Genomic DNA, 57,544 nt, shown 5'->3' with positions numbered 1-57,544 from the left:
CGCGCCGACCGCAGCGGCGGCGTGCGCGGTTCAGTCGGCGAAATTCAATTCAGGCATCCACGACAGCAGGCTGCGGCGGCAATGGCCGTCGCGGCCGCTGACGGTCTCGGCGTGCCACAGCGCATGCAGGATGGCCTGCTCGACGCTGTCGGCCACGGCATGGAACAGCGGATCGAGCTCGGTCTCGTGGACCATCGCGACGGCCGGCATCGGCGTGGCGGCGTCGTGCGGCACGGTATAGGCGGTGCTGAAGGCCAGCGCGATATCGCCGGAGCCATGACCGTAGACCGATCCGGTGCGTGCCAGCCCCGCGCCGGCACGCCGCGCCAGCCGTCCCAGCTGGCGGGAATCGAGCGGCGCGTCGGTGGCAACGATCATGATGATCGAGCCCTTCTCCGGCCCGGAATCGGCGGCAGTCTGCGCGGCGTCCGTTGCGGCCCGCCCCGCGTCCGTTGCAGCGGGCGCAGCGTCCGTTGCGGCGGCGTTCGTTGTGGCGGCGTTCGTTGTGGCGGCGTTCGTTGTGGCGGCGTCCGTTGCAGTGGGCGCGGCCAGCCGCTGCGCCAGTTCGGCACCGACCCGCCTGCCGGCGACCGTCAGCATCGCCGGCGTGCCGTAGTTCGCCAGCACCAGCGCACCCACGCGATAAGGCCCCGCAAGCCGCGACGCCGTGCCGATGCCGCCCTTGACGCCGAACGCCGACATGCCGCGCCCTGCCCCGACCGCGCCCTGCGCAACATCGGCGCCGGCCGCGGCGCAGGCCTGCCGATAGTGCGTTTCGCCGATGGCCATCGCCTGGATGTCGTTCAGATAGCCGTCATTGCATTCGAACACCAGCGGATTGACGGTGGGCCAGCCGCGGCCGATCTCGGCGTGGGCCGCGATCGCCTGCCGGATCTGCGCCTGCGCCACGGCGCCGACCGCAAAGGTGTTGGTCAGCGCGATCGGCGTCTCCAGTACACCAAGCTCGTCGACTTGCACCAGCCCGATGCTCTTGCCGAAGCCGTTGATCACCGCGGCCGCGGCCGGAACCTTGTCCAGATACGGATCGCCGGCGTGCGGCAGCACCACCGTGACGCCGGTCTGCACCGCGCCATCGGCCAGCGTGCAATGTCCGACGCGCACGCCCGGCACATCGGTGATCGCATTGCGTGCGCCCGCCGGCAGGTCGCCGATATGCGGAGGAACGCCCGGTGCAGGCAAGTCCGGCGCGACGGAGGGTTCGTGCGGCATCGCGATGGCCCTCCGTCAGCGGCGGTCGATCTTCGGATCGAGCGCGTCGCGCAGCCCGTCGCCCAGCAGGTTGAACGCCAGCACGGTCAGGAAGATCGCCAGGCTGGGAAAGATCGCCACATGCGGGGCCGTGACCATGTCGGCGCGCGCCTCGTTCAGCATCGCGCCCCACTCGGGCGTCGGCGGCTGCGCGCCCAGGCCGAGGAAGGACAGGCTGGCCGCGGTGATGATCGAGGTGCCGATCCGCATCGAGAAATAGACGACGATCGACGAGATCGTGCCCGGCAGGATATGCCGCATCAGGATGGTCCAGTCGGACGCGCCGATGCTGCGCGCGGCCTCGATATAGGTCAGCCGCTTGAGCATCAGCGTGTTGCCCCGCACCAGCCGCGCGAACGCCGGGATGCTGAAGATCGCCACCGCGAACACCACGTTGACCATGCCGTTGCCCAGGATGGCGACGATGCCGATCGCCAGCAGGATGCCCGGAAACGCGAACAGCACGTCGGAGATCCGCATCACGATCCGGTCCCACCAGCCCTCGTAGTAGCCCGCCAGCAGGCCCAGCAGCGTGCCGACGATGGCGCCGACGATCACCGAGAAGAAGCCGGCGGCCAGCGAGATGCGCGTGCCGGCCAGGATGCGGCTGAAGATGTCGCGGCCCAGCGAATCGACGCCGAACCAGTGCGCCGCCGACGGCCCGGCGTTCAGCGCGTCGTAGTCGAAGTAGTTCTCGGGATCGTAGGGCACCAGCTGCGGCGACAGCACGGCGACGATCACCAGCAGGATCACGAACACACCGGCGGCCAGCGCCAGATGCTGGCGGCGGAACTTGCGCCAGAATTCGCTCCACGGCGTGCGGACGGGCTCGGCCTGCGCCGCCGCGCCCGGCACGGCGGCCTCGTTGGCCACGGTCGATAGCTCGGTCATGGACGGCCTCACTTGTAGCGGATGGTGGGGTTGATCACCGTGTACAGCAGATCTACCACCAGATTGATCAGGATGAATTCGAGCGAGAACAGCAGCACCTCGGCCTGGATCACCGGGTAGTCGCGCATCTCGACGGCATCGACCAGCAGCCGGCCGAGGCCGGGCCAGTTGAACACCTTCTCGACGACGATCGAGCCGCCCAGCAGGAAGCCGAACTGCAGGCCCATCATCGTGACGACCGGGATCATCGCGTTGCGCAGGCAGTGCTTGGCGACCACCAGCGACTCGCGCACGCCCTTGGCGCGCGCCGTACGCACGTAATCTTCCTGCAGCACCTCGACGAACGACGCCCGCGTAAAGCGCGCCATCACGGCGGCCACGGCGGCGCCGAGCGTCAACGACGGCAGGATGTAGTGCTTCCAGCTTTCCGCGCCGATCGACGGCAGCCAGCCGAGCTGGACCGAGAAGATCTCCATCAGCAGCATGCCGAGGGCGAAGGCCGGGAACGAGATGCCCGACACCGCAAGCGTCATGCCGATGCGGTCCGGCCAGCGATTGCGCCAGACCGCCGAGCCGATGCCGATCAGCATGCCGAACACCACGGCCCACAGCATCGAGGCGACGGTCAGCCACAGCGTCGGGAAGAAACGGTCGCCGATCTCCTCGCTGACCGGGCGCTTGGTGCGCAGCGAGTTGCCGAACTCCCCTTGCAGCGCATTGCCGAAGAAGGTGACGAACTGCTCGTGCAGCGGCTTGTCCAGGCCCAGGTCCTTGCGCACCAGTTCGACGGTGGCGGCATCGGCCTCCGGTCCCGCGGCGAGCCGCGCCGGATCGCCGGGCAGCAGATGCACGAACAGGAAGACCAGCACCGCGACGATCAGCATCGTCGGCACCACGCCCAGCACGCGCTTCAGAAAGTAATTCAACATGACGACTCCGTGGGTCCGCGCCGATCAGCAATCGGCGACCGGCGCGGACACCGGGGGGCTTGCAACAATGGCAATGAGGATGGCCGCAAAAGACCGCCGGCCGCCCGCCCCGCCCCCGCATACCTGGGGCGGGCGGCGCTGCGCGGCTTACTGCGAGCTGCTCTTGATATCGATGTTCTCGAACTCGAACGAGCCGTCCGGCATCACATAGGCGCCGCTCAGCCGCTTGCTGCGGGCATACAGCACCTGCTCGGTCACCAGGAAGGCCCACGGGGCGTCGGCCCAGATGCGCTGCTGCGCGTCCTTGTACAGCCGCGCCTTCTCGTTGCGGTCGGTGGTACGCAGCGCGCCGGCGATGTCGGCATCGACCTGGTCGTTCTTGTAGTACGCGGTATTCAGCAGCTTGGGCGGCATCGATTCGGACGCCAGCAGCGGACGCAGCGCCCAGTCCGATTCGCCGGTCGACGATGACCAGCCGACGTAGTACATGCGCACGCCGGCGTCCTCGGGCCTGGGCACGCTCTCGACCTTCTCGACGCGCTGGCCGGCCTCGAGCGCCTGCACCGAGGCCTTGATGCCGACCTGCTGCAGCTGCTGCTGCACGAACTGGATCACCTTCTGCGCGGTGGTGTGGTTATAGGCGGACCACAGCGTGGTTTCGAAGCCGTTCGGATAGCCGGCTTCCTTCAGCAGCGCGCGCGCCTTGGCCGGATCGTACGGCCACGGGCCCAGCTTCTCGGCGAAATCGACGCCCGGCGGCACCACGCCTTCGGCCGGGACCGCATAGCCGGCGAACGCCACCTTGGCCAGCGCCTGCTTGTTGATCGCGTAGTTGATCGCCTGGCGCACCTTGGGATCGTTGAACGGCTTGACCTGCGTATTGAGCGACAGGTAGCGCTGGATGATCGACGGCGCCGCGATCAGGTCGACCTTCGGGCTGGCTTTCAGCACCGCGGCCTGCTCGAACGGAATGCTGAAGGCGAAGTCGGCCTCGCCGGTCTGCATGATGGCCGAGCGGCTGTTGTTGTCGACCACCGGCTTCCAGGTGATCGTGTCGATCTTCGGCAGGCCGCTCTTCCAGTAGCCGGCAAACTTCTTGCCGCGCAGGTGGTCGGGCTGCTTCCACTCGACGAATTCGAAGGGACCGGTGCCGACCGGATGGAACGCGATGTCCTTGCCGTACTTCTTCAGCGCGGTCGGCGAAATCATCACGGCCGACGGGTGCGCCAGCACGTTGATGAACGGCGAGAACGGCTCCTTCAGCGTGATCTTGACGGTGGTCGGGTCGACCACGTCGGTGCGCGCGACGCGGTTGAACAGCGTGTAGCGCTTGAGCTTGTTGGCCGGATCGGTGACGCGGTCCAGATTGGCCTTGACGGCGGTGGCGTCGAAGCTGGTGCCGTCGTGGAACTTGACGCCCTTCCTGACCTTGATGGTGTAGACCAGTCCGTCCTTGCTGACGTCATAGCTGTCGGCCAGCACGTTGACCAGCTTCATGTCCTTGTCCAGGCCGAACAGGCCCTGGTAGAAGCTCTTGGAGACCGCCTGCGACAGCGTGTCGTTCGAATCGTAGGGATCGAGCGTGGTGAAGGTAGAGGCCACCGCCATCACCGCGTCCTTGGCGGCAAAGGCCGGTCCGGCCGCAAACGCGGCCATCAGCAGGCCGCCGGCAATCAGGCGCGCGGCGCCACGTCGGGACAAACTGGCTTGCATCATTGTCGATTCTCCTTGGTAAGACTGGCAGGGTGATCGGGCTGGGTCGGCTCTTGGCGGCCTTGCAGCCCGGGTTGGCTCAATACGGTTGGCCCAACACGGTTGGCTCAATACGGGTCGGCACAATGCGGGTTGGCGCGGGCAGCCTCAATAGGCGCCGCCGACGGCGTGCCGCGCAACGAAGTGGTCCGGGGCGACGGCCACCAGCGGCTGCACCACCGGCTCGTCGCCGATCGCGCGGATCGGGCTCGGCAGCTCGTCGACCTGCGGCTCGCGCCGCAGATGCCGGCGCGCGGGGTCGGCCACCGGTACCGCGGACATCAGCTTCTTCGTATAGGGATGCTGCGGGTTCTCGAAGATCGCGCGGCGCGGGCCGATCTCGACGATCTGCCCCAGATACATCACCGCGACCCGGTGGCTGACGCGTTCGACCACCGCCATATCGTGCGAGATGAACAGGAAGGCGATGCCCATCTCGCGCTGCAGGTCGAGCATCAGGTTGACGATCTGCGCCTGGATCGAGACGTCCAGCGCGGACACCGACTCGTCGGCGATCACGACCTTCGGGTTCAGCGCCAGGGCGCGCGCGATGCAGATGCGCTGGCGCTGGCCGCCCGAGAACTCGTGCGGATAGCGGGCGGCATGGGCAGGTGACAGGCCGACCTTGTCCAGCAGCCAGGCCACGCGCTGCTCGGCCTCCTTGCCGCTGGCGACCTTGTGCACCAGCAGCGGCTCCATGATCGAATAGCCGACCGGCACGCGCGGATCGAGCGAGGCGAACGGGTCCTGGAAAATGAACTGGATATTGCGGCGCAGGCTCTGCAGCGCGGGCCCCGACAGTTCGCCGATGTTCTGGCCGGCGAACTCGATGGTGCCGCTCTGGCTTTCGACCAGGCGCAGCAGCGAACGGCCCGTCGTCGATTTGCCGCAGCCCGATTCGCCGACCAGCGCCAGCGTCTCGCCGGGATACAAGTCGAAGCTGACGCGCTCGACCGCATGCACGCGGCGCGTCGGCCGTCCGAACAGCCCGCCCGGCACGTCGAAGCGGGTCACGAGATCGCGCACGCGCAGGATCGGCTGGGCCGAGGCATCGGGACGCGTGGCCGCGGCCGGTCTTTCGCCGGGGACTTCGGCGCTCGCATGCCCATCGCCGCCCTCCACCCGCACCAGCGGAAACTTGGCCGGCAGATCGGTGCCTGCCATCGCGCCGAGCTTGGGCACCGCGGACAGCAGTGCGCGCGTGTAGGGGTGCGCGGGCCGCGCGAACACGGTCGGCGCGTCGCCCTCCTCGACCTTCTCGCCGCGGTACATCACCAGCACGCGGTCCGCCATTTCGGCCACCACGCCCATGTCGTGCGTGATGAACAGCACGCCCATCTGCATCTCGGCCTGCAGATTGCGGATCAGCTGCAGGATCTCGGCCTGGATGGTGACGTCCAGCGCGGTGGTGGGCTCGTCGGCGATCAGCAGCGCGGGCCGGCACGACAGCGCCATCGCGATCATCACGCGCTGGCGCATGCCGCCGGACAGCTGATGCGGATAGCGGTCCAGCACGCGGCGCGCCTCGGGGATGCGCACCAGCTCGAGCATGCGCAACGCCTCGGCGCGGGCCGCCGCGCTGCCCTTGTTCTGATGCAGGCGGATCGATTCCGCGATCTGCTCGCCGACCGGGAACACCGGATTGAGCGAGGTCATCGGCTCCTGGAAGATCATCGCGATATCGGCACCGCGGATGCCGCGCATCGTGCCGGCGTCCGCGCTGGCGAGGTCGAGCACGTCGCCGCCACGGCGGCGCAGCAGCATGCTGCCGCTGGCCAGACGTCCGCCGCCATGTTCGACCAGGCGCATCAGCGCCAGCGAGGTCACTGACTTGCCGGAGCCCGACTCGCCGACCACCGCCAGCGTCTCGCCGCGGTCGATATGGAAGGACAGGCCGCGCACGGCTTCGACGGTGCGTTCGGAGGTGGCGAAGCGCACCGTCAGGTCGTTGACGGACACGACGCGCTGCGGCGGCAGCGCGAGGCTGGATGCGGTAGGCGCGGAAGACGCGGAAGACGATGTAGCCATGGAGTGTTCCTCGAAACCTGCGGGCATGGGGTCAGCGGTAGATCGCCACGTGGACCGGCTCGCCAACGCGGGCATGACCGCGGTACATGCCTTCGGTGTTGAACGGCAGCGCGACATTGCCGGCCGCGTCGATCGCCACCAGCCCGCCCCGGCCCTGGATCGCCGGCAGGCTCTGCATCACGACCGCATGCGTCGCGGCCTCCAGCGAGCTGCCGGCATAGCGCATGCGCGCCGAGATGTCGTAGGCCGCCACCGCGCGGATGAACATCTCGCCGGTGCCGGTGGTCGACACCGCCACCAGTTCGTCGGCATAGCAGCCGGCGCCGATTACCGGCGTATCGCCGACGCGGCCGAGCTGCTTGTTGGTGATGCCGCCGGTGGACGTTGCCGCGGCGAGCCGGCCCTGGGCGTCGAGCGCGACCGCGCCGACGGTGCCGAACTTGGTGCCGGGATCGAGCGGCTCGCCGCCCGCCTCATCGGCGTCGGCGCGCGCGGCCAGCGCGGCGGCGTCGTGATCGAGCAGGGCCATGCCGCTGCCCGCGCGGGCGCGTTGCCATTGCGCATGGCGCTCCGGCGTGTAGTAGTAATCCGCCTCGACCAGCGGCAGGCCCTGCGCCTGCGCGAAGGCTTCCGCGCCGTCGGCGGCGAACAGCACATGCTCGCTGCGTTCCATCACGGCGCGCGCCGCCAGTACCGGATTGCGCAGGCGCTTGACGCAGGCCACCGCGCCGGCGTCGCGGGTGGCGCCGTCCATTACCGCGGCGTCGAGTTCATAGGTGCCGGCGTTGGTCAGCACGGCGCCCTTGCCGGCATTGAACAGCGGACAGTCCTCGAGCAGCCGCACCGCTTCGGTCACGGCATCGACGGCGCTGGCGCCGTCCGCCAGCAGGCGCTGGCCCGCGCGCAGGGCCTGTTCGAGCGCGGCGATGTATTGGGCTTCCTTGTCCGCGTCCATCGCGGCGCGGGTGATGGTGCCGGCCCCGCCATGGATGGCGATCACGGGCGTGGGCTTGGAGGTCGATCGGTCTGCGTTCATGGTGCTGTGTCGGCCTGCACGGCAGGCAACTCGGTGAGGCTCGGGAGCGTTATTCGGTGCCGGGGTCCGGGCGCCGGCGCCGTGGCGCCTTGCCGGACCCCGGACGGGGCTTGGTCTGCGTGTCGCCCGCCGCGGCGGTGCGGCTGGAATCGCCGCGGGCATGGGTCTGATGCAGCCAGGGCAGCACGAATTCGGTCATGTCGGCGGCGGCCTTGACCGAGCCGGTGGCGCGGTGTGCCACCGCGCCGCACAGCGCCTCGATCATCGCCAGCACGGCCGCATCCGAGTTCGGTGACAGCTGCCGGCCGGCGCTGACATACAGCGCGATATCGGCAAACGGCGCCAGCGGCGAGGTCGGCCCGTCGGTCAGCGCCAGGATGCGGGCACCGTGGGCGCGGGCGCGCTCGGTCAGCGCGACGCTGTCATAGACATAGCGGGGAAAGGCGATCGGGATCACCAGATCGCGGCTGGTCAGCTTGAACAGCTGCCGCGCCGCCGTCGACGCGCCGCCGACGCCGGCGACCGTGATCACCGTGCGGCAGTACATGTCGAGCCCGTGCTGCAGCAGGCCGGCCAGATAGCCGCTCGCGCCGAAGCCCAGCACATAGACATGCTCGGCCTCGAGGATCGCCGTCACCGCGCGTTCGCAGGCATCGGCATCGAGCGCGCGGCGGGTGGCCTGCAGGTTGCGCTCGTTCTCCTCCAGCGAGGCCGCGATGATTTCCGTGACGGTGGCCGGGCGCTCCAGTTCGGTGCGCAGCTTCTCGACCGGCGCCAGCGTGGCCTCGAACCCGCGCACCAGTTCGGCGCGGAACTGCGGGTAGCCGTCGAAGCCCAGCGCATGGGCAAAGCGGTTCGCCGTCGCCACCGACACCTGCACCGCCTGCGCGAACTCGTCGATGCGCATCGTCGCCGCGCGGAACGGGTTGGCCAGCACGTAATCCGCCATGCGCTGGTGCGCCGGCGTCAGCGACGGAAACACCTTCGCGATGCGCTGCGAGACCGTGGTCTCGGGCGCGGCGTCTGGCGCGGAATCGGCCGGCCTGGCGGCCGGATCCGGACAGGAAGCAGTCATGGCTCTGCGGTGGGCCGGGCGCAATCTGGTGCATCCGGCAAACAGCTATCGATGTAAACAAATTTACACGCAATAGCCGTGCCATGAAAATAGAGTTTACGAGAGCAAGGGTTAACCCCGACCTCGTCATTCCTGGACGACTGCGCTGGGTCCGCCGCCGAACCTGCGGAACGCTTCTTGCAGCTTTCGAACTTCCCCCGAAAAACAGGAGGCACCCATGCCAGCGCAACGCCGAATCCTGGTGGTCGCGACCAACGTCGACCAGTATCAAAAAGTGGGCTATCGTACCGGCCTGTGGCTCAGCGAACTCACGCACTTCTGGGATGTGGCCGAGGAAGCGGGCCATACGCTGCAGCTGGCGTCGCCGTCGGGCGGCATGATCCCGATCGATCCCGAGAGCCTGATGCTGTCGGAACTTGCACGAAGTGCCGGCATGCGCAGCAGTGTTTTCAAACGCTATGAGGACCGGATCTTCATGGACCTGCTGAACGACACGGTCAACGTGGCGTCGGTCGATCCGGGCGAGTTCGATGCCATCTACCTGACCGGCGGGCATGGCGTGATGTTCGACTTCCCGGGTTGCGAGCCGCTGGCGCGGCTGATCGCGGCGATGTACGAGCAGGGTCGCGTGGTGGCCGCGGTGTGCCACGGCCCGGCCGGCCTGCTGGACGTCAGGCTCGGCAATGGCGAGCTGCTGGTGCAGGGCAAGCGCGTGACCGGCTTCTCGTGGAACGAGGAGATCATGGCCAAGCGCGACTTTGCGGTGCCGTTCGGGCTCGAACAGGAGCTCGGCAAGCGCGGCGCGCAATACAGCAAGGCGATGCTGCCCTTCGCGCCTTATGTGGTCGAGGACGGGCGCCTGATCACCGGACAGAACCCGGGCAGCGCGTATGGCGTGGCCAAGGCGGTGTTGCGCACGCTGCGGCTGTCGGAGCCGGCGGCCGAGCCGGCTTGAACGGCCCGGCTTGAACATGCCAGCTCGAACGACCGGACTCGAAAGTGCCACCCTGAGCCTGCCAGCTCGAACGCGCGGGCTCGAGGCCGCCGCCTGAACACCAGGGCGGCGGCCCGAAAGCTCAGCCGCCCTCGCCCATCGCCGGCAACACCCGGCCCGGATTCATCAGATTCTTCGGATCCAGCGCCCGCTTGACCTGCCACATCAGCTCGAGCTCGACCTGCGATTTGTAGCGCCGCAGATCATCGCGCTTGACCGCGCCGATGCCATGCTCGGCCGAGATCGAGCCGCCTTCGCCGTGGGCGAGGCCATCGACCAGATCGGATACCGGCTTGTACCACTGCGCGAGGAAGGCCTTCGCGTCGGCGTCCTTCGGCCGCAGCGGATTGAAGTGGACGTTGCCGTCGCCCATATGGCCGTAGATCACCATGCGGGCATCGGGCACCAGTTCCAGCACGCGACGCGAGGCCTCGTCGACGAAGTCCGCGATGCGCGACAGCGGCACCGACACATCGCACTTGATGCTGCCGCCGGTGCGCGTCTGCGCGTCCGAGATTTCCTCACGGATGCGCCAGAAGGTCTGCGCGTCCGCAACGCTGGCCGCGATCGCGGCATCCTGCACCAGCTGCTGTTCGTAGCCGCTTTCGAGGATTTCGAGCAGCGTCGCCTCGAGGCTGGCGGCGTCCGCGCCCGAACTCAACTCGATCAGCACCATCCAGTCGTGCCGCTGCGCCAGCGGCGAGGCGACATTGCCCAGATAGTCGAGCACCAGGTCGAGCGCCGGACCCGAGATCAGCTCGAACGCCGTGACCGCGCCCCCGGACAGCCGCTTGGCCTCGCCCAGCAGGCGCACGGCCGCATCCGGCGACGCCACCGCGACGAAGGCCACCGCGCTCGCGCGCGGCTGCGGCATCAGCTTCAGCACGGCGGCGGTGATGATGCCGAGCGTCCCTTCCGCGCCGATGAACAGGTGCTTCAGGTCGTAGCCGGTGTTGTCCTTGCGCAGGCCGCGCAGCGACGAGTAGATGCGCCCGTCGGGCAGCACCGCCTCGATGCCGAGCACCAGATCGCGCATATTGCCGTAGCGCAGCACCGCGGTACCGCCGGCATTGGTCGACAGATTGCCGCCGATCTGGCAGGAGCCTTCGGAGCCGATGCGCAGCGGAAACAGGCGCCCGCCCTCCTCGGCCGCGGCGCGGGCGGCGGCCAGCGTCACGCCGGCCTGCACCGTCAGCGTGTCGTTGACGGTGTCGATCGCCAGCACGCGGTTCATGCGGCTCAGGTTCAGCACCACGGCATCGCCGCGCGTGTCCGGCACCGCGCCGCCCATCAGCGAGGTATTGCCGCCCTGCGGCACCACGGGCACGTCGTGCGTATGGCACCACGCCATCACCGCGGCGACCTGCTCGGTGCTCGACGGCAGCACCACCACGCTGGCCTTGCCGCGGCTGATGCGCCGGTAGTCGGTGACATAGGACTCGGTATCGGCGTCGGCGACGAGGCAGGCGTTGTCGCCGACGATGGCTTGCAGCGCGCGCAGCGTGGCGTCGCGTGTGGAACTATCCAGGGACATGATGCGGAGAAATCGGGAAATTGTTCAGTAGGCGGCGGACGGCCGTTGTACGGGGACGGCGCCTTCCTCGCGAAAGGACGCGGCCAGCTGGCGCGCGGCCTTGGCGAACAGCAGCACGTCGACGCCGGTGGCGACGAAGGTGCAGCCCAGCTCCAGATAGCGCCGCGCCAGTGCGGCATCGGACGTCAGCGTGCCCGCAGCCTTGCCGCTGGCCACGATGGTGCGCATCGCGTTCTCGATGGCTGCCTGCACTTCCGGGTGGCCGGGATTGCCGCGATGCCCCATCGACGCGGCCAGGTCGGCCGGTCCGATAAAGACGCCGTCGATGCCATCGACCGCGCAGATCTCTTCCAGGTTTGCCAGCGCGGTCACGGTCTCGGCCTGCACCAGCAGGCAGACCTCGTCATCGGCGACATCGAGATAGTCGGTGCGGCCGCTCCAGCGCGAGGCACGCACCACCGCGCTGCCGACGCCGCGGATGCCCTGCGGCGGATAACGCGTCGCGCTGACCAGCATGCGCGCCTGCTCGGCGGTATCGACCATCGGCACCAGCAGCGTGGTCGCGCCGATATCGAGCAACTGCTTGATCAGCGGGACGTCGCCCGCCACGGCGCGCACCACGGGCGCGCTCGGATACGCGGAGACGGCCTGCAGCTGGGCCAGGATGCTGCGCACATCGTTGGGGGCGTGCTCGCCGTCGATCAGCAGCCAGTCGAAGCCGGCGGTGGCCGAGACCTCGGCCAGATACGGCTCGGCCATCGACAGCCAAAGGCCGATTTGCGGCCGGCGGGCGGCCAATGCGGTCTTGAAGGGATTGGATGCGGGCATGACGGGTCCTGTCAAAGCAATGCGGGTTCGATGGGCCTGGCGACCGAGCCTTGTACGGCGTTGTACGGCCTTGTACGGTTGCCTGCGGCGTTCTACGGCTGCGGCCGGCCTCAGTCCAGTTGCCCCTGGCACAAATACTTCAAATGCAGGTAATCGTCCAGTCCATGGCGCGAACCCTCGCGCCCGTAACCGGACTCCTTGACGCCGCCGAACGGCGCGGCCTCGGCCGCGATGGCGCCCTCGTTGATGCCGACGATGCCGGTCTCCAGCGCCTGCGCGACGCGCCAGATGCGGCGCACATCGTTCGAATAGAAGTAGGCGGCAAGGCCAAACGGCGTGTCGTTGGCGTGGCCGATCACCTCGTCCTCGCTCGCGAAGCGGAAGATCGGCGCGACGGGGCCGAAGGTTTCTTCGCAGGACAACGCCATCTGCGGCGTGGCCCCGATCAGCACGGTGGGCGCGTAGTAGTGCGGACCGTCCGCGGTACGCACGCGCTTGCCGCCGGTGACGACGCGCGCGCCCCGGGCCACCGCATCCTCGACATGGCGGGCGATCTTGTCGACCGCGCGCGCATTGATCATCGGGCCGATCTGCGAGCCCTCCTCGCTGGCCGGGCCGACCTTCAGCGCCCCGACGCGGCGAGCCAGCCGTTCGACGAAATCGTCGTGAACGGCCTCGTGCACGTAGATGCGGTTCGGGCAGACGCAGGTCTGGCCGCCGTTGCGAAACTTCGATGCCATCAGCCCTTCGACCGCGGCGTCGAGGTCCGCATCCTCGAACACGATAAAGGGCGCGTTGCCGCCGAGCTCCAGCGACAGCTTCTTCAGCGTCGATGCGGATTCGCGCGCCAGGTGCTTGCCGACCGGCGTCGAGCCGGTGAACGTGATCTTGCGCACGCGGCTGTCGGCGAGCCAGACGTCGACCACCTCGGGCGTGCGTTCGCGCGACGCAGTGACGATGTTCAGCACGCCCGCCGGCACGCCGGCAAGCTCGGCCAGGTACACCAGCGCCAGCGCGGTCAGCGGCGTGTCCTCGGCCGGCTTGGCGACCACGGTGCAGCCGACCGCCAGTGCCGGCGCGATCTTGCGCGCGATCATCGCCAGCGGAAAGTTCCACGGCGTGATCGCCGCCACCACGCCGACCGGTTCCTTCAGCACCAGCATCTTTCGGCCCGGCACGGCCTCGGCCACGATGTCGCCGCAGATGCGGACCGCCTCGGCCGCGAACCATTCGACGTACGCGGCGCCGTACTGCACCTCGCCGCGGCTCTCGTGCATCGGCTTGCCCTGCTCGGCCGAGATGATGCGCGCCAGGTCTTCCTGGTGCTCCAGGATCAGCGCATGCCAGCGCTGCAGCAGACGCGCGCGCTCCCTGGCCGGACGGCGGCTCCAGTCGGCGAAGGCCGCGTGCGCGGCATCGGCGGCGCGGCGCGCGTCCTCGGCGCCGCTGTCGGCAACCTGCGTCAGCGTCGCGCCGTCCGCGGGATTGGCGACATCGAGGCGCTCACCGCGCGCGGCAGGTTGCCACTGGGCGCCGATCAGGTTCTGGCCGCGCAGCAGCGCGGCGTGGGAAAGCTGCAGGGACATGATGCGATGGAGGTCTTGGAGAAGGACGGTAAGCGGGTGGACGCGGCCGCATGCGGCCGAAGAAAACGCCGAAAGCCGCCGCAAGCAGCCACGGGCGGCCACAAGCGACCGCATGTGGCCAATCAGCTGACGATGCCCATATGCCAGGGCACGAACTCGTTGTCGCCCAGGCCGAGCAGCTCGCTGCGGGTCTTGTCGCCGGAGGCCACACGCAGGATATGTTCGAAGATACGTTGCCCCATCTCGGCGACGGTCAGCTCGCCGTCGACGATGACGCCGCAGTTGATGTCCATGTCGTCGGCCAGGCGCCGGTACATCGGCGTGTTGGACGCCAGCTTGATCGTCGGCGCGGGCTTGGAGCCGAACATCGAGCCGCGGCCCGTGGTAAAGCAGATCAGGTTGGCGCCGCTGGCGATCTGGCCGGTCACCGCGACCGGGTCATAGCCGGGCGAATCCATGAAGACGAAGCCGGCCTTGTCGATCGGCTCGGCGTATTCGTAGACCGCCTGCAGCGGCGTGGTGCCGCCCTTCATCGCGGAGCCCAGCGACTTCTCGAAGATGTTGGCGAGGCCGCCCTGCTGGTTGCCGTGGCCGACCACGCCGTTGAACTGCGCGTTGTGGCCGGCGGTGTAGCGCTCCCACCAGGCCAGCCGGTCCAGCAGCTTCTGCCCGACCTCCGGCGTGACGGCGCGCCGCGTCAGCATGTATTCGACGCCATGAATCTCGGGCGTTTCCGACAGGATCGCGGTGCCGCCGTGGCGCACCAGGATGTCCATCGCCGCGCCCAGCGCGGGATTGGCGGTGATGCCGGAAAACCCGTCGGAGCCGCCGCACTCCAGGCCGATCTTCAGATGGCTGGCGGACACCGGCTGGCGTTGCGCGGCATTCGCTGCCGGCAGCATCGATTCGATCGCGCGGATACCGGCGGCGATGGTCTCGCGCGTGCCGCCGGTGTCCTGCATCACCATCGTATGCAGCTGGCTGCCGGGCTCGAGTTGTTGCGACTCGACCAGCGATGCGACCTGATTGCGCTCGCAGCCAAGCCCCACGATCAGCACACCGGCCAGATTCGGATGGCGCGCATAGCCGGCCAGCGTGCGACGCAACAGATCGAAATGCTCGCTCGGCGACGACATGCCGCAGCCGGTGCCATGCGCAAACGCGACCACGCCATCGACATTGGGATAGGCCGCGAGCCGCTCCCGCGTGAAATGGTCCGCAATATGCCGGATCACCGTGGCCGAGCAATTGACCGACGACAGGATGCCGATGAAGTTGCGCGTGCCGACGCGGCCGTCGGCGCGCACGAAGCCCTGGAAGGTCGCGCGCTCGGCCTCGGGCACATAGTCGATCGGCCGCACGTCGGTGCAGAAGGCCGGATCGCGATAAAAGTCGACCAGCTTCAGGTTGTGCGAATGCACGTGCTCGCCCGGCGCGATATCGCGGTCGGCGACGCCGATCACGGTGTCGTACTTGCGCACCGGCTCGCCCTTCGCGATCGCGCACGCGGCGATCTTGTGGCCGGCCGGCACCTGGGCCCGCGCACGCACGCCAAGCTCGGGCAACGGCTGTCCCAGCGCCAGGTCCTGGCGCGCGATCAGCACGTTGTCATTGGCGTGCAGGCGGATGACGGCATTGACGTTCACGTCGAACAATTCCTGTGGTTGGCGGGGGCAATCGGCAATCGGCAATCGGCAATCGGCAATCGGCGGTCGGCGGGCGGCGGCTTGCGGAATCAGCTCTGCTGCAGCATTTCCTTCAGCTTGAGCCGCTGGATCAGCTGGGTTTCCTGCTCGTAGACCGTCGCCACGTACTTCTTGTAGTCGGGGCCGTCGAGGTACATCACCGGCGCGTCGATGCGCGCGGCCACCTGCCTGAATTCCTTGCTGGCGACCGCGGCGCGGAAGGCGTCGCGCAGCTGCTTCTCAATGGCCGGGTCCAGCCCCTTCGGTGCGCCGATGCCGTTGGGCGCTTCGACCACGACGTCGTAACCGAGCTCGCGCAGCGTCGGCGTGTCCTTGAAGCGCGGCGTCCGCTGCTCGCCCCAGGTCGCCAGCAGCCGCAGCTTGCCGGATTCGACATGCGGCGCCCACGAGCTGGAATCGGCCAGCAGGTCGACCTGGCCGCCGAGCACGTCCTGCAGCGCAGCCGAGCCGCCCTTGTAGGCGATCGCGTTGAAACGCACGCCGGCGGCCAGCGCGAACTGCTCCATGCCGACATGGGTCGCACCGCCGATGCCGGCGTGGGCATAGGTCAGCTTGCCGGGATTGGCCTTGGCCGCCGCGACGACTTCCTGCAGCGTCTTGTACGGCGAGCTGGCCGGCACCGCGATGCCGAAGGTCTGGCCCGACGTGCGCGCCAGATAGGTCAGCTCGGTGCGCGGATCGATCTCCAGCATGCCGAGCTGCGAGAAGCGCGTTACCGAGATCGGAATCTGGCCGATGGTGTAGCCGTCCGGCTTGGCGCGCGCCAGCGCGCGGGTGCCGATCATGCCCGAGGCGCCGGCGCGGTTCTCGACGACGATCGATTGCTTCAGGATGCCCGAGGCGACCTGGCACAGCGCGCGCATCGACTGGTCGGCGGTGCCGCCGACCGGCCACGGGCAGATGAAGGTGATCGGACGTTCGGGATAGGTGGCGGCACTGGCGCCGCGTGCCAGCAGCATGCCGGCGGTACCCGTGGCAGCCGCCGCCGCGGCCGTGGCAACACCGGCGCTGGCGCCGAGGATCAGGCGGCGGCGCGCGGGATTGGTGGTGGAACCTTGGTTCATTGTCGTCCTCGCACTGTGTTATCGGTGGTGGCCGGCGTGCATCGAGGCAACGCCATGGGCGGCATTGTGTCCGGCAACGACATAACGATCCAATCCAATATCGTCATTGCTTCATAACCTTTCCGTTAAGTAGGCCGCGAGGTAGACTGCGCGGCATGCCCCATATCGACCGCGCGCTGCGCTCCAATATCAAGCTACGCCATCTGCAGTTGCTGGTGGCGCTCGACGAGTTCCGCCACCTCGGCAAGACCGCCGAATTCCTGTCGATCAGCCAGCCCGCGGTGTCCAAGACACTGACCGAGGTCGAGAAGATGCTGGGCCTGGTGCTGTTCTCCCGCTCGACCCGCGGCACCGAGCCGACCGCGGCGGGAGAAGCGCTGATCCGCTTCTCTCGCCGCGTGCTGGCGCAATACGATCGCACGCGCGAGGAGATCGAAGCGGTCGACACCGGCGCGGCCGGGCGCGTGCGCGTCGGCGCGATGGGCGCGGCGCTGCCGGTGCTGCTGGCGCGCGCCACCGCCCGGCTGAAGGCGCGCTCGGCGCAGGCCACCGTGCTGATCGAGGAAGGCGATCTCACGCATCTGCTGCCCAAACTACGGCTGTCCGAACTGGACCTGATCGTGGGCCGGCTGGAACCGGGCTATGCGGCGCCGGACCTGGCCACCGAGGCGCTATACAACGAACCGATGGTGGCCGTAGTGCGGCCCGGGCATCCGCTCGCCGGCAAGCGCAAGGCCGGCTGGGCCGACCTGGCGCAGCTGCCCTGCGTGATGCCGCCGCCCTGGGCCTCGTTACGGGTCAAGCTGGAGCAGGCGTTCCTCGCCCAGGGCCTGGAGCCGCCATCGGACCGGATCGAGACCTCGTCCTATCTGGCGGTCTCGACCTTCGTCACGCAGCGCGACGCCGTCGGATTCCTGGCACGCTCGGTGGCGAAGCAGTTCGCCAGCGAAGGCAGGCTCGAGGTCGTGAATATCGCCGTGCCGATCGAGCTGCCGCCGGTCGGGATCATTACGCTGCGTGCATCGCGCGAGGCCGGGCTGGGCGCGAGCGCGGAGCATCTGATCGATTGCCTGCGGCTGGCGGCGGCGGAGATGGACGCCGGGGAAAAGCCGCGGCGACGGAGCGCACGACCCGGGTCATGATCCGGTCGAAGGGTTGTCATCGCCCCTGCCGCGCTGCCGCGCCGCCCTTGACCAGCGCCTCGATCGCCCTCGCCGCCGCCAGATGCTGCGGCACCGACAGGCCTTGCGTCGCGTTGGCCGGGGAGATCTGCGCGCCCTGGGCGCTGCCGCGGGCGGTGAAGTCCGCGCCTGGCGCATAGACGTTGCGGGCGATCGCGCCGACCTCGGCGTCGGACAGATCGGCGGCCACCAGCAGTTGCGCGGCGACCGCCACGGTAGCCACGCTGGCCGCCTGGTTCGCATAAGTGCCGGCCGGCACCGTATAGCGGAAATAGCCGCGGCCCGAATCGGCGAGCGCGGCGGCGGCCTTGTCGCCGAGCGGCAGCAGGCGCAGCGGAATCGCGGCCAGTGCGTCGCGGATACTTTCCGACGGCACGCCGATGATCTGGATCACGGCATCGACCTCGCCCTGCCGAAGCGCCACCAGCGAGGCGTTGATGCCCAGCTCGCGCCCGGCAAAATCCGCTGGCTTGAGGCCGTGCGCCGCAAGCACACGTAACGCCGTCCGTTGCGACGCGCCGCCCTTCTCGCCGATGGCGATGCGCTTGCCGCGCAGGTCCGCCACCGTCTTGACGGCCGCATCGGCGCGCACGAGAACATGGACCGCCTCGGGATACAGGCTGCCGATCGCGCGCAGCGAGGTGAACGGGCCATCGGCGGCGAAGTCGCCGTCGCCGCGATAGGCGTCGAGCGCGGCATCGGCCTGCGCCAGCGCGAGTGAGGCCTTGCCCTGCCGCAGCATCCGCAGGTTCTCGTCGCCGCCGCGCGTGACCAGCGGCACCACGCGCGCGCCGGGATTGGCGGCCAGCGCCTGGGCGAAGCGCAGATATTGCCCGCCCTCGGCGCCCGCTGCGAGCGGGTAGCCCTGCTTGGCGCGAGCCAGCCGGGCGCGGATGCTGGCATGCGCGGCGGCAAGTTCCTGCGTGATCATCGCGTGCTGCTCTGGCGACGATTCGGCCGGCACGGATTCGACGATGCGGCGCACGGCCTCCAGCATCGCGGCCGCGCCTTGCGGGGCGCTGGCCGCATAGGCGGGCGCGGTGACCGGGCGATAGCCGCCCGGCACCACTGGCACCCATCGCCCATTTTCTTCGCGGTACACCGCGGCGCCGTGCGCGCGGATGATATCGCCCGCCTTGTTGCCGCCCAGCGCGATGCCCTGCACGCCCTTGGGCGCCGCACCGAGCGCCGAGATCAGCCCGGCGACGCCGGGCGCATCCCATGCGCCGAAATCGAAGTCGCGCGTCAGCTTCAGCTCGGCGTCGAAGTAGACGACACGCCGGTCTTCGCCCGGAGGACCGCGCCGATCGGTCTGCGAGCCCTGGCGCCGCAGGTCCGCCACCTCGACCGTTCCCGGCGGCAGTGCCTGGGCCAGCCGCGCGGCGACGTCCTTGCGCAGCACGTCGGCGTCCGGGCCGCGCTCGCATCCCGCCAGCAGCGACGCGACGATCAGGGCAAACAGCGCGAAGAACAGGCGGCGCACGATCAGCCTCCCATCCATGGCATCGCCAGCATCAGCGTCAGCACGAAGGCATTCATGATGTCGACGAAGAAGGCGCCGGCCAGCGGCGCGACCACGAAGCTCTTCGGGGCCGGTCCGTGCTTGGCGGTAATTGCCTGCATATTGGCCATCGCGGTGGCGGTCGAGCCCATGTTGAAGCCGATGAAGGCGGCGGACAGCACCGCAGCCTCGTAGTCCCGCCCCATGAAGCGGAAGCAGACCAGCACCACATACAGCACGATAAAGACCACCTGCATCGCGATGATCGCGATGAATGGCCCCGCGGACAGCGCCACGTCGACCAGGTCGAGCGCCATCATCGTCATCACCAGGAACAGCGACAGGCTCACATTGGAGATCAGCTCGGCTGGCCGGTCGTCGAAGCGCACGCCAGTCAGCGGCAGCAGGTTGCGGATCACGATGCCGGTCAGCATGCACCACAGGAAGCCTGGGATCGTGATGGCCTGGCCCGAGAACAGCGAGGCGAGCCAGCGGCCGACCACTACCGCCACCAGGATGCCGCCCAGCGCGCCGACGGCCGCGACGGTGGTGATCGGAAATCCATGGGCCTGCGCCTCGACGCTCGCCTCGTCCTCACCCTGCGAGCGCAAGCGATATCGAGAAATCAGATATTGCGCGACCGGCCCCGCAATGATGCCGCCGACGATCAGGCCGATCGTCGCCACCGTCATCGACAGCTCCATCACGGACTGCAGATTGTTGATCTCGGCGAAGCGCTCGGCATAGGCGGCGCCGGTGCCGTGCCCGCCCACCAGCGTGATCGAGCCGCCGACCAGCCCGAAGATCGGATGCAGGTCCAGCGCCTTGGCCATCGCGACGCCGACGGTGTTCTGCACCACGATGTAAGGAAACAGCACGATCAGGAAGATCACCAGCGCCTTGCCGCCCTGCTTCAGCGCGCGCAGGTCCGCCCCCATGCCGACGCCGGCAAAGAACATCAGCAGCAGCACGGGCTTGATGGCGGCGTCGATGACGACGCGGAAGTCGAACAGCGCGACCGCAATCGCCGCGACCGCGGCAAACAGGACCCCGCCGGTGATCGGATCGGGAATGTTGTAGCGCGACAGAAAGGCGACCCGGCGATTGATCAGCGTACCGAGCAGCAGGACCAGCACGGCGATCAGCACCGAGGTGACCGGATCGAGGCGAATCTGCATCGAGTTCCCATCCTTGCCCGCCTGTGCCGGCGGAAAAGTGACGCGTATGGATCTATGCCAGCATAGACGCGCCAAATGCGAACCGCAATGCGCAAAAAAAATGCCGGACGCGATCGACCGCGTCCGGCATTCGGGCAAGCGCGACCGGAGGTTACGCCGCCGACTGCGTCAGCTCGGGCGTGCCCGGGGCGGCGGGCGCGACGGCCTCGCCGGCCATCGCCTTGCGCAGCTGATCCTTGTCCAGCTCGCCTTCCCAGCGCGCGACGACGATCGCGGCGGTCGCATTGCCGACCAGGTTGGTCAGCGCGCGGCATTCCGACATGAAGCGGTCGACGCCGAGGATCAGCGCCATGCCGGCGACCGGCACCGAGGGCACCACCGCCAGCGTGGCCGCCAGCGTGATGAAGCCCGCGCCGGTCACGCCGGCCGCGCCCTTGGAGCTGAGCATCGCGACCAGCAGCAGCAGGATCTGGTCGCCGAACGACAGGTGGATGTCGCAGGCCTGCGCGATGAACAGCGCGGCCATCGTCATGTAGATGTTGGTGCCGTCCAGATTGAACGAATAGCCGGTCGGCACGACCAGGCCGACCACCGACTTGGCGCAGCCGGCCCGCTCCATCTTCTGCATCAGCGTCGGCAGCGCGGCCTCGGACGAACTGGTACCCAGCACCAGCAGCAGTTCCTCACGGATATAACGGATCAGCTTGACGATCGAGAAGCCGTTGTAGCGCGCCACCAGGCCCAGCACGATCAGCACGAACAGCAGCGACGTCAGATAGAAGGTGCCGACCAGCATCGCCAGGTTGGCCACCGACTTGATGCCGTACTTGCCGATGGTGAACGACATCGCGCCGAACGCGCCGATCGGCGCGACCTTCATCAGGATCGACACCAGGCGGAACACCGGCAGCGTGACGGCCTGCAGGAAATCGACCACCGGCTTGCCGCGCTCGCCGACCAGCGCCAGCGAGATGCCGAACAGCACCGCGACGAACAGCACCTGCAGGATGTCGCCATTGACCATGGGGCTCAGCACCGTGGTCGGGATGATGTTCATCAGGAAGCCGGTGATGGTCGAATCGTGCGCCTTGGCGACGTAGCCGGACACCGCGTTCGAATCCAGCGAGGCCGGATCGATATGCAGGCCGTGGCCGGGCTGGACCACGTTGCCGACGATCATGCCGACCGCCAGCGCCAGCGTCGAGAACGTCAGGAAGTAGATCATCGCCTTGCCAGCGACGCGGCCGACCTTCTTCAGGTCCGACATGCCGGCGATGCCGGTGACCACGGTCAGGAAGATCACCGGCGCGATGATCATCTTGACCAGCTTGATGAAGCCGTCGCCGAGCGGCTTCATGCTCGAGCCGATATCGGGCCAGTAGTGGCCCAGCGCGATGCCGGCGACGATGGCGACCAGCACCTGCACGTACAGATGGCGATAGAACGGACGAGGCTGCGCGGCCGTGGCCGCGGCGGTGTGGGTGTCGATCATGCGGGTGTCCCCTGCCAATGGGCTGCCGGGCGCCATGCGGGGGCACGCGGCGGCGAGTTTCTTGAAATATCCTGGCCGAGCGGATGCGGCGCCGGACCAGCCGCTATCGCAATGCGTGTGCCAGCCGAATGTCTTTCACAATTCGTTGATCTTTAAGGGAAAAATTCGGACGCGCCGTGCGGCGCGCTGGCGTTTGAGTGGAAATCCACATAGAATTCGGGCCACTTGTATGGAAATCCACACAACTTTCGCCTCACACAACCGCGCTTGCGTGTCCGACGTGCCGGCTTGACCGCTTCGCTATCACCGCCCCCTTCACCCCGCCGATGGCCCGCCCGCCCGCCGCGACCCTGCCAACCGACCACGCGCCCGCGCGCCGGTCCTTCACGCCGCGCGCCGCGGCGGGCGTCGCGCTGGCCGCGCTGCTGATGCTGGCGCTGACGGTCGCGGTGCTGCGGATGGTCGAGCGCACGGCGCATCGCGAGGCCACCGCGGCGGTCACCCAGCGTGCGCTGACGGCCGCGCAGTTCAACGTCGCCACGCTGCGGCGGGATCTCGAAAAGCATCGCGCGCTGCCGTTCGTGCTGGCGCAGGACCCCGACGTGAAGACGGCGCTGGCGACGGCCGACCCGCAGCGCCTTGCCGCGCTGAACGGCAAGCTCGAGGCGCTGGCGGCCGGCACGGGCGCCTCGGTGATCTACGCGGTGGACCGCCGCGGCCTGACGGTCGCCTCGAGCAACTGGCGCGGCCCCGACAGCTTCGTCGGCGAGAACTACGCCTTCCGCCCCTACTACCAGGGCGCGATGGCCGGCGGCGCCGCCGAGCACTTCGCCCTGGGCACGATCAGCCGCCGCCCCGGCCTTTACCTGTCGCACCGGCTCGACGATGCCGGCGGACAGCCGCTGGGCGTGGTGGTCGTCAAGGTCGAGTTCCCCGGCCTCGAGGAAGACTGGGCGCACCTGGCCGAGCCGGTCTTCGTCACCAACAGCGATGGCGTGGTGCTGTTGACCAGCGAGCCCGGCTGGCGCTTCCGCTCGATGGTGCCGCTGGGCGAGGCGGCGGCCGAGCAGCTGCGGCGCAGCCTGCAGTTCGGCGATGGCACCTTCGCCCCGCTGCCGATCCGGCCGTTTTCCGCTGCGACCGGTGGCGCGCCGGCGCGCAAGCCGCCGGCCAGCGGCGAGGAGGTGCGTGCCGACGTGCCCGGTCATCCGGCAGGCGACAGCTATCTCCACGTTGCGCTGCCCGTACCGTCCACGCATTGGACCTTCCATCTGCTGGCGCCCAGCCGCGACGAGCGGACCGGCATCGCGGCGCGGATGCAGGCGCAGGCGCTGGTGGTGCTGCTGCTCGCCTATATCGCCATTGCCAGCGCGATCTACGTGCGGCGCCGGCTGCGGCGGCACAATGCGCAGCAGGCCGCGATCCGCGCCGAACTGACCGCGCGCGTGCAGGCGCGCACCGCCGAACTGCAGGCCGCCAACGACCAGTTGCGCGCGGAGATGGAGGAGCGCCGCCAGGCCGAACTGCGGCTGCATGCCGCGCAGGAAGAACTGGTGCAGGCCAACAAGCTGACGTTCCTCGGCCAGATCGCCGCCGGCGTCGCCCATGAGATCAATCAGCCGGTGGCGGCGATCCGCAGCTATGCCGACAACGCCGGCAGCTATCTGGAGCGCGGCGAGGCCGACGGCGCGCGCTCCAGCCTCGCGCGGATCGGCGCACTGACCGAGCGCATCGGCGCCATCACGGGCCAGCTGCGCGCGTTTGCCCGCAAGGGTTCGGGCGCGCGCGAGCCGACGCCAGTGGACGACGCGATCGAAGGCGCGCTGCTGTTGCTGGGGCCGCGCCTGCGCACGCAGCCCGTCGCCCTGGTGCGCTCCGGCGACAAGGGCCTGCGGGTGCAGGCGGAACGGTTGCGGCTCGAACAGGTGCTGGTCAATCTGCTGCAGAACGCGCTGGACGCCGTCGCCGGCCGCGACGATGCGCGGATCGACATCGCGACGCATGCGGACCATGCGGACGGTGCGAACGGTGGGGACGATGCGCGCGTGCGCATCGAGATCGCCGACAACGGCCCCGGCATCGCGCCCGAGATCGCCGAGCGGCTGTTCACGCCCTTCTCCACCTCGAAGCCGGAGGGCATGGGACTGGGGTTGGTGATCAGCCGCGACATCGTCGCCGAGTTCGGCGGCACGCTCGATACGCGCCCCCGCAGCGGCGGAAACGGCGGAAGCGGCAGCGGCGCGATCTTCACCATCACACTGAATTCAGCTCCATGATGCAAACCAGCGAAGCGCAAGCCAGTCAGGGTCCGGTACGCCGGGTCGCCCTGGTCGACGACGACCACGACGTTCGCGCCGCAGCAGCCGAAAGCCTGACCCTGGCCGGCTATCGGGTCGACGCGCACGCCAGCGCGCAGTCCTTTCTCGACAGCCTGCGCGACGGCTATCCCGAGGTGCTGGTCACCGATATGCGGATGCCGGGGCTCGACGGCCTGCAGCTGTTCGAGCGGGTGCTGGAGCGCGACGCCAGCCTGCCGGTGATCTTCATCACCGGCCATGGCGATATCGCGCAGGCGGTCGAGGCGATGCGCCGCGGCGCCTACGATTTTCTGGAGAAGCCCTACGCCACCCATCGCCTGCTGACCGCCGTCGGCCATGCCTGGGAACAGCGCCGTCTGGTGCTGGAAAACCGCCGGCTGCAGGACGCCGCGACGCAAGCGGAAAGCGCCTGGCCGCTGATCGGCGTGACGCCGGCGATGGAGCGGCTGCGCCAGACCATCCGTCATATCGCGGATGCCGATGTCGATGTGCTAGTGGTCGGCGAAACGGGCAGCGGCAAGGAAATGGCCGCGACCGCGCTGCATCGCTGGAGCCGGCGCAGCGCCGGCGAGCTGGTCGCGCTCAATTGCGCGGCGCTGCCCGAGAGCGTGATCGAGAGCGAGCTGTTCGGCCACGAGCCCGGCGCCTTCACCGGCGCGCAACGCAAGCGGATCGGCCGCATCGAACACGCCAACGGCGGCACGCTGTTTCTCGACGAGATCGAAGGCATGCCGCCGTCGGTGCAGCTGAAGCTGCTGCGCGTGCTGGAGACGCGCAGCGTCGCGCCGCTGGGCACCAACGAAATGCGGCCGGTCGATCTGCGCGTGATCGCGGCCAGCAAGGTCGATCTGGGCGACCCCGCGCAGCGCGGCGATTTCCGCGAGGATCTGTATTACCGCCTCAACGTCGTCACGCTGTACATGCCGCCGCTGCGCGAGCGGCGCGAAGACATTCCGCTGCTGTTCGAGGTCTTCACCGGCCAGGCCGCGCGCCGCTTCCAGCGCGAGGCGCCGCCGGTCACCGACGCGGTACGGCGCTACCTCAATACGCACGCCTGGCCCGGCAACGTACGCGAACTGCTGCATTTCGCCGAACGCTTCGTGCTGGGCGTGCATACGCTGCCGACGCCCCCCGCCGCGCAGGCCGCGACCTCAGGCGACACCAGCGCCGAAGGCACGCTGGCCGAACGGATGGACCGCTACGAGGCCCAACTGATCCGCGACACGCTCGCCGCGAACGGCGGCAATGTTCGCGCAACGCTGGAATCGCTGGGCATCGCGCGCAAGACCTTCTACGACAAGCTGCATCGGCATGGGATCGAGCGGCGGGAGTATCTGAGCGACAAGACGGAATAGCCATCAAAGGCATTGCGAACGCGAGCAGTCGGGAAGGAGCGCGGACTTTTGAACTACGTTGGAATCCGACCGCTGCCCTAATCTGTCCTCTCCCGGATGTACATGCCGGTGATGACTCCAGGTACGTCAGTGGCCCGCCTTGCGCCGGCCACTTCATTTTGTACGCCGGTCTGTCCCCGGGCGTTGCCTCACGGATTGCTCAATCCACCGTAATCCCCCGCTGCCGAATCACCCCGGCCCAGCGCGTCGTCTCCTTCTGGATCGTCTCGGCCAATTGCCGTGGCGTGCCGCCGCCGACGTCCATGCCGAGCGTCGCGAGCTTGCTCTTCAGGCCCGGATCGGCCAGCACTTCGCCAGCCTGGCGGCTCAGCTGCTCGACGACCTCGCGCGGCGTGCCGGCGGGCGCCATCAGCGCGTACCAGGACACCGCCTCGAACTGCGGAAAGCCCTGTTCGGCGATGGTCGGCACATCGGGCAGCACGGCCGAGCGCCTGGCGCTGGCCACGCCGAGCGCGCGCAGCCGGCCGGCCTGGATATACGGCAGCGCCGCCGACATCTGCGCGAACATCATCGTGACCTGGCCGCCGACGAGGTCGGTCATCGCCGGGCTGACGCCCTTGTAGGGCACGTGGATCAGCTTGACGTTGGCGTCGAGCTGCAGCAGTTCACCGGCCAGATGCGCCTGGCTGCCGGCCCCGGGCGAGGCGAACGTCAGCTTGCCGGGCTGCTGGCGGGCGAGCTTGAGCAGATCCCCGAGCGACCTGGCCTGGACGCCAGGGTGGACCACCAGCACGTTCTCGGCCGTCGCCAGCATCGTGACCGGCACCAGGTCGGCCGCCTTGTAGGGCAGGTTCGGCATCAGCGAAGGATTGACGGCGATATTGCCGACCGGCACCACGGCGAGCGTATAGCCGTCGGGTGCCGCCTTGGCGACCTGATCGACGCCGATCGTGCCCGCCGCGCCGGCCTTGTTCTCGACGACGACCGGCTGGCTCCAGCGTTTGGACAGGCCATCGCCCACCGCGCGGCCGAGCACGTCGGCCGGGCCGCCGGCGGCAAAGGGCACCACCAGCCGGACCGGCTTGGCGGGATAGGCTTGCCCGCCGCCGCCCTGCGCCGATGCGCCAGGCGGCACGCTTGCCGCAAGCAGCGCGCCCAGTATCGTGGAAAGCAAACGCATCATCGTGAATCTCCCGAGTGAATCAGGCCAATGGATCGGAGGGGTGCGGCAAGGGCTTCGACAAAGGTTCTGACAGTGGCTCCGACAGCGGCTGCGACGACGGTCGCGACGATGGCTCCGACAGCGGCGACGAAAGCCCCTGCGCCACGGGCGTCGCCGCGGTCAGCGCGACGCCCGCGTGGTCAGCCTCGCGCGCCCACCGGACCAGGCGCCGGTAATCGCCCGGCTCCACCGCGGCAAAGCGCGCCAGCCGCAGCGTGGCGAGCGCTTCGGCACAGTCCGGATCGCGATGCGCGTCCAGCAATGCCCCGCGCAGCCGCGCGGCAATCTCCTCGTCGATGCCGGGCGAGGCGACCAGCGGCGGAATCGGCGAGGACTGCGTCACCGCCAGCGTGCGCAAGGCGGCGATCCGCCCGGGCACATGCAGACGCAGCAGGTCCAGCACATAACTGTCGACCACGCCAACCTCCGCCCTGCCTGCAATGACGGCATCGATCACGTCCTGCGGGGTCGGCGTGGCCGCTTCGGTCGGCAGATACAACGCCCCGTCGACCAGCCCGAACTCCATCAGATAGCGGCGCGGCGCGTTATAGCCGGAATTGGATTCCGGCAACATGCACGCAAGGCGCTTGCCGAAGGTCTGCGCCAGCGAGGCGCGCGGCGAATCGGCACGCACGATGAACTCGCTGAAGTAGCGCGGCAGGCCGCCATAGCGCGGCAGGTCGGGCACCGGCGCCGCCAGCAACCGGTAGCGCACCGGCGCCGTCGCAAACGGATAGCCGCACATCAGCACGCAGGCGCAATCGTCGCGCTCCCACAGCGCGCGGATCGGCGCGGGCGCATCGTGCTCGACATAGGCCAACTCCACGCCGGCGCGCTGTGCCACGCGCATCAGCAGCGTCCGCCAGGCCGCGCCGGCCTGCGGCGACACCGAGTACATCCGTGCATTGGCGATCATGCGTAGACCAGCCTTTGCCCGATGCCCATGCGCTGCGCCTTCTGCATGATCGCGTGGCCGAGCGCGATATCGCTGAGCGACAGGCCGCGATGCCAGAACAGATTGGTCTCGTCGTCGCTCTGCCGCCCGGGCTTGCGGCCGGCAACGATCTCGCCGAGCTCGGCGTACAGCGTCTGCTCCGACAGCTTGCCGGCCTCGACATGGGCGCGCAGCGAGCCGAACATGCCTCCCTTGCACTGGCTCCAGTCGTCGACCACCAGCTTGTCCATGATGTCGGTCAGCGACAGCTCGACCGCGCTCATCGTGCCGTAGGGCACGACGAAGGCGCCGCGCGAGATCCATTCGGTCTTCAGCAGCGGCGTCGGCCGTTCCAGCCGCGAGGCTTCGACGACGATATCGGCGCCGCGCACGCACGACTCCCAGTCCTCGGTCACGACGATCGGCTTGCCCAGGTCGCGCTCCAGCCTGGCGGCGAACGCGTTGCGGCTTTCGGGGCGGCGCGAGTGCACGCGGATCTCGTCGAAGTCGAACAGGCTGTCGAGCAGCCGGATATTCCAGTACGAGGTCCCGCGCGCGCCGATATGGCCGAGCACCTTGCTGTTGCGCCGCGCCAGATGACGCGCGCCCAGCGCGGTCAGCGCCCCCGTGCGGGCATCGGTGATGAAAGTCGCGTCGATCACGGCGACCGGCATGCCGGTGCGCGGGTCGAACAGGTTCAGCAGCGCCATTTCCGACGGCAGGCCCTGCTTGTAGTTGTCGACGAAGTCGCCGACGATCTTGACCCCCGCCAGCCCGAGCGGCGCGACATAACCGCGCAGCACATTGAAGTGCCCGTTGAAGGCGGGGTCCGGGATCAGATGCATGCGCGGCTCGATCACGGTCTGCCCATTGCCCTGCGCCACCAGCCCCTGCTCGACCGCGGCAAGGATCTCCGCGTCGGTCATCGCCAGCTGCGCGATGTCCTTGCCGTTGAGGTAGGTCAGATGGATGTCGCTCATACCGTCTCCTGATGTCGTGGATCGTCGAATCGTGGATTCGTCGAAATCAGTGTAGGGAGCGCGGCCATGACTGTCATATGCTTATATATCGGTAATGCTTAACATCGTGTTATGTCATGAAAATCAATCTGCGCCAGATCGAAGTCTTTCGCGCGGTGATGCTGACGGGCTCCATCAGCGCCGCCGCCAAGCTGCTGTACGTCTCGCAGCCGGCAATCAGCCGCCTGCTGTCGCATACCGAGCAGCGCCTGGGCTTCGCGCTGTTTCGCCGCACCAAGGGAAGGCTGTATCCGACGCCGGAAGCGCGCCGCATGCTGGCCGAGGTCAACTCGGTCTACGAGGGCATCGAGCGCGTCAACGAGATCGCCGAGGACCTGGCGGCGAACCGCACCGGCAGCCTGCGTGTGTCGTGCAGCCCCAATCTGGGGCAGACGGTGCTGCCGCGCGCGATCGCGCGCTTCCGCCTGGCGCATCCCGAAGTGCGGATCGTCGTGCGCACGCAGATTCCGGCCAATATGCTGCGCGCGCTGCTGTCGGGGCAGGTCGAGCTGGGCGTGTCGACCATGCCGCTGACGCACCCGAATCTGGAGGCGCGCGTGCTGGCGCGCAATCCGCTGGTCGCGCTGGTGCCCGAGGGCCATCGGCTTGCCGGGCGCAGTGCCGTGCGGCCGGCCGAACTGGCCGGCGAGGCGCTGATCGGCTACGGCGACGACGTGCCGTTCGGCCTGCTGATCCGCGAGATGTTCGGCGGCGAGGCGGACCAGCCCGATTTCAGCGTGCAGGTGGAACAGGCCCACGTCGCCCGTGCGTTGGCGCAGGCCGGCGCCGGCATCGCGCTGGTCGATGCGATGACCGTGTTCGGCCAGAGCTGGCCCGACATCGTCGCGGTGCCGGTCAAGACCCGCGTCATGGCATCGGCGCAGATCTTCCATGTCGAGACCGAGCCGCTGTCGCGGCTGGCGCTGGACTTCGTCGATACGCTGGTGGCGATGATGAAGCGGTAAGGCGCAATGCTGCACGCCACCGCACAGCGCCGCGCACTGCCGCTCACCGCCGCCCCCCCCCCGCTCACCGCGGCTCACGGCCGCGCTCCGCTTGCCGGCCTTCCGCTAATGCACGATCCCGCCCTTGACGAAGCGCACCGGCTCGGCGTCCATCCGCAACAGCAGCGCAGTCAGCCCATCGGGTGCAGGCTTGCCGCCCGATGCTGACTTCGCCGGCTGGCCCGACTCGCACAGCAGATCGGCATCGGACCAGCCCTTCTGCTGCGGCGTGCCGCGTGCACGCAGCCAGCCGTTGCGATCGGCCAGCAGCTCGGTGCCGGCAAGGCGTTCCGGCGCGACGCCGCCAAGCCGCGCGACGATATCCCAGGCCTGCGGCGACACCGCCGTGCACTCGCTGCGAAACTGCGGCACGGCGGCGGGCGGCCTGCCGTCGGGCGTCACCAGCAGCGTGAGAAAGCGTGGATCCTCGAGCGGAATGCGATCGGGCGAGCCGTCGAAGGCGACCAGCCGCAGCCGCTGGCCGTCGCGCCACCGCGCCAGCCGGCGCGGCGCATCGGCGCCGCAGCGTATCGCCATATCGGGAACCGGTACCGCCATCGGCCAGCTGCCGGCCGACTTCGCACCCTCGCCCGCCGCGAGCGCCTTGGCGTAGTCGAGCACGGCCCAGATTTCGTCATCGCGCAATACGCCGGCAAACGCCGGCATCACGAGGCGGCCATCGTCATCGCGCATGCCATCGGCGATATGCCAGAACAGCTCGCCATCGGCACGGCGTCCGAGCAAGGGGCCGACCAGCGTTGGCGGCCAACGCGGCAGCGTCGCCGCCATCGGCCCTTCGCCGCGGCCGTCGTCGCCGTGGCAGGCCGCGCAATGCTGCCCATAGATTCGCGCGCCGACGGCAATCGCTTCCACAGAAAATCCGGTCGGACTCGCATGAAAGCTGGTCGGCGCCGCCGGCACGAACAGCAGCGCCGGCGCAGGCCAGGGTGCAAACAGCAGGCTCGCGGCCGCGATCGTCAGCAACAGCACGCGCCGGCGCCGCCATGGCAGCGCAAGCACAATCGCCACCAGCGACAGCGCGACGGCGATCCCTGTCCACGCCAGTTGCCTTGCCACGCCGAGATCGATCAGCAGCGTTTCGCCGGCGATGCGATGGCTCCAGGGCCAGGCCGGCTGTCCGTGCGCGTCGCCGGTCAGCCCCAGCCAGTGCCATAGCCGCAGCAGGCCGAACTGCGCCTGCTCGACGATGGCCAACAGCGTATCGAGCCAGGGCGGCAATACCACGCCGTTCATCGGACCGTTCGCGCCGCGGCGTCACCGAAGGCTCCCCCCGACGCTGCGTTCAACGCTTGCGCCAACGCCTCCTTCAACGCACCCTCCAACGCCCCCTCCAACGCCCCCTCCAACGCCTCCCGCAACGCTTCCTCCATCACCAGCTCGCGTCCAGTCCCAGATGCCGCAGCGCCTCGTGCCGCATCTCGGTCAGCCGCGGATCGCCGCGATGGCGCGGATACGGCAGATCGACCTCGATCTCCGCGCGGATGCGCGCCGGCCGATCGCTGAACACGATCACGCGCTGCGCCAGGAACAGCGCCTCCTCGACATCGTGCGTGACCAGCAGGGCCGAGAACCCGGCGCGTTGCCACAGCGCGACCAGCTCGCTCTGCATCGCCAGCCGCGTCAGCGAATCGAGCTTGCCGAGCGGCTCGTCCAGGACCAGCAGGCGCGGATCGTTGACCAGCGCACGTGCCAGCGCCACGCGCTGCGCCATGCCGCCCGACAGCTGATGCGGAAAGGCGCGCGCGAAGTCCTTCAGGCCCACGCGTTCGAGCGCCGCGTCGACGCGATGATGTTCGCGGCCGAGCAGGCCGCGCGCCTGCAGGCCCAAGGCCACGTTGTCCCAGACGCGCCGCCACGGAAACAGCGTCGGGTCCTGGAACACGACGATGCGCGCCGGGTCCGGCTCGGCGATCGTCGCGCCGTCCTGCAGGATTCGACCCTCCACCGGCGCATCGAGGCCCGCAACCAGTCGCAGCAAGGTCGACTTGCCGCAGCCGCTGGGCCCCAGCAGCGCAACGAATTCCCCCGGCTCTACCTTCAGATCGACCCGGTCGAGCACCTGCAGCCGTGTCTCGCCGTCCCCGAACCAGTGGCTGACCTGTCGTACCTCGATGCGCGCGCCGGCTCCCTCGCGCTCAATGACCCCACCCGTCCCGTCGTTCTTTTGTGGATGCAACCCAGCCGGTCCCTGCACCGCGGTCGCCTTTGCCTTGTCCGCAATCGCCGCGCTCACCATTTGACGGTCCCCTTCTGCCACGACAGTGCCCGGTCGCGCAGCGCGAACAGCAGCGTGATCACCCCGGAAAACAGCAGCGCCATCACGATCAGCGCCGCGTACATGTTGACGTAGGAGGCCCAGCCCTGCGCCCAGGTCAGGTACCAGCCGAGCCCCGACTTGACGCCCATCATCTCGGCGGTGACCAGCACCGAGAACGACGCGCCCAGCCCCATGAACAGGCCGACGAACACCTGCGGCAAGGCCGCCGGAATCGCCACGCGCAGCACCAGGAACCAGCCCGACGCCCCCATCGTGCGCGCCACGTCGTAGTAGCGCTTGTCGACGCTGGCAACGCCCGACCACGTCAGCACCGCCACCGGAAAAGCCGTGGCCAGCGCGATCAGGAACACCGCGGCCGAATAGCTGGACGGGAAGAAGTAGAAGGTCAGCGGCAGCAGGGCCGTCGACGGCAAGGGGCCGAGCACGCGCAGCACCGGATGCACCCAATAGCCGATCCGCCGCGACCAGCCGATCGAGACGCCGATCAGGAAACCGACCACCGCGCCGTGCGCGACACCGAAGCCGAGCAGCTTCAGCGTGTTCAGCGCGCTGTCGCCGAGCCGGCGCCAGTCGTCGAGATAGACCTCGATCAGCGCCTGCGGCGGCGCGAAGAACGGCGTCGGCAAGGTTCCGGTCTTGGCGGTCAGGAACTCCCAGCCGGCCAGCACCAGCGGCAGCGCGACCAGCCAGGGTCCGGCGCCGCGCAGCGCCGTCCAGCCGCGGCGCCCGGCCCACACGCGCGCACCGATCGCCGCGGACAGCGCCAGCGCCGCCGCCACGGCCAGCGCCGCGACGCCGAGCTCGGCGGTATAGGCCCAGTCGCTGAAGCCGGCCACGCGGTTGGGCCAGCGCCAGGTCAGCAGGCCGAAGCCCGCCCATGCCAGCGCGGCAACGTAACCGACGGGCCATTGTGCCGGCGCGGCCGCGCTCGCAGCTGCGCCGGCAGCCGTGATCGAAGCCACCGAGGGCGAGGCGGAGGCCGAAGCGCGTCCGGCCCGGCGCGCCGCCCGGCCGGCATCGCGCGCGCCCTCGAACGCAGGTTGATGCGTACTCATGATTTATCCCAGGACATTGGCATAGACATGCTGCGCCAGGCGTTGCGGATCGGTGGTCTTCTTGATCACGCCGATCCGGCGGAAATCGTCGGCATAGAACGCGATCTCGTCGCGCAGGTCGATGCCGGTCGGATGATGGGTATAGGTCAGCGTCGCGTAGAGCTTGCGCAGATCGTCCAGCGAGATCTTCGGCGAGTACTTGGCGAACACCCTGGCGGCCTCGTTCGGGTTCTCGTGCACGAAGTCGGTGGCCTGCACGATCGCGCGCGCCAGTGCCGACGCGGCCGGACGGTCGTTGCGCACCAGTTCGCCGCGCGCGCCGACCACGCAGCAGACCTTGCGCGCATACTCGCCGCTCAGATTGGTCGCCAGTTCGACGTAGGCGCCGTTGGTGCGCTTCTCCAGCAGATAGAGATTCGGATCGCCGTCGGCAATCGCCTGGATCTCGCCCTTGTCGACCGCCACGCCGAGCAGGTCAGCCGGATACTGGCGCCAGGTCACGTCCTTGTCCGGGTCGATGCCGTTCTTGGCCAGCAGGATCGTGAAGAAGTGCTTGCCCGGCGCGGCCAGGTCGCTGACGCCGACGGTCTTGCCCTTCAGCGCCTGCAGACTGGTGACGCCGGCCGCCTTCGCGCCGACCAGCCGCACGCAGCCGCCGTGCGAGCTGCCGATGATCTTGACGTCGAAGCCCGCCTCCAGCGGCTTGAGCCAGCGGTGGATCATGCCGACGGCCGCGTCGGCCTTGCCGGTGGCGATCGATTCGAGCAGCTGGTCGGTGGAGCCGCTGTAGTTGATCAGATCGACCTGCAGGCCGTTCTTCTCGAAGAAGCCCTTTTCCTGTGCGACCACGATCGGCGTCAGGCAGAACGAGTTCTGATTCCACGCAAAGGTCAGCTTGCGCGGCGCGGACCAGGCGCGCCGGCCGAGCATCAGCGCCGGCGCGGCGAGGGCCGCGGCGCCGGCCAGGCGCAGCACGTCGCGCCGCCGTCCGGCGGCGGGCTTGGCATCGGCGGGGGATTCGAGTTGGCTCATGGTGATACGGCTCCCGTGGTTCCAGGTGTTCCTGATTTCGTCTTGGTTTGGTCTTGGTATGTGTTGTCGCGCATTGCGGGCGCGGCAATCGGGCTCATGCCGCCTGCCGTTGCCCCTGCCCTTGTTCAAGCGCCCGCTGCGCGTCGCGTTCGGCCACCAGCGCGCGCAGCCGCGGAATCAGCTCGCGGCCGTAGTCGATCGCATCGTCGAGCGGATCGAAGCCGCGGATCAGGAAGGTGGTGACGCCGAGGTCGTAGTAGTCGAGCAGCGCGTGCGCGACCTGTTCGGGCGTGCCGACCAGTCCGGTCGAATTGGAGCGGCCGCCGGTCTCGCGCGCGATCGCGGTCCACAGCCGGGTATCGACGCGATCGCCCTGCTCCGCGGCGGCCAGCAGGCGGCGTGCGCCCTCGCTCTGCTGCGGCCCGCCGCGGCTGTAGCCCTGCTGCACGCGCAGCGCGCGGGTGCGTTCGAGAATGCGGTCGGCACGCTCCCAGGCCTTCTGCTCGGTGTCCGCCAGCACCGGGCGGAACGACACCGAGAAGCGGATCTGGCGGCCGTGCTTCGCCGCCTCGGCACGAACCCCCGTGGTCAGCTCGCGCACCTGCTCCAGCGATTCGCCCCACAGCGCATAGACGTCGGCGTGCTTGCCGGCGACTTCGATCGCCGGCGCCGAAGCCCCGCCGAAGTAGATCGGCACATGCGGCCGCTGTGCGGGCTTGACCTCGGAGAAGCCGCGCTGGAAGCGGTAATAGCGGCCCTCGTGATCGAAGGGCGCGTCTTCGGTCCAGATGCGGCGCAGGATGCCGAGATATTCGTCGGTGCGCGCATAGCGCTCGTCGTGATCGAGATAGTCGCCATCGCGCTTCTGCTCGTCGTCCGAGCCGCCGGAGATCACATGCACGCCGAGCCGGCCGCCGCTGAACTGGTCCAGCGTCGCGATCTGCCGCGCGGCCAGCGTCGGCGCGGTAAAGCCGGGGCGATGCGCCAGCATGAAGTGAATGCGCTCGGTCACCGCGGCCGCATACGAGATCGTCAGCGTGGCCGACGGCCCGGTGGAATGATGCGGCACCAGGATGCGGTCGAAGCCGGCCTGCTCATGCGCCTGCGCGAAAGCCCGCACATAGTCGCGATCGACGGCGGGCCCACTGGGTGGATGGATCTCGGATTGCTTCTGGCTCTGGATCATGCCGATGATGTCGACGCTCATGGGTTCTCCTGTGTCGCCCGCTGCAGCCACGGCGGCGGAATCTGGCGACAAACGTAAGGCAAACCCGCGCGCGGCCGAACGAATAAAAACGAGACTCCATATTCGATTTGCATCGTTCATCGAAGCGGCATCGCGGCGTTACGCTAGGCGCCGATCCGAATCCGCACAGGGAACCACCGCCATGCCTTCCTCCGCCTTGCGCCGGCTGCCGAGCAGCGAGCCGCGCCTCGATGAAACGCTGGATGTCTTGCGTGCCACCTTCTCCGCCAACGCCGCGCGGCACGATGCCGACGGCAGCTTCGCGCACGACAACTTCGCACTGCTGCATCGCCATGGCCTGATCGCGCAGGTCGTGCCGCAACCCCATGGTGGCGGCGGCGCGAACCTGGCGCAGGCGCGCCGCATCGTTGGGGCAGTGGCGGCGGGAGATGCCGCCACTGCGCTGGTGCTGACGATGACCTATCTGCAGCACCGCGCGATCGCGCGCGACGACCGGCATTGGCCTTCGGCGGTCGCGCAACAGGTGTTCGACAGCGCCGTGTCCGAGGGCGCGCTGATCAACGCGCTGCGCGTCGAGCCCGAACTGGGCTCGCCTTCGCGAGGCGGACTGCCGGGCACGGTGGCGACGCGCACCGCCGACGGCTGGCGGCTGCACGGGCGCAAGCTCTATTGCACCGGCATCCCGGCCCTGCGCTGGCTGGCGGTCTGGGCGCGCACCGACGAGCCGCAGCCGCGCGTCGGCGTGTTCCTGGTGCCGGGTCCGGCCGATCCGGCACGCGGCATTCGCGTGATCGAGAACTGGAACCACCTGGGGCTGCGCGCGTCGGGCAGCCACGAGACGGTGCTGGACGATGTGTGGATTCCGCCGGAATATGCGGTCGACATCCGGCCGCCCGAGCAATGGGCGCCGGCGGCCGCCAGCCAGGCCGATACCGACGGCAATGCCGATCAGCAGGCCTGGATGGTGGTGCTGCTCGGTAGTCTCTACGATGCAGTGGCGCGCGCAGGCTTCGACTGGATTCGCGACTTCGTGCGCAACCGTGCGCCGGCAAGCCTGGGCGCGCCGTTGGCAACCCTGCCTCGCGTGCAGCAGATCATCGGAGAAATCGCCGCGCTGCTGCAGGCAAACCGGGCGCTGCTCGACGACGCGACCGCGCGCGTCGATGCCGGCCGGCCGCCGTCATTCGGCGACAGCGGGCTTTTGAAATTCACAGTGACCGGCAACGCCATCCGCGCGGTCGAACTGGCGCTGCAACTGGCCGGCAATCATGGACTGAGCCGCAACAACCCGCTGGAGCGCCACTATCGCGACGTGCTCTGCAGCCGCGTCCATACGCCGCAGGACGACGCGATCCTGATTGCAGCGGGCAGGCACGCGCTGGCATGAGGCCGACGGTCGTAAAGGCACGCTCGTAAAGTCATGCGCATAGAAGTCACGCTCATGAAGCGGGGCGCCCGGCGATATGCTCGCTGGCGCCGCGCTCCAGCAGGCGAGCGGCCTGCTCCGCCGGCACCGGCGGACTGAACAGGTAGCCCTGCCCCTCGTCGTAGCCCTCCTCGCGCACCGCGGCGAGCTGGCTCGCGGTCTCGATGCCCTCGGCGGTGGTGACAAGCTTGAACGCCGCGCCGAGGCTCGCCACCGCGTGCAGGATCGCGCGCCCCTCGTTGCCGCCGTGAAGATCGGTGACGAAGGAGCGATCGAGCTTGATCTTGTCGAAGGCAAAACTGCGCAGATAGCCCAGCGACGAATAGCCGGTGCCGAAGTCGTCCATCGCAATGCGCACGCCGATCTGGCGCAGCGCCTGCAGCGTCGACAGGTTCGACTGGCTCTCCTGCAGCAGCACCGATTCGGTGATCTCCAGTTGCAGCCGTTGGGGCGATATCCCTGCGTCGCGCAGCGCCTGCCGCACCGTATCGACCAGCGCCGGATCGCGGAACTGCAGCGGCGACAGGTTGACGGCCATCGACACCGACGCCGGCCACGCCGCGGCCTGCCGGCACGCCTCGCGCAACACCCAGGCGCCGAGCGGCACGATCAGGCCGGTTTCTTCGGCCATCGGCACGAACTCGGCCGGCGAAATCATGCCGCGGTCGGGATGCTGCCAGCGCAGCAGCGCCTCGAAGCAGCGGATCTGTCCCGAACGGAGGTCGTACACCGGCTGGTAATGCAGCAGGAACTGTCCGTCGGCCAGCGCCTGGTGCAGATGGCGCTTGATCGCCACGCGGGCGCGCAGTTGCGCGTCCATGTCGGCGTGGAAGGCCAGCACGCTGGACGCGCCCTCGCGCTTGGCGTGGTCGAGCGCGATATCGGCGGCGCGCAGCAGGTCGTCGGGCCGGTCGCCGTGTTCCGGCGCGAGCGCAATGCCGACGCTCGCGCCGATGGTGACGGTATGCCCTTCGATCGTGAACGGCTCGGACAGGCATCCCTGGATGCGGCGCGCCAGCGCGGCCGCCTGCTCGCCATCGGCCACGGGCGTCTGTACCACCACGAATTCGTCGCTGCCCAGCCGCGCGACGGTATCGGCCTCGGTCAGGCAACTGCGCAGCCGGTCGGCAACCTGGCGCAGCACGGCGTCGCCGACCGCATGGCCGAAGGTATCGTTGACGGCCTTGAAGCCGCTCAGGTCGAGGCAATGCAGGGCGGCGCGGCTGCGCTCGCGCAGCAGCAGGTCCAGATGCTCGCGCAAGGCGACGCGATTCGGCGTGCCGGTCAGCGCATCGTGCCGGCTCAGATAGGCCAGGTGCTGTTGCGCGGCCAGGCGCTCCTGTTCGGCGCGGCGCCGTTCGGTGATGTTGCGGAAGAAGATCGACAGGCCCTCGGGCGTCGGATAGGCGTGCACCTCGAGCCAGATCGCCAGCGGCGGCAGGTATTCCTCGAAGGCCACCGGCACCTGCTCGTCCAGGGCGCGCCGGTAGTGCCGCGCGAACACGCCGTCCGCTTCCTCGGGAAACATGTCCCACAGGCTGCGGCCGATGGCGGGAGCGCGCTCCTGCAAGGCGCGCGCGGCGTTGCCGTTGAAGTAGGTCAGGCGCCAGTCGCGATCGATCACGATCACGCTGTCCATGGTGCTCTCCAGCACCGCGGACAGCCGCTGGGCCAGCTGCTGCGCCTCGCGTTGCGCGCGGTCGGCGGCCTCGCGGGCCTCGCGCGCCTCGGTGGCGTCCAGCGAGATCGCCAGCAGGCGGGCCGGCCGGCCCTGCTCGCCGGGAATCGACGCCGTCACCGTGTCGAGCCACTGGACGGCGCCGCTGCGGGTATGGCGGCGGATCGTGAAGCGGCCGATGCCGCCCGCGCGCGCCGCGTCCAGCGCCTTGCCCGCATTCGTACGGCAGCCTTGCGGAATCAGGTCGATCCAGCGCTCGCCGAGCACCGGTTCGTCGTCTTCGATCTCGAGCAGGCGGTAGGTGGTCGCGTTGGCGTACAGCACGCGTCCGTCCAGATCGAGCACGCGGATGCAGTTCGGACTGTTTTCCAGGATGCTGCGGCTGAATCGTTCGCTCTCGCGCAGCGCCGCCTCGGCGCGCATGCGATCGTCGATGTCCTCCAGCGTGCCGTACCAGCGCAGCACGCGGCCCTCGCCGTCGCGACGGGCGGCGGCGCGCGAGCGGAACCAGCGGTATTCGCCGCCGCGCATGCGCAGCCGGAAGGCCTTGTCGAACGGCGCCCCGCTGTCGACGCTGGCCTGCCAGCGCCGCAGCGTTTCGTCGAGATCGTCGGGGTGGACCTGGCCGGTCCAGCCGGTCCCCATGCCCTGCTCCACCGCCATGCCGGTCAGTTCCTCCCAGCGCGGCCCGGCTTCGGACACCAGGCCTTGCGCGTCGGCGGTCCACTGCACCTGTGGATTGAGTTCGACCGAATGACGGTAGTGCTCTTCGCTCTCGCGCAGCGCGCTCTCGGCCCGGCGGATGTCGGTGATATCGATGATCGAGGCGATCACGACGGGCATCGGGGCCCCGCCCTGTCCGGCCAGCATGACGCGGCGCTTGCGGGTGGCCAGCACGCGCTTGCTGCCGTCGGCGGCGGTCAGGGTCTCCTCGACCTCGCGCTCCTCGCCGGTGTCGAACACCTCGTCGTCGACCGCCCAATAGCCGTCGGCCTGTTCCTTGGGCAGGAAGTCGTGATCGGTCCGGCCGAGCAGGGTCGCGCGGCTGTGGCCCATCAGCTCGCACATCTGGTCGTTCAACAGCAGCCAGCGATGCGCGCGGTCCTTGACCAGTACCGGATGGGGCAGCGCGTTGAGCAGCCCCTCGAGGGCGGCCGCGCCGCGGTCACCGCGAAACAGCGCGAAGGGTTGCCGGCCATCGTCCGATGGCGCTTCTTGTCGGCCTGGCGCGGCGCGAGGGGTCATGGGCGTGGTGATGGTTGCATGGCGGACGGAAGGCGCGTCGTGGGGGCCGACTGGGCCGGTACCGGGCCATTGGGCGGCACTGTAGCGCACCTCCGATGCCCCTCGCTATCCAGCGCTGTCCGACACTCGATGAGCGGCCATCCGGGCAGGAAGACCCCGGCGATAGCGCTTCGCCGCTGCCTGAGGTCGAAGTGGACTCTCGCTATGCAACTGATTGCATAGCACCCTGCGCACTGCTATTCTTATTGCAACTGGTTGCATAGCGCGAACACGCCGGGCATACGGATCCGGGCTCGCCGCCGCGCCAACCGGTGTCCCCCACCCGAAGAGGAGAGCCTGATGGAAGTCGACGACCAGCCCCTGTCCGACGCCGCCCGCCGCACGCTGGCGACCTGGCATCGGTTGCTGGAACGCAATGCGATGGAGGAACTGGACCCGCTGCTGTCGGACCGGATCGTGTTCCGCTCCCCGGTCGCGCATACCCCCTACCCGGGACGCGACGCGATCAAGCTGGTGCTGAAGACCGTCAATACGGTGTTCCAGAACTTCCGCTATCACCGCACCTTCGCCAGCACCGACGGCAGCAGCGTCGTGCTGGAATTCAGCGCCGAGGTCGACGGGAAGGCGCTCAAGGGCATCGACATGCTGCGCTTCGACGAGGAAGGCCGGATCGTCGAGTTCGAGGTGATGGTGCGCCCGATGAGCGGGTTGCAGGCGCTCGGCGCGGCGATGGGCGAGCGGCTCGGCGCCGCGAGGGAAACGCTGACGGGCAAGGCGCCGCGCGCGAAACCGTGACAGGGAAGGCGCCGCGGCATTGAGCCGGCGGCGCCGTGGGATGTGCCCTGGGGGGCGTGCCCCCCAGGTGTGTGGCACTGGGGTGTGCCCTGGTGTGGCCGCGAGGGGCCGGTGCTCGCCGCTCAGTCGGCGAAGGCGCCGGCCTTGCGCAGCATCGGCTGCCACTTGTCGCTTTCCGCCTTGAGCCAGGTCTTCAGCCCTTCGGGCGTCTGCTTGGCCGGCGGCACGATCTCGGCGCCCAGCTCGTCCAGGCGCTTGACCACCGCCGGGTCCTTCAACGCGGCCTGCAGCGCGGCGGTCAGGCGCGCCACCACCGGCGCCGGCGTGCCCTTCGGCGCGTACACGCCGTGCCACACCTTCATCTCGAAGCCCTTGAGCCCGCCTTCCTGCAAGGTCGGCGCATTGGGCAAGGCGCGGATCCGCTGCGGCGTGGTGACGCCGTACAGCTTGACCTTGTTGGCGGCGATCTGCGGCAGCGTCGCGGTGGTCTGGTCGCACAGCACGTCGACCTGACCGCCCAGCAGCGCCGTCATGGCCGGCGCCGTGCCCTGGAACGGAATCACGTTCAGCTTGACGTTGGTGGCCTGCTCGAACAGCAGCCCGCACAGCTGCGAGACCGCGCCGAGGCCGGCGTTGGCCAGATTGATCTTCGACTCGTTCTGCTGCACGTAGCGGACCAGTTCGGCGGTGTTGTTGGGCGGCAGGTCCTTCTTGCCCAGCAGCGTCATCGGCACGTCCGCGACCTGGCCGATGTACTCGAAGTCCTTCAGCGGGTCGTACGACAGCTTGCGGTACAGCGCCGGCGCGGTGGCCATGCCGTTGTGGTGGATCAGCAGCGTATAGCCGTCGGCCTCGGCGCGGGCGACATAGGCCGGCGCGATGGTGCCGCCCGCGCCGGTGCGGTTCTCGACCACCACGCTTTGGCCGAGGTGCCTGGACATGGCCTGGCCCAGGCTGCGCGCGACCACGTCGGTGGGACCGCCCGCGGAGAACGGCACCACCAGGGCGATCGGCTTGTGCGGGAAGGGATCGGCCGCCTGCACGCCGGCCGCGGCAAACAGGCCGAGCGCCGCGACGGTCAGGCGGCGCAGCGAAGCGAGCGGTCGAAGGGAACGGGTGGACGCAGTAGGAACAGCCATGGCGATGTCTCCGGATGTAATGCCCTGCGTATCCAGGGCTCGAAATCGCCGTAGTGTCGGCCAACCGACCGCTTCGGCGCCATCTGCCATTGCTTAAGCCATCGTACGGGTCAGCGGAAGCCGGGTTTATGCGGATCGTTGTTGCCGGGGGTTGCGGCTGCGCTCTTGCGGCGCCCCTTGCCGCCGGTCCTTGCTGCGGACCGCCGTTGCGCTTGCCGGTGGGGCGTCGCCGAAGACGGATCAGCGCTGCAGCGCGTCTTGCCCGTCGTCGGCCGCCATCCGCTCGAGATGCGCCACCAGCATGCGCGCGGCCGGCGACAGGCTCTGCTCGTCACGGAAACAGATCGCGAAGCGCCGATGCGCCCAGCCGTCGGTCAGCGGCACGACACGCACGTCCAGGCTCGCGGCGACCGGTTCGACCACCTCGCGCGGCATGATCGCCAGGCCCAGCCCGGCGCGCACGCAGCGCAGCGAGGCGTCGAAGGTCGACACCACCGCCCGATAGGTCACCGGCCGGCCGACGATGGCCGCGTGGCGCGCCAGCATGGTGTGCACCGCGGTCTGCGCCGGCAGGCCGATATGATCGAAGTCAAGCGTATCGGAGAACGCGCATTCGTTTGCTTCGGCGAGCGGATGCGAGGCGTGCACCACCGCAGCCAGATGGTCGGCGCGATAGGGCCGCGTGGCGAGCCCTTCCAGATCGGCGGCATCCCAGCAGATGCCGAGCGGCGCCGAGCCCTCCCGCACGGCCCGCACCACCTCTCGGCTCACGCCCTCCTCGACCGAGACGCGGATATCGCGATGCTCGGGCTGCTGCAGGAAGCCGGCGATATCGTCGGGCAGCGACTCCGCCATTGACGACACCGTGGCCAGCAGCCTGACCTGCCCCTTGATGCCCGAGCCGTAGTCGGCCATGTCGCGCGCGACCCGATCGGCCGCTGCCAGCATCGCCCGCGCATGCTCGAGCAGGATCTCGCCGGCCGGCGTCGGAATCACGCCGCGCCGGCGCCGCTCGAGCAACTGCGCGCCGACCGTATCCTCGAGCTGCGCCAGCCGCTTGCTGATCGCCGACGCGACGATATGCTGCTGCTCCCCGGCCCGCGCCATATTGCGCGTCTCGCAGACCGCGACAAACAGGCGCAGGCTGGTCAAATCCAGGTCCCGCATCGTGGGCTTGCTCCTTGGCAACGCTAACGGCTCGTCAGGGGGCAAATCATAGCGCGCCGTTTCCCGGCAGGAGGCATATCCCCTTCGCTGAACGAGAACGCCATCGCCAGCGGCGACAGGAGCAAACCCACGCTGCATCACCACGTGTATTTCACCCCCACCCGCACCACGTACTGGTGATAGCTCTGCTCGCCCCAGGCGCCCGTCAGGTTGGCCCAGCCGGTCCAGCGCTTGTCGAGCTGCGCGTTGACGCCGAGCTTGGCCTCGTAGCGGTTTTCCGGATACAGATCGCCGACGGTGACCCGGTCGAAGGCCATGCGGCGGTCGGTGTCGGCGTGCCACCAGTTCAGCGTCAGATAGGGCTGGATGCGGCGCGTGTCGCCCTGGACGAAAGTGCGATGCAGGCGCAGGCCGAGGCGCGTGATCGGACCGTCCGCATCGCCGCCGGCGATCCGTGTGCCGTTGGCCTCGGCGATGTCGTCCTGGCGATAGTCGACATAGATCAGCTGCGCCTGCGGCTCGATCACCCAGCCGCCACGCAGCGGGATCGCATAGCCGACCTCGCCCGACACCGCCAGTCCATGCGCGTCGTACTTGACCGCCGGCAGCCCCGCTCCCTCCACGCGCTGGTCGAACCAGCCGTACTGGAACCAGGTATCGACATAGGCGCCGAGCTTGTTGTGGTCGTTCTCGTACCAGGTGCCATAGACGCCGGCGCTGAAGCCGTCGACCTTGCCGTGCGCGCGAGCCGGATTGCCGGCGGCCTCGGCGTCGGTGCTCGCCGCCAGATAGCTGCCCATCACGCCGAGATGGACGCGGTCCGCGGTGCCGAACAGCGCCCACTTCGCCAGCTCGGCGCCGCCCTGCAGCAGAAAGGTATCGGTATCGACGTGGAAGTTGCCGTCGCGGCTGTGGCTGCCCTCCCACTTGCCGACCACGCGCAGCCACCCGGAGCGCGGCTGCTGGCTGGCCGGCGCGAAGCCCTGCGATTCGACGAACTGCGGCTCGCCGAGCCGGTCGTGCAGGCTGTGCACGAACATCTCGCCGGCGACGCGGCGATTGGCGAGGTACGCCGCCGCTTCGGGCCGGAACAGCGGCCGCGGCGGCAGCGGCCCGGGCGGCGTCGATTCGCGCTCGGAACGCAGATACCACGACTGCGGCGACGAGGGATCGAGGCTGCCGCGAAACAGCCGGTACTCGTAGGCGCCGGCCACCACGCGGCCATCGAGCGCGAAGGCGTCGGTCGTGGTGGTGGCGCCGCTGGTCGCCTCGACCACCTGGATGCCGTTCGCGGTCGTCAGCGCGCCCGCACCGCCGGCGTTGACGATCCGCAGCCGTGACTGTCCGCCGGCACTGCCCTGCACCACCAGCTTGTCCGACGACGAATCGTCGCCATCGAGCCGCGTGTTCAGCGCGATCAGTCCGCCGACCCCGGTGTACTGCTGCACGGTCAGCGTCTTGAAGGCGCCGGCCACCGGCGGCGCGAATACGACCTGACTCGCATCGAGTGTCAGCCGCGTCAGGTTGGAGTTGCCGGTCATGTCCCAATGCGTGTTCCGTCTCAGGCTCACATCGGACACGCTGCCCGGCTCGGTCAAGGCCGCGCCGGTGATGCGGCTGTTGTCCGCGACGATCGTGCCGAAGCCCGGCTCGGGGCCGGTGGTGACGATCGTGGTGCCGGTCGCCATCGACGGATCGCGTTCGGTCGCCAAGGGATTCGAGGATGCCTCGTTGTCCCGCTGCTCGCCCGGCGGCTGCATCGTGCGGCGGGCCGCCGCGGCAAAGGCGTCATTCGGTCCGACCCGCAGCCACAGCGTGCCGCCGCTGACGGTGGCATCGCCCAGCCCGACTGTCGCGGTGCCGCCCGCCACGGCGATGGCAGGACCGGAGGCGCTGGTCAGCCGACTGCCGCCGATCAAGTCGGCGCGCGAGTGGGTTCCAGACAACCCCGTGAGGAACAGGGCCGAGGCATCGGTGCCGCTCGCCTCGGCCGTAATCCCCGTCGCGGTGACCGTGGCCCCCTGGTACACCGCAAAGGCATGGGCGCCGTTGCCCTGCGTGCCGACCGCGGTGCCGGCGAGCGCCGCCGACGATCCGTCGCCGATCGCGCTCAGGCCGTGACTGCCATCGCCGGTGGTGCGCACGGTGCCACGCGCCATCGCCAACGTGCCGGCGCGGAACACGGCGGCGCCCGGTGCATCGGCGCCGGCGGTCGACACGGTGACCTCGGTGGCGTTGAGCGTGGTGCCGGCATCGCCGACGAACAGGCCGACCGCGCGCTCGCCGCCGGTCGTCACCGCGCCACGCAGCAGCGCGATGCTGCCGCCTGCGCGGGCATAGGCGCCGTAGCCGTCGATGCCGGCGGTGGTCACGGTGCTGTCCGTCGCGGCAAGTTGGCCGGTGTGGGTGGCAAACCAGCCGGCGGCACTGTCGCCGCGGATATTGGCCGTCGTGCGCGCAGCGTCGATTCGCGCGCCGTCGGTGGCGAAGGCGCCGTGCGCGTTGCTGCCGGCGGTCGCCACAGTCGCGTCGGCGATCGCGATCCGCGCGCCCGGCCCGCCCATGCCCGAAGCACGCACCGCAGTGCCGGTCGCCCCTTCCGTGACGATCGATCCGCCATTCATCGTGATGGACGCACCCGTCTGCGCGTTCAGGCCATAGCGGCCGGCGGCCGCGGCTTGGCGCACCGTGATGGGCACGCGGGTCAGCGTCAGCGTGCCGCCGCCGACCGCCATCGCCCCGCTGCCGCCTCCGGTGGTGGTGATGGACCCTTCGACCAGCGCCGCGCGGCTGCCGGCGCCCTGAACGAATACGCCGTGCGCACGCAGATCGCCGCTCGCGCCGCCGGCGGTCGCGATCGTCGCACCGGACAAGGCGACGCTGCCGCCGGAAAACACGCCGACGCCGAATTCGCCGTTCGCACTGGTGCCGATCGACAGACCGCCCGGCGAGCCGGCGCCCGGCGCCGTCTCCACGACCGCGTTCTGCTCGACGCGCAACGCCTGGCCCGCGGCCGTGCGCGTCGCCAGGCGAATGGGCCCTTGCGTGGTATCGAACACCACGCGGCTGCCGTTCCTGGCAACCAGCGCCCAGCCCGCGCCGGGCGTGGCAGGCACGTCGATCGTGGTACCGCCGGCCACGACCGCGTCCTGCGCGTCGAGAATGATGGAATTGGTGATGAGGCCCGGGCCGATCGGCGTCTGCGCCTGCGCCTGCGCGCCGATGGCGCCCAGTGCCGCGAGTCCGATGCAATGCCTCACCAGTGGTTTGCCGCGCCGCGTGGGCGAGGGACGCGGGGGACGCACCCCCGCTTGCTGACAACAGGTTGTGCGCATGACAGTCTCCCCGGTTTCGAACGACATGCCGGCGGACCATCGTCGTCGGATCCGTGCCGCGGCCTTTCGCCGAAGGCCTGCGTGGGCCCGCCAGCATGGCGGTCTATTCTGCGACTGTCACGCGCAGAGAGTGCTCGTTTTTGTGCCGGGGATTTTTGATCTGCGGCGCTACCGTCATCGGGCGCGCCCCGCTGTCGGCGCATGCCCTGTTCGCATGCGCCGGCGCGAGACCGGGGACTTCAATCGAGGCTGAGCTTCGCCTGCGCGGCGACCTTCTTCCACTTGGCGATTTCGGCGCGGCGGAAGGCGTCGAGCTCGGCCGGCGTCGAGCCGACGGTCTCCGCGCCGAAGCCGGCAAGCTGTTCGGCCACGACCGGGTCCTTCAGCACCTGCGCCAGCGCGCGCGAGACCTGCTCGACGATCGCCGCCGGCGTGCCCGCCGGCGCGAACACAGCGTTCCACTCGTAGCTCTCGTAGCCCGGCACGCCCGCCTCCGCGATGGTCGGCAGTTCTGGCGCGGCCTTCGAGCGCTTGGCGCCGCCGACGGCAACCGCACGCAGCTTGCCGTTCTTGATGTGCTGCCACGCGGAACCCATGCTGGCGAACATCACCGGCACCTGCCCCGCCATCACGTCGACCATCGCCGGACCGCCGCCCTTGTAGGCGACATGCTCGAGCCGCGTGTTTGCCATCAGGTTGAACAGCTCGCCGGCCAGATGCTGCGCCGAACCGTTGCCCGCCGAGGCGAAGTAGACCGGCTTGCCGGCGTTGGCCTGGCCCAGCTTGATCAGGTCGGCCACCGTCTTGACCGGATACGACGGCGTGACCACCAGCGCATTGGGCACGCGCAGCAGCAGCGACACCGGCGCGAAATCCTTCAGCGTGTCGAACTGCATGCGGCTGTGCAGCGCCGGGTTCTGCGCGTGATTCGAGGCATCTAGCATCAGGGTGTAGCCGTCCGGCTTGGCGCGCGCGACATAGGCGCCGCCGATCATGCCGCCCGCGCCGCCGCGGTTGTCGATTACCACCGGCTGGCCGAGCACGCTGGACAGCTTCGGCGCCAGCAGGCGCGCGACCACGTCGACGGTGCCGCCGGGCGGATAGGTGACGACGAGCGTCACCGGCCGCTCGGGATAGGCCGCGGCGGCGGGCGTGGCAACACCGGCCAGCAATACCGCCGAGGCGGCGAACAGACAGGCGCCGGCGCGGCGCGACAGCGTGTGGAACAGGGCAGGCAGCATCATGCGGAGTCTCCTTGGAATTGGAATAGGTTCAGCGCGGTATCGCCGAGCAATTGCCGGCGCTGCGCGGCATCGTCGATCCAGTCGTCGAGCCATTGGCGGGTAGCGCCGTAGGACACGTGTGGATGTTGGGTATGGGGCCAGTCGCTGCCCCACAGCAGGCGCCCGGCGGTGAAGGCCTCCAGCAGCCGCTGTGCCGCAAGCCGCCCCGCCTGCGCGCATTGCGCATCGGGCCAGTTGCGATAGGCGGCGGACAGCTTGACCCAGACCCGTCCGCTGTCGGCGTGGCGCAGCAGAGCGTCGAAACCCGGGTCAGCCACGCCGAGCGCCGGATCGGGCCGGCCGAAATGATCGACGACGATGCGGCAACCGGCCGCCAGCAGCGCGGGCATGACTTCCTGCAGCCGCGCCGCGGGCAGATGCAATTCGACGTGCCAGCCGCGCGCATGGATGCGCTCCAGCAAGCCGCGCCACGGCGCCGTGCCGAGGTCGGGCGCCGGCAGGCCGATCAGGTTCAGCCGGATGCCGACCACGCCGGCGGCGGCCATGGCGTCGAGTTCCGCATCCTCGATGGCCGGGTCCACCACGGCCACGCCGCGCAGCCTGGCGGGCTCCGCACGCAGCGCCGCCAGCAGATAGCGGTTCTCGGTGCCGAGAAAGCTCGGCTGGACCAGCACGCCGTGGGTCAGGCCATTCGCGTCGAGCTGTGCCAGATAGTCGCCCAGCAGCGCGTCGTGGTCCGGCCGGTAGCGCGGGACCGCCGCCAGCGCCAGGCCGTGCTCGAACACATGGGCATGCGAGTCGACGGCGGGTCGCGTCGATGGCGGCGCGGATGGTGACGCAGGCGGCAGCACTGATGGTGACGCGGATGGTGACGCAGGCGGCGGCGCGGATGGCGAAGACTGGGACAAGGCGCGGCTCCGGATCGAAAACGGCTGAATGGACAAACGATAGTTCGGACGGATTCTAGGGAGCGCGGGTATAGTTTCCCATTATCCAGAATCTGTTTATTCATACCGTTTCGATATGGAAACCCGCCACCTGCGCTACTTCCTCGCCGTGATCGACCATGGCAGCGTCAGCCGCGCCGCCGACTGGCTCGGCATCGCGCAGCCGGCGCTGAGCACCGCGCTGGCCCGCATGGAGAAGGACCTGGGCGTCCGGCTGTTCGAGCGCTCGCGCCGCGGCGCGCAGCCGACCGCGGCGGCGCTGGCGATCCTCGACGATGTGCGCACCAGCGTCGAACGCATCGACGCGGCGGCCCGGCGCGCGCAGGAGATCGGCCGCGGCAGCGCGGGGCAATTGACGATCGGGCTGGTGTCCTCGGCGCTGTTCGATACGCTGCCGCGCGCGCTGCGCGAGCTGCGCCGGCGCGCGCCGGGCGTGCGCGTGATCCTGCGCGAGATGAGCAATGCCGAGCAGGCCGAGGCGCTGCGCACCGGCGCCATCGATCTCGGCCTGATGCACACGCCGGTGGCGGTGGGCGGACGCATGCGGGAGCGCCCGCTGCTGCGCGACCGGCTGGTGGCGGCGATTCCCGACGAGCTCGAGCCCGGACCGGACGGCAAGGTGTCGCTGGCGCAGATCGCCGAGGCCGGGCTGGTGATGTATCCGCAGGCCCAGTTGCCGGCCTTCTATGCCGGCATTCTCGATGCGATGCGCAAGGCCGGCCACGAGGCCCACGTCGCGCAGGAGGCCAACCGGACGCTGACCGTGCTGGCCTGCGTCGCGGGGGGCTGCGGCGTGGCGCTGTTGCCGAGCTGGATCCGTTCGCTGAACTTCCGCGGCGTGCGCTTTTGCGAGGTCCGCGATGGCGATGCCCTGCCGACCTTCGACCTGTCGGCGATCTGGCCGGCGCGCTCGGTGCCGACGCTGGCCGATCTGTTCGCCAGCCTGGAGATGGGGCCGGCGTAGCAGCGCGGCACGGGCGCGGACAGGCACCGCGGCGAGCAGGCACGGCGGGGACGGGCTTAGCGTCCGACACACTCGCCGGATGACACGCTCGGCGGATAACAGGTTCGGCAGGGGATGTCGCCGTGGCATGCCGTTTGCATCGTCACCCCGCACGATTGCCGATCCGCGAAGGAGTGACCATGCGTCCGTCCCGTCCCGTCACCATCGTCATCACCGGCGCGTCCAGCGGCATCGGACGGGCCACCGCCGAGGCCTTCGCCCGCAGAGGCGTGCGCCTGGTGCTTGCGGCGCGCGGAGAAGCGGCGCTGCGCGAAGTGGCCCATGTCTGCGCGGCGCACGGCGCCGACACGTTGATGGTGCCGACCGACGTCGGCGACGCGGAAGCCGTCGCGGCGCTGGCCCGGCTCGCGGCCGACACCGGCGACGGCCGCATCGATGTCTGGATCAACAATGCCGGCGTCGGCACGGTCGGCCTGCTGGAACAGACGCCGGTGCATGCCCACGAGCGCGTCCTGCGGACCAACCTGATCGCCTACCTGTACGGCGCGCACGCGGTGCTGCCCTACTTCAAGCGCGAGGGACACGGCACGCTGATCAATGTGCTATCGATGAACGCCTGGTCGCCGTCGGCCTATGGCGTGTCCTACACCGCCAGCAAATATGGGCTGCGCGGCTTCAGCGAGGCGCTGCGCGCCGAGCTGCTGCCCTTCCCCGGCATCCACGTCTGCGACATCTTTCCGGGGGTGGCCGATACGCCGGCCTTTCGGCATTGCGCCAACTACACCGGCAAGGCGATCCGGCCGCCGCGGCCGCTGGTCGATCCCCGTGCCATCGCCCGTGCGATCGTGCGGGCGGCGGCGCGGCCGCATCGCCAGGCGACCACCATCGGCAGCGTGGCGTGGCTGTCCCGCGTCGGCAATCTGGTCACTCCAGGCCTGACGCGGCGCTTTTCCCAGCAGCTCGCCCAGCGCTATCTGGACCGGGCCGACCCCGCGCCGCGCACCGACGGCAATCTGTTCGATCCGACCGAGGGCTATATGGCGGTGGACGGCGGCTGGCGGAACCGCAACGAGGGCTCGCGCGCCACGCAGGCCGGCCTGATCGGCGCCGGTCTGCTGGCCCTGGGCGTATCCCTGGGCATATTGGCCCGGCGGCGCCGCCAGGCCGACTAGGGCCTGGCGAGAACCCTCCGAAAACCCTCCGAGAACCTTCCAAGAACCTTCCGAGAACCTTCGGAGAACCTTCCGAGAACCCTCCGAGGACCATCCGAAAACCTTCCGAGAGCCCTGCAAGTACCCTCCGAGAACCCTCGGAGAACCGTCCCGGAACCCTCCGCATGGCGGTGCCGTCATGCTGCGTCGCAGCACGGCCGCGCGTTTTGCTTCACAATAACGGCCAAACCGGCCGCCCGGATCGCTTCGCTCGCTTCGATCGCGACCGAGCGTGCCAGCGGGCCGCAGAGCCCGCGCTCCGGTTCATCACAAGGTCCAAACAACACGCGTCCGCGCGATCTCTTGCAGTCATCTCCTCATGTCCGCCCCTGACGGTAGCCCATACGATCCGATCGACTCCTTTTCACACGACGCTCCGGCCCCTTCCCCAGCCGCTTCCTCCGCCACCAGCAAGGCGGAGCGCCGCGCTGGGCGGCTCGCGCTGCTGGCGCTGGGTGTCGGCGGCTTCGCCATCGGCACCGGCGAATTCGTCATCATGGGCCTGCTGCCCGACGCCGCCAGCGACTTGGCCATCTCGATCCCGGCCGCCGGCCACCTGATCAGCGCCTATGCGCTCGGCGTGGTGATCGGCGCCCCGCTGCTGGCGGTGCTCGGCGCGCGGTTGCCGCGCCGCACCCTGCTGCTGGCGCTGATGGCGGTGTTCGCGATCGGCAACTTCGCCAGCGCGCTGGCGCCCGGCTACGGCTCGATGATCGTCGCGCGGCTGCTGACCGGCTTTCCGCATGGCACCTACTTCGGCGTGGCGGCGCTGGTCGCCGCCAGCCTGGTCGCGCGCGAGCGCCGCGCGCAGGCGGTCGGCATGGTGATGCTGGGCCTGACCGTCGCCACGCTGGTCGGGGTGCCGATCGCCGCGGCGATCGGCCAATGGCTGGGCTGGCGCTCCGCATTCGCGCTGGTCGGCCTGATCGGCGCACTGACGGTGTTGCTGGTCTGGCGCTGGGTGCCGTTCGTGCCGGCCGACCGCCACGCCAGTCCGCTGCGCGAGTTGTCCGCGCTGGGCCGCAAGCAGGTCTGGCTGACGCTGGGCATCGGCGCGATCGGCTTCGGCGGCATGTTCGCCGTGTTCAGCTATATCAAGCCGACGATGATCGAACTGGCGCACATGCCCGCCAGCGGCATTCCCTTCGTGCTGGCGCTGTTCGGCGTCGGCATGGTGATCGGCAATCTGGCCGGCTCCAAGCTGGCCGACAAGGCGCTGATGCCGACCATCGGCGGCGTGCTGGTCTGGTCCGCTGCGGTGCTCGGCGCCTTCGTGCTGACCGCGCCGCACGCCTGGCTGGCGTCGGCCAATGTGCTGCTGATCGGCACCGTGGTCGCGCTCGGCCCGGCCCTGCAGATCCGCCTGATGGACGTCGCCGGCGATGCGCAGACGCTGGCCGCGGCGCTCAATCACTCGGCCTTCAACATGGCGAACGCGCTGGGCGCCTGGCTCGGCGGCGTGACCATCGCGGCCGGCCTGGGCTGGCAATCGACCGGCTGGGTCGGCCTGCTGCTGGCGGCGGGCGGCCTGGTGGTCTATCTGCTGTCGCTGTCGGACGCCTCGCGCCGCGGCGCACCGGCCACCGCCTGAGGACGGGCCGCAACCGGGCACGACGGCCCGCGATGGCCTGCGATGGCCGAGCGGCCATCGCGCTGCGCTACCATGGCGTTCCCTGCACCCGAGCCCACGCCAGCCCCATGGAGCCAGAACCGATGCCGGCCACCGACGGCCATACCCTCGCCCCGCATCGCCATCCGGTCTGGGAGGTATTCCTGGCCTTCCTGCGGCTGGGCCTGACCTCGTTCGGCGGACCGGTCGCGCATCTGGGCTATTTCCGTCAGGAATTCGTGGTGCGCCGGCGCTGGTTCGGCGAGCGCGTCTATGCCGACCTAGTGGCGCTGTGCCAGTTCCTGCCGGGGCCGGCCAGCAGCCAGGTCGGCATGGCGATCGGGCTGTCGCGCGCCGGCTTTGCCGGCATGCTGGCCGCCTGGGTCGGCTTCACGCTCCCGTCGGCCATCGCGCTGATCCTGTTCGCGCTGACCTTGTCGGCGTGGGGCAATGTGCTGCCCGCCGGCATGCTGGCCGGGCTGAAGATCGTCGCGGTGGCGGTGGTCGCGCAGGCGGTCTGGGGCATGGGCCGCTCGCTGTGTCCGGACCGTCCCCGCGCGACGATTGCCGCGGTCGCGGCCTGCGTGGTCGTGCTGGTGCCCGGGCCCCTGGCCCAGGTCGCGGTGATGGCGGCAGCGGCGCTGCTGGGCCGCGCGTTGCTGAAGACGGCCCCGGCCGGCGAGCACGAGGCCTTGCCGATTGCGGTCGACCGCCGGCTCGGTGCCCTGATGCTGTCGATCTTCGCCGCGCTGTTGGCACTGCTGCCGCTGGCGGCGCAGACCTGGCCGGGCCAGGCACTGGCGCTGATCGACGCCTTCTACCGGGCCGGCTCGCTGGTGTTCGGCGGCGGCCACGTGGTGCTGCCGCTGCTGCAGGCCGCGGTGGTCCCCAACGGCTGGGTCGACAACGACGCCTTCCTGGCCGGCTACGGCGCGGCGCAGGCGGTACCCGGTCCGCTGTTCACCTTCGCGGCCTTCCTCGGCGCGGCGATGCGGATCGAGCCGAGCGGCTGGGCTGGCGGCGCCCTGTGCCTGGTCGCGGTCTTCCTGCCGTCCTTCCTGCTGGTCGCCGGCGCCCTGCCGTTCTGGGAACGGCTGCGCCGCAGTCCGCATGCCCAGGGTGCACTGGCCGGCGTCAATGCGGCGGTGGTCGGCGTGCTGCTGGCAGCCTTGTACGATCCGGTCTGGACCAGCGCGATCCACCGCCCGGCCGACTTCGCGCTGGCGCTCGCGGCGCTGGTGGCGCTGATGTTCTGGAAGCTGCCGCCGTGGCTGGTGGTGGTGGCCTGCGCGCTCGGCGGCTGGGGGTTGTCGCTGTTGCCGCTCTGAGCCGGCCCGATCCCGTCCGAGCCGATCGGATGAGGATCGAGGATCGAGGATCGAGGATCGAGGATCGAGGACCGAGGACCGAGGACCGAGAATCGGGATCGGAATCGCGGTCGTGGATCGAAGACCAGGATCAGCGACCCAGGATCGGCGCTCGGCGCCGTTGGCATGCGGCGTGCTTGAAACGAGCAACGCGGCTCGCCAGCACCGCTGCCCACGCGCCATGTCCTCACCATCCCGCCCAACTCCACCCGACGACGCGCCCGACCCCGCACCGGAACCGTCCGACCAGCGGCCGGCCACGCTCGATGCCTGCCGCCGCTGCGACCTGTGGCGCAATGCCACCTATGGCGTGCCCGGCGACGGCCCGACGCCGGCGCCGGTGATGGTGGTCGGCGAACAGCCCGGCAATCAGGAAGACCTCGCCGGCAAGGCCTTCGTCGGGCCGGCGGGCCGGCTGCTTGACGAAGCATTCGAAAAAGCCGGCTTGTCGCGCGAGTCGGTATTCCTGACCAACGCGGTCAAACATTTCAAATGGGAGCTGCGCGGCAAGCGGCGGCTACACAAGACACCGGCACAACGGGAGATCGAGGCCTGCGGCTATTGGCTCGAGGACGAATTCGAACGGGTGGCGCCGCGCGTGGTGGTGGCGCTCGGTGCGACAGCGCTCAAGGCCGTGCTGGGCGTCAAGGCGACGGCGCTGCGCAAGGTGCTGGGCCAGCCGATCGAGCACGAAGGCCGCACCGTGATACCGACCTACCACCCGTCCTATGCGTTGCGCGTGCCCGATCCCGCGGCGCGCGAGGCCGCCTTCGATGAAATCGTCGCAGCCTTGAAGCTGGCCGCGAAGTTCAGCGGCAAGGCGGCGCGCAAGGGCGCCGGCAAGACGGTCGCGAAACGCGCCGTCGCCAAGTCGCCGTCGGCGTCGTCGTCAGAGTCCGCGCCCAAGCCCAGGCCCAAACCAGGGCCAAAACCAAAACCGGCCGCGGAACCCTAGCGCTGCTCGATGCCGTCGTCGTCCTCCGGCTCGGCCTCCGCGCCGCGATCGGTCAGCCACGGCCGGCCGCGCGTGACCGGATGGACCGGCACCCGTTGCTGCATCGCCGCCTTGGCCAGCATATGCGCGCTGATCGGCGCGGTCAGGAACAGGAAGGCCGTCAGCAGGATCTCGTGCAGGCTCCAGCCCTCACCCAGGCTGCTGAAGTAGACGACGGACGCGATCACCACCCCGCCGACGCCGAGCGTGGTCGACTTGGTCGGCCCGTGCAGCCGCATGAAAAAGTCCGGCAGGCGCAGCAGGCCGATCGCGCCGACCAGCGTGAACAGGCTGCCGATCAGCAGCAGCGCGCAGACGATGGCCTCGAGGTAGAACGGCATCGCGGGGCTCCCTACTTCAGCTCGATGATGTCGCCGCGCTGCAGATACTTGGTCAGCGCGACCGTGCCGATGAAGCCCATCACCGCGAGCAGCAGCGCCACCTCGAAGAACTGCGCGGAGCCGAGCCAGATGCCGAACACCACGATCAGCGCGATCGCATTGATGTTCAGCGTGTCGAGCGCGACGATGCGGTCCGGCAAGGTCGGGCCGATCAGCAGCCGCAGCAGCGTCAGCAGGAAGGCGATGCCGAGCATCGCCAGCGAAATCGGAATCACGACGGCAAGCATAGGAAGATCTCCCTCAACGGCGCCTCGTAGCGCGACTTGATGCGCGCGATCATGTCGTCCGCGTCGTCCAGATCGAGCACATGGATCAGCAGGCAGCGGCGATCGTCGCTCAGTTCGGCGCAGACCGTGCCCGGGCTCAGGGACACAATGCTGATCAGCGCGGTCAGCGCGATCTCGTGCTCGGACTCGAGCGGAAGCTCGATAAAGGCCGGTTGCAGGCGCGCGCCACGCACCAGCACCAGCCAGGCGACATGCACGTTGGCGACGACGATGTCGACGGCGACATGCCAGATCAATCGCAACGCGAGCCAGGGCCGCGCCAGCCGCAGCGGCCGCAACCACAGCCGCCGGCCGACGCGCAGGCCAATGGCCCAGGCCAGCAGCGCGCCGAGCAGCCAGTCGCCCGGCGCGGCCGCATTGCCCAGCAGCAGCCAGACCGCGAGCAGCATCGCGCTGAGCCAGGGATGGGGCAACAGGCGCCGCATCATCGTGCCGGCTCCGTCGGCGCGCCCAGCACCGCCCGCGTATAGGCGGCGCGGTCGAACAGTTGCAGCGCGGTTGCGTCCAGATAGCCGGACAAGGGCCGCGCGAACACGACCAGCGCCACGCTGCAGGCCAGCAGCAATGCGCAGCAGACCAGCTTGGCCGCGTCCGGGCGGCGCACCGGCGGCGTACTGGCCTGTGGCCGCGTCACCATGCCGTGCTCGTGCGCGGCGGCGGCTGCCGGCCCCTGCCACAGCAGCCGGCTGCCGGTGCGGCTGATCGCCACGATCAGGGCCAGGCTGGACACCAGTACCGCGGGCCACAGCACCGCCGCGCCGTTCCACTCGCCATACAGCGGCACCGCCTGCATCAGCATCACCTTGCCGATGAAGCCCGACAGCGGCGGCAGCCCCACCACGGCGATCGCGGCGGTCAGGTACAGCGTGCCGGCCAGCCGCGAAACGCCGCCGCCGACGGGCATCCTGCCGGACGGCAGCTCGAGCGAATCGGCCAGCAGGAACAGCGCGGCGGTACCCACCGTGGTGCTGGCCAGGTAGTACAGCGTCGCGCTCCAGGCCTGCGGCGTCTGCATCGAGACTCCGGCGCACAGCAGTCCGACCGATACCAGCACGAGGTAGCCGGTCAGCCGTTTCATCGAACGCGCCGCCAGCGCGCCGCATGCGGCCAGCACCATCGTGACGATCGCCAGCCACCACAGCCAGTGGTGCATGAAGGCGCCGAACCAGCCGCGCCCGCCGTCGAACAGCAGGGCATGGCAGCGCAGGATGGCGTAGATGCCGACCTTGGTCATGATCGCGAACAGCGCGGCCACCGGCCCGGCCGCCGCGGCATAGGCACGCGGCAACCAGAAGGACAGCGGAAAGATCGCCGCCTTCAGCCCGAACACCAGCATCAGCATCGCGCCGGCCGCCAGCGCCAGCGGTACCTCCGATGGCGCCAGCCGCGCCAGCCGCTCGCCGAGGTCGGCCATGTTGAGCGTGCCCGTGATGCCGTACAGCACGCCGATCGCCAACAGGAAGAACGAGGAGCCGACCAGATTGAGCACGACGTAATGCAGGCCGGCGCCAATCCGTTCGCTGCCGCCGCCATGGACGAGCAGCGCGTACGAGGCGATCAGCAGGATCTCGAAGAACACGAACAGATTGAACAGATCGCCGGCCAGGAAGGCGCCGTTCAGGCCCATCAGCTGGAACTGGAACAAGGCGTCGAAATGCCGGCCGGCACGGGTATCGCGCTCGCCTGCGCTGAGCACAGCGGCCGCGCCGAGCAGCGCCGTCAACAGCAGCATCAGCGCCGCCAGCCGGTCCAGCTGCAGCACGATGCCGAACGGCGCCGCCCAGTTGCCCAGCGCGTAGACCGCGATGTTGCCGCCGGCTGCCTGGCCGACGATGCCGGCCGCAATCGGCAGCAGCGCCAGTGTCGCCAGCACGCCCAGCCAGCGCGAGCGTGCGCGCCAGCGGGCCGGCATCACCACCAGCAGGCCGCCGCAGAACAGCGGCAGCAGGATGGGCAGCAGCATGGCGTGGTTCATCGCGCCTCCTCGCTGGCCGGGGACGGAGCGGTCGATGGCGCCGTTGATGGTCCCGTTGGTGGCGCCGTCGAGGGCGATGCCGAGCGCGCGCGCTCGGCATCCTCCGGACGTTCGGGCTCCGGCGGCTGCCCGGGTACCGCCGACGATGGATCGGCCGGCTCGTCGCCGTCCACATGGTCGCTGCCGCGCAGCGCACGGGAACGCAACGCCAGCACCATGATGAAGGCCGTCATCGCGAAGCCGATCACGATCGCGGTCAGCACCAGCGCCT

At 69.4% G+C, this 57,544-nt stretch carries 44 protein-coding genes and 2 pseudogenes (1 of these 46 cut by a window edge); 12 read left to right on the top strand and 34 right to left on the bottom strand.

Translation table 11 applies throughout. The features are described 5' to 3' along the window. Positions 1-30: 30 nt before the first annotated feature. The 7 genes from F1599_RS14300 to F1599_RS14270 form a co-directional block, all read right to left on the bottom strand. The gene (locus F1599_RS14300; RefSeq protein WP_190286358.1) at positions 31-1,230 is read right to left on the bottom strand and encodes a DmpA family aminopeptidase; all 1,200 of its coding nucleotides are present in this window, start codon (positions 1,228-1,230) and stop codon (positions 31-33) included. Positions 1,231-1,245: 15 nt separating this feature from the next. Further along, positions 1,246-2,160: a glutathione ABC transporter permease GsiD gene (gene gsiD, locus F1599_RS14295; RefSeq protein ID WP_223819641.1), complete on the bottom strand. Its 915-nt coding sequence runs from the start codon at positions 2,158-2,160 to the stop codon at positions 1,246-1,248. 8 nt (positions 2,161-2,168) lie between these two features. Continuing rightward, complete coding sequence (gene gsiC / locus F1599_RS14290) at positions 2,169-3,089, bottom strand: glutathione ABC transporter permease GsiC (RefSeq protein ID WP_149318206.1); 921 nt, start codon at positions 3,087-3,089, stop codon at positions 2,169-2,171. Positions 3,090-3,236: 147 nt separating this feature from the next. After that, a complete protein-coding gene (gene gsiB, locus F1599_RS14285) occupies positions 3,237-4,802 on the bottom strand; it encodes a glutathione ABC transporter substrate-binding protein GsiB (RefSeq protein WP_149318388.1) in 1,566 nt (521 codons plus the stop codon). 147 nt (positions 4,803-4,949) lie between these two features. After that, positions 4,950-6,869, bottom strand: a complete 1,920-nt coding sequence (locus F1599_RS14280) for a dipeptide ABC transporter ATP-binding protein (protein WP_150083487.1) — start codon at positions 6,867-6,869, stop codon at positions 4,950-4,952. A gap of 31 nt (positions 6,870-6,900) precedes the next feature. Next, positions 6,901-7,905 (bottom strand): isoaspartyl peptidase/L-asparaginase family protein, encoded by a 1,005-nt coding sequence (locus tag F1599_RS14275; RefSeq protein WP_149318204.1) that lies wholly within the window; start codon positions 7,903-7,905, stop codon positions 6,901-6,903. 49 nt (positions 7,906-7,954) lie between these two features. Continuing rightward, positions 7,955-8,980 (bottom strand): MurR/RpiR family transcriptional regulator, encoded by a 1,026-nt coding sequence (locus F1599_RS14270; protein WP_150083486.1) that lies wholly within the window; start codon positions 8,978-8,980, stop codon positions 7,955-7,957. 217 nt (positions 8,981-9,197) lie between these two features. On the opposite strand from F1599_RS14270, the gene F1599_RS14265 reads away from it, so the two are divergent. Next, complete coding sequence (locus F1599_RS14265; protein ID WP_150083485.1) at positions 9,198-9,935, top strand: type 1 glutamine amidotransferase domain-containing protein; 738 nt, start codon at positions 9,198-9,200, stop codon at positions 9,933-9,935. A 121-nt stretch (positions 9,936-10,056) separates the two neighbouring features. Here F1599_RS14265 and F1599_RS14260 read toward each other — a convergent pair whose 3' ends face one another. The 5 genes from F1599_RS14260 to F1599_RS14240 all read right to left on the bottom strand — a co-directional run bounded on the left by F1599_RS14260 (position 10,057) and on the right by F1599_RS14240 (position 16,692). After that, on the bottom strand, positions 10,057-11,508 hold the full coding sequence (locus F1599_RS14260; RefSeq protein WP_150083484.1) for an FAD-binding oxidoreductase: 1,452 nt from the start codon (positions 11,506-11,508) through the stop codon (positions 10,057-10,059). A 24-nt stretch (positions 11,509-11,532) separates the two neighbouring features. Next, positions 11,533-12,336 (bottom strand): 4-hydroxy-2-oxoheptanedioate aldolase, encoded by an 804-nt coding sequence (gene hpaI, locus F1599_RS14255; protein ID WP_150083483.1) that lies wholly within the window; start codon positions 12,334-12,336, stop codon positions 11,533-11,535. 110 nt (positions 12,337-12,446) lie between these two features. Beyond that, complete coding sequence (locus F1599_RS14250; protein WP_150083482.1) at positions 12,447-13,922, bottom strand: NAD-dependent succinate-semialdehyde dehydrogenase; 1,476 nt, start codon at positions 13,920-13,922, stop codon at positions 12,447-12,449. A gap of 122 nt (positions 13,923-14,044) precedes the next feature. Next, positions 14,045-15,568 carry a UxaA family hydrolase gene (locus F1599_RS14245; RefSeq protein WP_150083481.1) on the bottom strand — a complete coding sequence of 508 codons (1,524 nt, stop codon included), beginning with the start codon at positions 15,566-15,568 and terminating at the stop codon, positions 14,045-14,047. Between the two features lie 89 nt (positions 15,569-15,657). Next, positions 15,658-16,692 carry a tripartite tricarboxylate transporter substrate binding protein gene (locus F1599_RS14240; RefSeq protein WP_150083480.1) on the bottom strand — a complete coding sequence of 345 codons (1,035 nt, stop codon included), beginning with the start codon at positions 16,690-16,692 and terminating at the stop codon, positions 15,658-15,660. 155 nt (positions 16,693-16,847) lie between these two features. Between F1599_RS14240 and F1599_RS14235 the strand changes: the two genes are divergently transcribed. Next, a complete protein-coding gene (locus tag F1599_RS14235; RefSeq protein WP_150083479.1) occupies positions 16,848-17,834 on the top strand; it encodes a LysR substrate-binding domain-containing protein in 987 nt (328 codons plus the stop codon). Between the two features lie 16 nt (positions 17,835-17,850). On the opposite strand, the gene F1599_RS14230 is transcribed toward F1599_RS14235, so the two are convergent. The 3 genes from F1599_RS14230 to F1599_RS14220 form a co-directional block, all read right to left on the bottom strand. Next, positions 17,851-19,374: a TAXI family TRAP transporter solute-binding subunit gene (locus tag F1599_RS14230; protein ID WP_150083478.1), complete on the bottom strand. Its 1,524-nt coding sequence runs from the start codon at positions 19,372-19,374 to the stop codon at positions 17,851-17,853. Further along, on the bottom strand, positions 19,359-20,552 hold the full coding sequence (gltS, locus tag F1599_RS14225) for a sodium/glutamate symporter (protein ID WP_150083477.1): 1,194 nt from the start codon (positions 20,550-20,552) through the stop codon (positions 19,359-19,361). Before gltS ends, F1599_RS14230 begins: the two co-directional genes overlap by 16 nt. 151 nt (positions 20,553-20,703) lie before the next feature. Then, positions 20,704-22,044, bottom strand: a complete 1,341-nt coding sequence (locus F1599_RS14220) for a dicarboxylate/amino acid:cation symporter (protein ID WP_150083476.1) — start codon at positions 22,042-22,044, stop codon at positions 20,704-20,706. A 326-nt stretch (positions 22,045-22,370) separates the two neighbouring features. On the opposite strand from F1599_RS14220, the gene F1599_RS14215 reads away from it, so the two are divergent. Both F1599_RS14215 and F1599_RS14210 read left to right on the top strand, forming a co-directional pair. Next, positions 22,371-24,320: a sensor histidine kinase gene (locus F1599_RS14215; RefSeq protein ID WP_150083475.1), complete on the top strand. Its 1,950-nt coding sequence runs from the start codon at positions 22,371-22,373 to the stop codon at positions 24,318-24,320. After that, a complete protein-coding gene (locus F1599_RS14210; protein ID WP_150083474.1) occupies positions 24,317-25,717 on the top strand; it encodes a sigma-54-dependent transcriptional regulator in 1,401 nt (466 codons plus the stop codon). Before F1599_RS14215 ends, F1599_RS14210 begins: the two co-directional genes overlap by 4 nt. A 199-nt stretch (positions 25,718-25,916) precedes the next feature. On the opposite strand, the gene F1599_RS14205 is transcribed toward F1599_RS14210, so the two are convergent. Genes F1599_RS14205 through F1599_RS14195 form a run of 3 tightly spaced genes read right to left on the bottom strand, consistent with a single transcriptional unit; the run spans position 25,917 to position 28,853 of the window. After that, on the bottom strand, positions 25,917-26,900 hold the full coding sequence (locus F1599_RS14205; RefSeq protein WP_150083473.1) for a tripartite tricarboxylate transporter substrate binding protein: 984 nt from the start codon (positions 26,898-26,900) through the stop codon (positions 25,917-25,919). 19 nt (positions 26,901-26,919) lie between these two features. Beyond that, complete coding sequence (locus F1599_RS14200; RefSeq protein ID WP_150083472.1) at positions 26,920-27,855, bottom strand: phosphate/phosphite/phosphonate ABC transporter substrate-binding protein; 936 nt, start codon at positions 27,853-27,855, stop codon at positions 26,920-26,922. Beyond that, positions 27,852-28,853 (bottom strand): ornithine cyclodeaminase family protein, encoded by a 1,002-nt coding sequence (locus tag F1599_RS14195; RefSeq protein WP_150083471.1) that lies wholly within the window; start codon positions 28,851-28,853, stop codon positions 27,852-27,854. Before F1599_RS14195 ends, F1599_RS14200 begins: the two co-directional genes overlap by 4 nt. Positions 28,854-28,969: 116 nt before the next feature. Between F1599_RS14195 and F1599_RS14190 the strand changes: the two genes are divergently transcribed. Beyond that, positions 28,970-29,857, top strand: coding sequence for a LysR family transcriptional regulator (locus F1599_RS14190; RefSeq protein WP_150083470.1), 888 nt, complete (start codon positions 28,970-28,972; stop codon positions 29,855-29,857). Between the two features lie 105 nt (positions 29,858-29,962). On the opposite strand, the gene F1599_RS14185 is transcribed toward F1599_RS14190, so the two are convergent. From F1599_RS14185 to F1599_RS14165, 5 genes are all read right to left on the bottom strand, one after another. Continuing rightward, a complete protein-coding gene (locus F1599_RS14185) occupies positions 29,963-31,150 on the bottom strand; it encodes a c-type cytochrome (protein ID WP_150083469.1) in 1,188 nt (395 codons plus the stop codon). Positions 31,151-31,286: 136 nt separating this feature from the next. After that, entirely contained in the window at positions 31,287-32,153 is an 867-nt protein-coding gene (locus F1599_RS14180; RefSeq protein WP_223819640.1) for an ABC transporter ATP-binding protein, read from the bottom strand. Next, on the bottom strand, positions 32,147-33,250 hold the full coding sequence (locus tag F1599_RS14175) for an ABC transporter permease (protein ID WP_150083468.1): 1,104 nt from the start codon (positions 33,248-33,250) through the stop codon (positions 32,147-32,149). The genes F1599_RS14180 and F1599_RS14175 overlap by 7 nt, the downstream gene beginning before the upstream one ends. A gap of 3 nt (positions 33,251-33,253) precedes the next feature. Further along, positions 33,254-34,282, bottom strand: coding sequence for an ABC transporter substrate-binding protein (locus F1599_RS14170; RefSeq protein WP_150083467.1), 1,029 nt, complete (start codon positions 34,280-34,282; stop codon positions 33,254-33,256). 94 nt (positions 34,283-34,376) lie between these two features. Then, positions 34,377-35,489 carry an LLM class flavin-dependent oxidoreductase gene (locus F1599_RS14165; RefSeq protein ID WP_150083466.1) on the bottom strand — a complete coding sequence of 371 codons (1,113 nt, stop codon included), beginning with the start codon at positions 35,487-35,489 and terminating at the stop codon, positions 34,377-34,379. A gap of 181 nt (positions 35,490-35,670) precedes the next feature. Here F1599_RS14165 and F1599_RS14160 point away from each other — a divergent pair, with 181 nt between their 5' ends. Then, entirely contained in the window at positions 35,671-36,876 is a 1,206-nt protein-coding gene (locus F1599_RS14160) for an acyl-CoA dehydrogenase family protein (protein ID WP_150083465.1), read from the top strand. A gap of 52 nt (positions 36,877-36,928) precedes the next feature. On the opposite strand, the gene F1599_RS14155 is transcribed toward F1599_RS14160, so the two are convergent. Then, a complete protein-coding gene (locus tag F1599_RS14155; RefSeq protein WP_150083464.1) occupies positions 36,929-39,838 on the bottom strand; it encodes a bifunctional diguanylate cyclase/phosphodiesterase in 2,910 nt (969 codons plus the stop codon). Between the two features lie 339 nt (positions 39,839-40,177). Here F1599_RS14155 and F1599_RS14150 point away from each other — a divergent pair, with 339 nt between their 5' ends. Then, positions 40,178-40,633: a nuclear transport factor 2 family protein gene (locus tag F1599_RS14150; protein WP_149318180.1), complete on the top strand. Its 456-nt coding sequence runs from the start codon at positions 40,178-40,180 to the stop codon at positions 40,631-40,633. A 122-nt stretch (positions 40,634-40,755) separates the two neighbouring features. On the opposite strand, the gene F1599_RS14145 is transcribed toward F1599_RS14150, so the two are convergent. From F1599_RS14145 to F1599_RS14125, 5 genes are all read right to left on the bottom strand, one after another. Next, positions 40,756-41,772 (bottom strand): tripartite tricarboxylate transporter substrate-binding protein, encoded by a 1,017-nt coding sequence (locus tag F1599_RS14145; protein WP_149318179.1) that lies wholly within the window; start codon positions 41,770-41,772, stop codon positions 40,756-40,758. Between the two features lie 240 nt (positions 41,773-42,012). After that, on the bottom strand, positions 42,013-42,939 hold the full coding sequence (locus tag F1599_RS14140) for a LysR substrate-binding domain-containing protein (RefSeq protein WP_150083463.1): 927 nt from the start codon (positions 42,937-42,939) through the stop codon (positions 42,013-42,015). 137 nt (positions 42,940-43,076) lie between these two features. After that, a complete protein-coding gene (locus tag F1599_RS14135; RefSeq protein WP_150083462.1) occupies positions 43,077-46,199 on the bottom strand; it encodes an autotransporter family protein in 3,123 nt (1,040 codons plus the stop codon). A 314-nt stretch (positions 46,200-46,513) separates the two neighbouring features. Further along, a complete protein-coding gene (locus tag F1599_RS14130) occupies positions 46,514-47,518 on the bottom strand; it encodes a tripartite tricarboxylate transporter substrate binding protein (RefSeq protein WP_370639465.1) in 1,005 nt (334 codons plus the stop codon). Then, entirely contained in the window at positions 47,515-48,366 is an 852-nt protein-coding gene (locus F1599_RS14125; RefSeq protein WP_150083569.1) for an amidohydrolase family protein, read from the bottom strand. Before F1599_RS14125 ends, F1599_RS14130 begins: the two co-directional genes overlap by 4 nt. 175 nt (positions 48,367-48,541) lie before the next feature. Here F1599_RS14125 and F1599_RS14115 point away from each other — a divergent pair, with 175 nt between their 5' ends. The 5 genes and pseudogenes from F1599_RS14115 to F1599_RS14095 form a co-directional block, all read left to right on the top strand. Next, entirely contained in the window at positions 48,542-49,429 is an 888-nt protein-coding gene (locus F1599_RS14115; protein ID WP_149318176.1) for a LysR family transcriptional regulator, read from the top strand. Between the two features lie 179 nt (positions 49,430-49,608). Next, a complete protein-coding gene (locus tag F1599_RS14110; protein ID WP_150083461.1) occupies positions 49,609-50,601 on the top strand; it encodes an SDR family oxidoreductase in 993 nt (330 codons plus the stop codon). 358 nt (positions 50,602-50,959) lie between these two features. Beyond that, a complete protein-coding gene (locus tag F1599_RS14105; RefSeq protein WP_223819639.1) occupies positions 50,960-52,231 on the top strand; it encodes an MFS transporter in 1,272 nt (423 codons plus the stop codon). Positions 52,232-52,353: 122 nt separating this feature from the next. After that, a complete protein-coding gene (gene chrA / locus F1599_RS14100) occupies positions 52,354-53,577 on the top strand; it encodes a chromate efflux transporter (protein ID WP_150083460.1) in 1,224 nt (407 codons plus the stop codon). A 220-nt stretch (positions 53,578-53,797) separates the two neighbouring features. Next, a pseudogene (locus F1599_RS14095) lies at positions 53,798-54,430 on the top strand (UdgX family uracil-DNA binding protein); the annotation flags it as partial. 137 nt (positions 54,431-54,567) lie between these two features. Here F1599_RS14095 and F1599_RS14090 read toward each other — a convergent pair. From F1599_RS14090 to F1599_RS14070, 5 genes and pseudogenes are all read right to left on the bottom strand, one after another. Beyond that, positions 54,568-54,951 carry a Na+/H+ antiporter subunit G gene (locus F1599_RS14090; RefSeq protein WP_149318172.1) on the bottom strand — a complete coding sequence of 128 codons (384 nt, stop codon included), beginning with the start codon at positions 54,949-54,951 and terminating at the stop codon, positions 54,568-54,570. 11 nt (positions 54,952-54,962) lie between these two features. Further along, positions 54,963-55,238: a K+/H+ antiporter subunit F gene (locus F1599_RS14085; protein ID WP_149318171.1), complete on the bottom strand. Its 276-nt coding sequence runs from the start codon at positions 55,236-55,238 to the stop codon at positions 54,963-54,965. After that, positions 55,223-55,726, bottom strand: a complete 504-nt coding sequence (locus F1599_RS14080; RefSeq protein WP_149318170.1) for a Na+/H+ antiporter subunit E — start codon at positions 55,724-55,726, stop codon at positions 55,223-55,225. The genes F1599_RS14085 and F1599_RS14080 overlap by 16 nt, the downstream gene beginning before the upstream one ends. After that, entirely contained in the window at positions 55,723-57,273 is a 1,551-nt protein-coding gene (locus F1599_RS14075) for a monovalent cation/H+ antiporter subunit D (RefSeq protein ID WP_150083458.1), read from the bottom strand. Before F1599_RS14075 ends, F1599_RS14080 begins: the two co-directional genes overlap by 4 nt. Positions 57,274-57,428: 155 nt before the next feature. After that, positions 57,429-57,544 (bottom strand): annotated as a pseudogene (locus tag F1599_RS14070) (Na+/H+ antiporter subunit C); its annotated part runs 205 nt beyond the window's last position; the annotation flags it as partial.

Origin of the sequence: Cupriavidus cauae (assembly GCF_008632125.1) — a bacterium.
GTDB lineage: Bacteria > Pseudomonadota > Gammaproteobacteria > Burkholderiales > Burkholderiaceae > Cupriavidus > Cupriavidus cauae.
The sequence above is the reverse complement of the archived record's forward strand: the minus strand, read 5'-3'. Positions and strand labels throughout refer to the sequence as shown.

What these genes read in the sequence shown, in the direction of transcription:
- F1599_RS14140 (WP_150083463.1), bottom strand. Translation starts at nt 42,939, where the DNA reads ATGCGGGACCTGGATTTGACCAGCCTGCGCCTGTTTGTCGCGGTCTGC.
- F1599_RS14115 (WP_149318176.1), top strand. Translation starts at nt 48,542, where the DNA reads ATGGAAACCCGCCACCTGCGCTACTTCCTCGCCGTGATCGACCATGGC.
- F1599_RS14170 (WP_150083467.1), bottom strand. Translation starts at nt 34,282, where the DNA reads ATGAGCCAACTCGAATCCCCCGCCGATGCCAAGCCCGCCGCCGGACGG.
- gsiC (WP_149318206.1), bottom strand. Translation starts at nt 3,089, where the DNA reads ATGTTGAATTACTTTCTGAAGCGCGTGCTGGGCGTGGTGCCGACGATG.
- F1599_RS14155 (WP_150083464.1), bottom strand. Translation starts at nt 39,838, where the DNA reads ATGACCCCTCGCGCCGCGCCAGGCCGACAAGAAGCGCCATCGGACGAT.
- F1599_RS14105 (WP_223819639.1), top strand. Translation starts at nt 50,960, where the DNA reads ATGTCCGCCCCTGACGGTAGCCCATACGATCCGATCGACTCCTTTTCA.
- F1599_RS14230 (WP_150083478.1), bottom strand. Translation starts at nt 19,374, where the DNA reads ATGGATGGGAGGCTGATCGTGCGCCGCCTGTTCTTCGCGCTGTTTGCC.
- F1599_RS14085 (WP_149318171.1), bottom strand. Translation starts at nt 55,238, where the DNA reads ATGCTTGCCGTCGTGATTCCGATTTCGCTGGCGATGCTCGGCATCGCC.
- F1599_RS14260 (WP_150083484.1), bottom strand. Translation starts at nt 11,508, where the DNA reads ATGTCCCTGGATAGTTCCACACGCGACGCCACGCTGCGCGCGCTGCAA.
- F1599_RS14090 (WP_149318172.1), bottom strand. Translation starts at nt 54,951, where the DNA reads ATGCCGTTCTACCTCGAGGCCATCGTCTGCGCGCTGCTGCTGATCGGC.
- F1599_RS14235 (WP_150083479.1), top strand. Translation starts at nt 16,848, where the DNA reads ATGCCCCATATCGACCGCGCGCTGCGCTCCAATATCAAGCTACGCCAT.
- F1599_RS14185 (WP_150083469.1), bottom strand. Translation starts at nt 31,150, where the DNA reads ATGAACGGCGTGGTATTGCCGCCCTGGCTCGATACGCTGTTGGCCATC.
- F1599_RS14280 (WP_150083487.1), bottom strand. Translation starts at nt 6,869, where the DNA reads ATGGCTACATCGTCTTCCGCGTCTTCCGCGCCTACCGCATCCAGCCTC.
- F1599_RS14200 (WP_150083472.1), bottom strand. Translation starts at nt 27,855, where the DNA reads ATGATCGCCAATGCACGGATGTACTCGGTGTCGCCGCAGGCCGGCGCG.
- F1599_RS14220 (WP_150083476.1), bottom strand. Translation starts at nt 22,044, where the DNA reads ATGATCGACACCCACACCGCCGCGGCCACGGCCGCGCAGCCTCGTCCG.
- F1599_RS14270 (WP_150083486.1), bottom strand. Translation starts at nt 8,980, where the DNA reads ATGACTGCTTCCTGTCCGGATCCGGCCGCCAGGCCGGCCGATTCCGCG.
- F1599_RS14110 (WP_150083461.1), top strand. Translation starts at nt 49,609, where the DNA reads ATGCGTCCGTCCCGTCCCGTCACCATCGTCATCACCGGCGCGTCCAGC.
- F1599_RS14190 (WP_150083470.1), top strand. Translation starts at nt 28,970, where the DNA reads ATGAAAATCAATCTGCGCCAGATCGAAGTCTTTCGCGCGGTGATGCTG.
- F1599_RS14165 (WP_150083466.1), bottom strand. Translation starts at nt 35,489, where the DNA reads ATGAGCGTCGACATCATCGGCATGATCCAGAGCCAGAAGCAATCCGAG.
- F1599_RS14275 (WP_149318204.1), bottom strand. Translation starts at nt 7,905, where the DNA reads ATGAACGCAGACCGATCGACCTCCAAGCCCACGCCCGTGATCGCCATC.
- chrA (WP_150083460.1), top strand. Translation starts at nt 52,354, where the DNA reads ATGCCGGCCACCGACGGCCATACCCTCGCCCCGCATCGCCATCCGGTC.
- F1599_RS14130 (WP_370639465.1), bottom strand. Translation starts at nt 47,518, where the DNA reads ATGATGCTGCCTGCCCTGTTCCACACGCTGTCGCGCCGCGCCGGCGCC.
- gsiB (WP_149318388.1), bottom strand. Translation starts at nt 4,802, where the DNA reads ATGCAAGCCAGTTTGTCCCGACGTGGCGCCGCGCGCCTGATTGCCGGC.
- F1599_RS14150 (WP_149318180.1), top strand. Translation starts at nt 40,178, where the DNA reads ATGGAAGTCGACGACCAGCCCCTGTCCGACGCCGCCCGCCGCACGCTG.
- F1599_RS14250 (WP_150083482.1), bottom strand. Translation starts at nt 13,922, where the DNA reads ATGTCCCTGCAGCTTTCCCACGCCGCGCTGCTGCGCGGCCAGAACCTG.
- F1599_RS14240 (WP_150083480.1), bottom strand. Translation starts at nt 16,692, where the DNA reads ATGAACCAAGGTTCCACCACCAATCCCGCGCGCCGCCGCCTGATCCTC.
- F1599_RS14265 (WP_150083485.1), top strand. Translation starts at nt 9,198, where the DNA reads ATGCCAGCGCAACGCCGAATCCTGGTGGTCGCGACCAACGTCGACCAG.
- F1599_RS14175 (WP_150083468.1), bottom strand. Translation starts at nt 33,250, where the DNA reads ATGAGTACGCATCAACCTGCGTTCGAGGGCGCGCGCGATGCCGGCCGG.
- F1599_RS14215 (WP_150083475.1), top strand. Translation starts at nt 22,371, where the DNA reads ATGGCCCGCCCGCCCGCCGCGACCCTGCCAACCGACCACGCGCCCGCG.
- F1599_RS14205 (WP_150083473.1), bottom strand. Translation starts at nt 26,900, where the DNA reads ATGATGCGTTTGCTTTCCACGATACTGGGCGCGCTGCTTGCGGCAAGC.
- F1599_RS14080 (WP_149318170.1), bottom strand. Translation starts at nt 55,726, where the DNA reads ATGATGCGGCGCCTGTTGCCCCATCCCTGGCTCAGCGCGATGCTGCTC.
- F1599_RS14210 (WP_150083474.1), top strand. Translation starts at nt 24,317, where the DNA reads ATGATGCAAACCAGCGAAGCGCAAGCCAGTCAGGGTCCGGTACGCCGG.
- F1599_RS14145 (WP_149318179.1), bottom strand. Translation starts at nt 41,772, where the DNA reads ATGGCTGTTCCTACTGCGTCCACCCGTTCCCTTCGACCGCTCGCTTCG.
- F1599_RS14075 (WP_150083458.1), bottom strand. Translation starts at nt 57,273, where the DNA reads ATGAACCACGCCATGCTGCTGCCCATCCTGCTGCCGCTGTTCTGCGGC.
- hpaI (WP_150083483.1), bottom strand. Translation starts at nt 12,336, where the DNA reads ATGCCCGCATCCAATCCCTTCAAGACCGCATTGGCCGCCCGCCGGCCG.
- gltS (WP_150083477.1), bottom strand. Translation starts at nt 20,552, where the DNA reads ATGCAGATTCGCCTCGATCCGGTCACCTCGGTGCTGATCGCCGTGCTG.
- F1599_RS14195 (WP_150083471.1), bottom strand. Translation starts at nt 28,853, where the DNA reads ATGAGCGACATCCATCTGACCTACCTCAACGGCAAGGACATCGCGCAG.
- F1599_RS14180 (WP_223819640.1), bottom strand. Translation starts at nt 32,153, where the DNA reads ATGGTGAGCGCGGCGATTGCGGACAAGGCAAAGGCGACCGCGGTGCAG.
- gsiD (WP_223819641.1), bottom strand. Translation starts at nt 2,160, where the DNA reads ATGACCGAGCTATCGACCGTGGCCAACGAGGCCGCCGTGCCGGGCGCG.
- F1599_RS14300 (WP_190286358.1), bottom strand. Translation starts at nt 1,230, where the DNA reads ATGCCGCACGAACCCTCCGTCGCGCCGGACTTGCCTGCACCGGGCGTT.
- F1599_RS14160 (WP_150083465.1), top strand. Translation starts at nt 35,671, where the DNA reads ATGCCTTCCTCCGCCTTGCGCCGGCTGCCGAGCAGCGAGCCGCGCCTC.